58 protein-coding genes and 1 tRNA gene (1 of these 59 cut by a window edge) are annotated in these 55,984 nt (G+C 70.8%); 11 read left to right on the top strand and 48 right to left on the bottom strand.

Annotated features, from left to right (window positions below):
* On the top strand, positions 1-474 hold the 3' portion of the coding sequence (locus LG632_RS00295; protein WP_226724236.1) for a cob(I)yrinic acid a,c-diamide adenosyltransferase. The gene continues 99 nt to the left of window position 1, outside the view; 474 of the gene's 573 nt are visible here — the last part of the coding sequence; its start codon lies off the left edge, out of view; its stop codon occupies positions 472-474.
* A gap of 9 nt (positions 475-483) precedes the next feature.
* Here the strand turns inward: LG632_RS00295 and LG632_RS00290 are convergent, their stop codons facing one another.
* Positions 484-1,077, bottom strand: a complete 594-nt coding sequence (locus LG632_RS00290) for a hypothetical protein (protein ID WP_226724235.1) — start codon at positions 1,075-1,077, stop codon at positions 484-486.
* A gap of 153 nt (positions 1,078-1,230) precedes the next feature.
* On the opposite strand from LG632_RS00290, the gene LG632_RS00285 reads away from it, so the two are divergent.
* The 3 genes from LG632_RS00285 (at position 1,231) to LG632_RS00275 (ending at position 5,118) form a co-directional block, all read left to right on the top strand.
* Positions 1,231-2,409 carry a sensor histidine kinase gene (locus LG632_RS00285; protein WP_226724234.1) on the top strand — a complete coding sequence of 393 codons (1,179 nt, stop codon included), beginning with the start codon at positions 1,231-1,233 and terminating at the stop codon, positions 2,407-2,409.
* A complete protein-coding gene (locus LG632_RS00280) occupies positions 2,406-3,059 on the top strand; it encodes a response regulator (RefSeq protein ID WP_226724233.1) in 654 nt (217 codons plus the stop codon). Before LG632_RS00285 ends, LG632_RS00280 begins: the two co-directional genes overlap by 4 nt.
* Before the next feature lie 211 nt (positions 3,060-3,270).
* A complete protein-coding gene (locus tag LG632_RS00275) occupies positions 3,271-5,118 on the top strand; it encodes a glycoside hydrolase family 18 chitinase (RefSeq protein ID WP_264201218.1) in 1,848 nt (615 codons plus the stop codon).
* Between the two features lie 190 nt (positions 5,119-5,308).
* Here the strand turns inward: LG632_RS00275 and LG632_RS00270 are convergent, their stop codons facing one another.
* The 25 genes from LG632_RS00270 to LG632_RS00150 form a co-directional block, all read right to left on the bottom strand.
* Entirely contained in the window at positions 5,309-5,752 is a 444-nt protein-coding gene (locus LG632_RS00270; protein WP_226724232.1) for a DUF2550 domain-containing protein, read from the bottom strand.
* 146 nt (positions 5,753-5,898) lie between these two features.
* On the bottom strand, positions 5,899-6,273 hold the full coding sequence (locus LG632_RS00265; RefSeq protein ID WP_226724231.1) for a F0F1 ATP synthase subunit epsilon: 375 nt from the start codon (positions 6,271-6,273) through the stop codon (positions 5,899-5,901).
* Positions 6,274-6,413: 140 nt separating this feature from the next.
* The gene (gene atpD / locus LG632_RS00260; RefSeq protein ID WP_226724230.1) at positions 6,414-7,856 is read right to left on the bottom strand and encodes a F0F1 ATP synthase subunit beta; all 1,443 of its coding nucleotides are present in this window, start codon (positions 7,854-7,856) and stop codon (positions 6,414-6,416) included.
* A complete protein-coding gene (locus LG632_RS00255) occupies positions 7,856-8,773 on the bottom strand; it encodes a F0F1 ATP synthase subunit gamma (RefSeq protein ID WP_226724229.1) in 918 nt (305 codons plus the stop codon). The genes atpD and LG632_RS00255 overlap by 1 nt, the downstream gene beginning before the upstream one ends.
* Before the next feature lie 20 nt (positions 8,774-8,793).
* Positions 8,794-10,380 (bottom strand): F0F1 ATP synthase subunit alpha, encoded by a 1,587-nt coding sequence (atpA, locus tag LG632_RS00250; protein WP_226724228.1) that lies wholly within the window; start codon positions 10,378-10,380, stop codon positions 8,794-8,796.
* A 132-nt stretch (positions 10,381-10,512) separates the two neighbouring features.
* Positions 10,513-11,328 (bottom strand): F0F1 ATP synthase subunit delta, encoded by an 816-nt coding sequence (locus LG632_RS00245; protein WP_226724227.1) that lies wholly within the window; start codon positions 11,326-11,328, stop codon positions 10,513-10,515.
* Positions 11,325-11,864, bottom strand: a complete 540-nt coding sequence (locus LG632_RS00240; RefSeq protein WP_125645701.1) for a F0F1 ATP synthase subunit B — start codon at positions 11,862-11,864, stop codon at positions 11,325-11,327. Before LG632_RS00240 ends, LG632_RS00245 begins: the two co-directional genes overlap by 4 nt.
* A gap of 43 nt (positions 11,865-11,907) precedes the next feature.
* Positions 11,908-12,138 carry an ATP synthase F0 subunit C gene (gene atpE / locus LG632_RS00235; protein WP_125645699.1) on the bottom strand — a complete coding sequence of 77 codons (231 nt, stop codon included), beginning with the start codon at positions 12,136-12,138 and terminating at the stop codon, positions 11,908-11,910.
* 79 nt (positions 12,139-12,217) lie between these two features.
* On the bottom strand, positions 12,218-13,051 hold the full coding sequence (gene atpB / locus LG632_RS00230; protein ID WP_226724309.1) for a F0F1 ATP synthase subunit A: 834 nt from the start codon (positions 13,049-13,051) through the stop codon (positions 12,218-12,220).
* A 211-nt stretch (positions 13,052-13,262) separates the two neighbouring features.
* Positions 13,263-13,700, bottom strand: coding sequence for a Cg1360 family ATP-synthase-associated protein (locus tag LG632_RS00225; RefSeq protein WP_226724226.1), 438 nt, complete (start codon positions 13,698-13,700; stop codon positions 13,263-13,265).
* Between the two features lie 263 nt (positions 13,701-13,963).
* Positions 13,964-15,340 (bottom strand): MraY family glycosyltransferase, encoded by a 1,377-nt coding sequence (locus tag LG632_RS00220; protein ID WP_226724225.1) that lies wholly within the window; start codon positions 15,338-15,340, stop codon positions 13,964-13,966.
* Positions 15,341-15,453: 113 nt separating this feature from the next.
* Positions 15,454-16,686, bottom strand: a complete 1,233-nt coding sequence (glyA, locus tag LG632_RS00215) for a serine hydroxymethyltransferase (protein WP_226724224.1) — start codon at positions 16,684-16,686, stop codon at positions 15,454-15,456.
* A 121-nt stretch (positions 16,687-16,807) separates the two neighbouring features.
* A complete protein-coding gene (locus tag LG632_RS00210; protein WP_226724223.1) occupies positions 16,808-17,455 on the bottom strand; it encodes an arsenate reductase/protein-tyrosine-phosphatase family protein in 648 nt (215 codons plus the stop codon).
* Positions 17,452-18,099, bottom strand: coding sequence for an L-threonylcarbamoyladenylate synthase (locus LG632_RS00205; protein ID WP_226724222.1), 648 nt, complete (start codon positions 18,097-18,099; stop codon positions 17,452-17,454). The genes LG632_RS00210 and LG632_RS00205 overlap by 4 nt, the downstream gene beginning before the upstream one ends.
* 82 nt (positions 18,100-18,181) lie before the next feature.
* Positions 18,182-19,027 (bottom strand): peptide chain release factor N(5)-glutamine methyltransferase, encoded by an 846-nt coding sequence (prmC, locus tag LG632_RS00200; protein ID WP_226724221.1) that lies wholly within the window; start codon positions 19,025-19,027, stop codon positions 18,182-18,184.
* Between the two features lie 39 nt (positions 19,028-19,066).
* A complete protein-coding gene (prfA, locus tag LG632_RS00195; RefSeq protein ID WP_226724220.1) occupies positions 19,067-20,146 on the bottom strand; it encodes a peptide chain release factor 1 in 1,080 nt (359 codons plus the stop codon).
* 110 nt (positions 20,147-20,256) lie between these two features.
* Positions 20,257-20,478 carry a 50S ribosomal protein L31 gene (rpmE, locus tag LG632_RS00190; RefSeq protein WP_030492616.1) on the bottom strand — a complete coding sequence of 74 codons (222 nt, stop codon included), beginning with the start codon at positions 20,476-20,478 and terminating at the stop codon, positions 20,257-20,259.
* Positions 20,479-20,628: 150 nt separating this feature from the next.
* Complete coding sequence (locus LG632_RS00185) at positions 20,629-21,720, bottom strand: LCP family protein (protein ID WP_226724219.1); 1,092 nt, start codon at positions 21,718-21,720, stop codon at positions 20,629-20,631.
* A 188-nt stretch (positions 21,721-21,908) separates the two neighbouring features.
* Positions 21,909-23,936 carry a transcription termination factor Rho gene (gene rho / locus LG632_RS00180; RefSeq protein WP_226724218.1) on the bottom strand — a complete coding sequence of 676 codons (2,028 nt, stop codon included), beginning with the start codon at positions 23,934-23,936 and terminating at the stop codon, positions 21,909-21,911.
* Between the two features lie 473 nt (positions 23,937-24,409).
* The gene (gene thrB / locus LG632_RS00175; RefSeq protein ID WP_226724217.1) at positions 24,410-25,336 is read right to left on the bottom strand and encodes a homoserine kinase; all 927 of its coding nucleotides are present in this window, start codon (positions 25,334-25,336) and stop codon (positions 24,410-24,412) included.
* Between the two features lie 291 nt (positions 25,337-25,627).
* Positions 25,628-26,698 (bottom strand): threonine synthase, encoded by a 1,071-nt coding sequence (thrC, locus tag LG632_RS00170; RefSeq protein ID WP_226724216.1) that lies wholly within the window; start codon positions 26,696-26,698, stop codon positions 25,628-25,630.
* A 6-nt stretch (positions 26,699-26,704) separates the two neighbouring features.
* Positions 26,705-28,003 carry a homoserine dehydrogenase gene (locus tag LG632_RS00165; RefSeq protein WP_226724308.1) on the bottom strand — a complete coding sequence of 433 codons (1,299 nt, stop codon included), beginning with the start codon at positions 28,001-28,003 and terminating at the stop codon, positions 26,705-26,707.
* 138 nt (positions 28,004-28,141) lie between these two features.
* A complete protein-coding gene (gene lysA / locus LG632_RS00160; protein WP_226724215.1) occupies positions 28,142-29,533 on the bottom strand; it encodes a diaminopimelate decarboxylase in 1,392 nt (463 codons plus the stop codon).
* 21 nt (positions 29,534-29,554) lie between these two features.
* Positions 29,555-30,769 (bottom strand): ArgS-related anticodon-binding protein NrtL, encoded by a 1,215-nt coding sequence (gene nrtL / locus LG632_RS00155; RefSeq protein ID WP_226724214.1) that lies wholly within the window; start codon positions 30,767-30,769, stop codon positions 29,555-29,557.
* A 10-nt stretch (positions 30,770-30,779) separates the two neighbouring features.
* Complete coding sequence (locus tag LG632_RS00150) at positions 30,780-31,205, bottom strand: response regulator (RefSeq protein ID WP_226724213.1); 426 nt, start codon at positions 31,203-31,205, stop codon at positions 30,780-30,782.
* Between the two features lie 155 nt (positions 31,206-31,360).
* On the opposite strand from LG632_RS00150, the gene LG632_RS00145 reads away from it, so the two are divergent.
* Positions 31,361-31,432, top strand: a tRNA-Arg gene (locus tag LG632_RS00145).
* Between the two features lie 173 nt (positions 31,433-31,605).
* Here the strand turns inward: LG632_RS00145 and LG632_RS00140 are convergent.
* The 14 genes from LG632_RS00140 to LG632_RS00075 form a co-directional block, all read right to left on the bottom strand.
* A complete protein-coding gene (locus LG632_RS00140; protein ID WP_374203361.1) occupies positions 31,606-33,078 on the bottom strand; it encodes a tyrosine-type recombinase/integrase in 1,473 nt (490 codons plus the stop codon).
* A complete protein-coding gene (locus tag LG632_RS00135) occupies positions 33,075-33,269 on the bottom strand; it encodes a helix-turn-helix transcriptional regulator (protein ID WP_226724211.1) in 195 nt (64 codons plus the stop codon). The genes LG632_RS00140 and LG632_RS00135 overlap by 4 nt, the downstream gene beginning before the upstream one ends.
* The gene (locus tag LG632_RS00130) at positions 33,266-34,426 is read right to left on the bottom strand and encodes an AAA family ATPase (RefSeq protein WP_226724210.1); all 1,161 of its coding nucleotides are present in this window, start codon (positions 34,424-34,426) and stop codon (positions 33,266-33,268) included. The genes LG632_RS00135 and LG632_RS00130 overlap by 4 nt, the downstream gene beginning before the upstream one ends.
* On the bottom strand, positions 34,423-35,313 hold the full coding sequence (locus tag LG632_RS00125) for a bifunctional DNA primase/polymerase (RefSeq protein ID WP_226724209.1): 891 nt from the start codon (positions 35,311-35,313) through the stop codon (positions 34,423-34,425). The genes LG632_RS00130 and LG632_RS00125 overlap by 4 nt, the downstream gene beginning before the upstream one ends.
* A gap of 174 nt (positions 35,314-35,487) precedes the next feature.
* Entirely contained in the window at positions 35,488-36,171 is a 684-nt protein-coding gene (locus LG632_RS00120) for a hypothetical protein (protein WP_226724208.1), read from the bottom strand.
* A gap of 13 nt (positions 36,172-36,184) precedes the next feature.
* Positions 36,185-36,637: a hypothetical protein gene (locus LG632_RS00115; RefSeq protein WP_226724207.1), complete on the bottom strand. Its 453-nt coding sequence runs from the start codon at positions 36,635-36,637 to the stop codon at positions 36,185-36,187.
* Between the two features lie 9 nt (positions 36,638-36,646).
* Positions 36,647-36,841: a hypothetical protein gene (locus tag LG632_RS00110; protein ID WP_226724206.1), complete on the bottom strand. Its 195-nt coding sequence runs from the start codon at positions 36,839-36,841 to the stop codon at positions 36,647-36,649.
* 38 nt (positions 36,842-36,879) lie between these two features.
* Complete coding sequence (locus LG632_RS00105; protein WP_226724205.1) at positions 36,880-37,131, bottom strand: hypothetical protein; 252 nt, start codon at positions 37,129-37,131, stop codon at positions 36,880-36,882.
* Between the two features lie 139 nt (positions 37,132-37,270).
* Positions 37,271-39,493: a cell division protein FtsK gene (locus LG632_RS00100; RefSeq protein WP_226724204.1), complete on the bottom strand. Its 2,223-nt coding sequence runs from the start codon at positions 39,491-39,493 to the stop codon at positions 37,271-37,273.
* 96 nt (positions 39,494-39,589) lie between these two features.
* Positions 39,590-39,976 (bottom strand): RRQRL motif-containing zinc-binding protein, encoded by a 387-nt coding sequence (locus LG632_RS00095; RefSeq protein ID WP_226724203.1) that lies wholly within the window; start codon positions 39,974-39,976, stop codon positions 39,590-39,592.
* Complete coding sequence (locus LG632_RS00090) at positions 39,976-40,626, bottom strand: GGDEF domain-containing protein (RefSeq protein WP_226724202.1); 651 nt, start codon at positions 40,624-40,626, stop codon at positions 39,976-39,978. The genes LG632_RS00095 and LG632_RS00090 overlap by 1 nt, the downstream gene beginning before the upstream one ends.
* Positions 40,623-41,666, bottom strand: coding sequence for a DUF2637 domain-containing protein (locus LG632_RS00085; protein ID WP_226724201.1), 1,044 nt, complete (start codon positions 41,664-41,666; stop codon positions 40,623-40,625). Before LG632_RS00085 ends, LG632_RS00090 begins: the two co-directional genes overlap by 4 nt.
* Complete coding sequence (locus LG632_RS00080) at positions 41,666-42,265, bottom strand: hypothetical protein (protein ID WP_226724200.1); 600 nt, start codon at positions 42,263-42,265, stop codon at positions 41,666-41,668. The genes LG632_RS00085 and LG632_RS00080 overlap by 1 nt, the downstream gene beginning before the upstream one ends.
* On the bottom strand, positions 42,262-42,573 hold the full coding sequence (locus LG632_RS00075) for a hypothetical protein (protein WP_226724199.1): 312 nt from the start codon (positions 42,571-42,573) through the stop codon (positions 42,262-42,264). Before LG632_RS00075 ends, LG632_RS00080 begins: the two co-directional genes overlap by 4 nt.
* Before the next feature lie 607 nt (positions 42,574-43,180).
* Between LG632_RS00075 and LG632_RS00070 the strand changes: the two genes are divergently transcribed.
* Together LG632_RS00070 and LG632_RS00065 are read left to right on the top strand one after the other, a co-directional pair.
* A complete protein-coding gene (locus LG632_RS00070; protein WP_226724198.1) occupies positions 43,181-43,870 on the top strand; it encodes an XRE family transcriptional regulator in 690 nt (229 codons plus the stop codon).
* Positions 43,867-44,340, top strand: coding sequence for an NUDIX domain-containing protein (locus LG632_RS00065; protein ID WP_226724197.1), 474 nt, complete (start codon positions 43,867-43,869; stop codon positions 44,338-44,340). The genes LG632_RS00070 and LG632_RS00065 overlap by 4 nt, the downstream gene beginning before the upstream one ends.
* On the opposite strand, the gene LG632_RS00060 is transcribed toward LG632_RS00065, so the two are convergent.
* From LG632_RS00060 to LG632_RS00040, 5 genes are all read right to left on the bottom strand, one after another.
* Complete coding sequence (locus tag LG632_RS00060) at positions 44,333-44,896, bottom strand: HD domain-containing protein (RefSeq protein ID WP_226724196.1); 564 nt, start codon at positions 44,894-44,896, stop codon at positions 44,333-44,335. The two genes, LG632_RS00065 and LG632_RS00060, sit on opposite strands and share 8 nt — an antisense overlap.
* 26 nt (positions 44,897-44,922) lie before the next feature.
* Positions 44,923-45,360 (bottom strand): GntR family transcriptional regulator, encoded by a 438-nt coding sequence (locus LG632_RS00055; RefSeq protein ID WP_226724195.1) that lies wholly within the window; start codon positions 45,358-45,360, stop codon positions 44,923-44,925.
* A gap of 155 nt (positions 45,361-45,515) precedes the next feature.
* Positions 45,516-46,577, bottom strand: a complete 1,062-nt coding sequence (locus tag LG632_RS00050; RefSeq protein WP_226724194.1) for a hypothetical protein — start codon at positions 46,575-46,577, stop codon at positions 45,516-45,518.
* Positions 46,578-46,728: 151 nt separating this feature from the next.
* Positions 46,729-47,286: a DUF4365 domain-containing protein gene (locus tag LG632_RS00045; RefSeq protein WP_226724193.1), complete on the bottom strand. Its 558-nt coding sequence runs from the start codon at positions 47,284-47,286 to the stop codon at positions 46,729-46,731.
* 996 nt (positions 47,287-48,282) lie between these two features.
* Complete coding sequence (locus LG632_RS00040; RefSeq protein ID WP_226724192.1) at positions 48,283-49,545, bottom strand: TerD family protein; 1,263 nt, start codon at positions 49,543-49,545, stop codon at positions 48,283-48,285.
* Positions 49,546-49,674: 129 nt separating this feature from the next.
* Here LG632_RS00040 and LG632_RS30660 point away from each other — a divergent pair, with 129 nt between their 5' ends.
* Positions 49,675-50,433: a DUF4365 domain-containing protein gene (locus LG632_RS30660; RefSeq protein ID WP_226724307.1), complete on the top strand. Its 759-nt coding sequence runs from the start codon at positions 49,675-49,677 to the stop codon at positions 50,431-50,433.
* A complete protein-coding gene (locus tag LG632_RS00030; protein WP_226724306.1) occupies positions 50,333-51,298 on the top strand; it encodes an XdhC family protein in 966 nt (321 codons plus the stop codon). Before LG632_RS30660 ends, LG632_RS00030 begins: the two co-directional genes overlap by 101 nt.
* Before the next feature lie 28 nt (positions 51,299-51,326).
* On the opposite strand, the gene LG632_RS00025 is transcribed toward LG632_RS00030, so the two are convergent.
* A complete protein-coding gene (locus LG632_RS00025; RefSeq protein ID WP_226724191.1) occupies positions 51,327-51,653 on the bottom strand; it encodes a plasmid stabilization protein in 327 nt (108 codons plus the stop codon).
* Positions 51,654-51,889: 236 nt separating this feature from the next.
* On the opposite strand from LG632_RS00025, the gene LG632_RS00020 reads away from it, so the two are divergent.
* The gene (locus tag LG632_RS00020) at positions 51,890-52,264 is read left to right on the top strand and encodes a DUF6479 family protein (protein ID WP_226724190.1); all 375 of its coding nucleotides are present in this window, start codon (positions 51,890-51,892) and stop codon (positions 52,262-52,264) included.
* Positions 52,265-52,531: 267 nt separating this feature from the next.
* Here the strand turns inward: LG632_RS00020 and LG632_RS00015 are convergent, their stop codons facing one another.
* Positions 52,532-53,566, bottom strand: coding sequence for an ATP-dependent DNA ligase (locus tag LG632_RS00015; RefSeq protein ID WP_226724189.1), 1,035 nt, complete (start codon positions 53,564-53,566; stop codon positions 52,532-52,534).
* A 91-nt stretch (positions 53,567-53,657) separates the two neighbouring features.
* Positions 53,658-54,542: a non-homologous end-joining DNA ligase gene (gene ligD / locus LG632_RS00010; protein WP_226724188.1), complete on the bottom strand. Its 885-nt coding sequence runs from the start codon at positions 54,540-54,542 to the stop codon at positions 53,658-53,660.
* Positions 54,543-54,573: 31 nt separating this feature from the next.
* Here ligD and ku point away from each other — a divergent pair, with 31 nt between their 5' ends.
* Positions 54,574-55,833 carry a non-homologous end joining protein Ku gene (gene ku, locus LG632_RS00005; RefSeq protein WP_226724187.1) on the top strand — a complete coding sequence of 420 codons (1,260 nt, stop codon included), beginning with the start codon at positions 54,574-54,576 and terminating at the stop codon, positions 55,831-55,833.
* Positions 55,834-55,984 lie beyond the last annotated feature (151 nt).

The following is a 55,984-nucleotide window of genomic DNA, read 5'->3' as shown; positions in this document are numbered from 1 at the left end:
GCGTACGCCGACGCCAACGAGGCCAACGCGGCGATCGGCACCGCCATCGCCCTCGGCTCGCTGCCGGAGGAGCTCGTCAAGGTCCTGGTCCGGGTGCAGAACGACCTCTTCGACGTGGGCGCGGACCTGTGCACCCCCGTGGTGGCGGACCCGGAGTACCCGCCGCTGCGGGTGGAGCAGTTCTACGTCGACAAGCTGGAGGCGGACTGCGACCGCTTCAACGAGCGGCTGGAGAAGCTGCGCAGCTTCATCCTGCCCGGCGGCACCCCGGGCGCGGCCCTGCTGCACCAGGCCTGCACGGTGGTGCGGCGCGCCGAGCGGTCCACCTGGGCGGCGCTGGAGGTGCACGGCGAGTCGATGAACCCGCTCACCGCCACCTACCTCAACCGGCTGTCGGACCTGCTGTTCATCCTGGCCCGGACGGCCAACAAGGAGGTCGGCGACGTGCTGTGGGTGCCCGGCGGCGAGCGCTGACAGCCCGGCCTAGGCGCCGGTCCTGGTGACGGGGGCCGGCTGCTCCTGCGACGGCAGGGGCCGGTCGGCCGCCTTCGGGGGCTTCTTGGGCCAGATCGTGTAGCAGACGCAGGCGATCGCGTGACCGCCGACCACGCGCAGGGCGACGTACCGCATCGTCTCGAGCTGGCTGACGTCCCCGTCGGCGCCGACGTACCAGATGGCGGCCTGGAGGAGGCCGATCGCCACGGCCGCGGCCAGCAGCGTGCGCGTCCACAGCTTCCACTCGTGGACGGCACGGGCCTTGCCGTAGCCCGCGCCGGGCGGCTTGGGGCCGCCGCCGAAGCGGTACGCGGCGTGGGCGTCGAGCCAGCGGACGGTGTAGCGGCCGTAGGCGACGGTGTAGCCGAGGTAGAGGGCGGCCAGGCCGTGCGTCCACGACGGCGCGGCGCCGTTCTTGATGTCGATCGCCGTGACGACGAGCAGGAGCAGCTCCAGTGCCGGCTCGCACAACAGGACCGCCGCGCCCAGCCGGGGCATACGGGCGAGGTAGCGCAGGGCGAGGCCGCCGGCCAGCAGCAGCCAGAATCCGACCTCGCACGCGATGATCAGCGTCACGACCACGGGAATCTCCTTCTTCGACTCCCTTCCACCCTCGCCGCCGGTCCGCCGCGTCGCGTCGTCTGCGGCGACGAACCGCGACTGCATCCTTCGATGTAGTCGCGAATCGGCTGCTCCTCCGAGGCCGGGGCGCCGTCCGGCGTGTTGGATGGTCCCGTGACCTTCTCCCGCCCCCATCGCGACGACGTGATCATCTGTGTGGCCAGCCTGTTCCTCGGGCTGCTCCTGTGGGGCTTCGGGGTGCATTCCAACGGCAGCCGGCACCTGCTGCCGGACTGGGCGGCCCTGGTGCCGCTGTTCGTGCTGGCCGCGCTGGAGCTGATGCGCCGCTCCCGTCCGAACGTCAACCTGCTCGTCGGCACGGCCGCGGTGGTCGCGGACCAGTTCACGGTCGGCAACCTCGGCTCGGTCCTCATGTTCACGGACCTGATGTACGCCGCCGTGGTCTACGGTCCCCCCGCCCTGGCCCGGCGGCTGCCGATCAGCACCGGCCTGATCACGGTGGCCGTCACCGTCACCGCGGTGGCCTGGTTCCGCACCCCGGAGTCCCTGCTCATCGGTGTGATCACCGGCATCGTCAGCTTCGGCCCGGCGCTGACCGGCGCCACCTTGCGCAACCACCGCGAGGCCGCCGAGGCGGCCCGGCTGCGGGCGGAGCAGACGGCGTTGCTGGCGGAGATGGACCGGGCCCAGGCGGTGGTGGCCGAGCGCGCCCGGATGGCCCGGGAACTGCACGACATGGTGGCCAACCACCTGTCGGCCATCGCCATCCACTCCACGGCCGCGCTCTCCATCGACTCGGCGCGCACCAGCCGGGAAGCGCTCGCGGTGATCCGGGAGAACAGCGTGCAGGGGCTGGCGGAGATGCGCCGCCTGATCGGGCTGCTGCGGGACGCGGGGGCCGAGCAGGAGGCGGTCGCGGTGCCGACGCTGGACGGGCTGGACAGCCTGCTGGCGCAGGCCCGCACCAACGGCTCCGCCAGCGGACTGGAGTTCGTCCTGCACGACGGCCGCGCCCCCGGCGAGACGCTGCCGGCCCCCGTGGAGCTGGCGGCGTACCGGATCGTGCAGGAGTCCCTGACGAATGCGATCAAGCACGCGGCGCCCGGTACGGTCACCGTACGGGTCGCCCGGAGCGACGGGCTGCTGACCGTGGCGGTGGACTCGCCGTACGGGGAGCGGCCGGGGCCCCGGGCGCCGGGGTCGGGGGCCGGGCTCGTGGGGATGCGGGAGCGGACCGAGCTGCTGGGCGGGGAGTTCCGGGCGGCGGCGGACGGACCGGTGTGGCGGGTGCGGGCGGTGCTGCCCGCGGAGGACGAGGCGGTGGGCGCATGACGATCCGGGTACTGGTGGCCGAGGACCAGTCGGCGGTACGGGCGGGACTGGTGCTGATCCTGGGCAGTGCCGGCGACATGGAGGTCGTGGGCGAGGCGGCGGACGGCGAGGAGGCGGTCCGGCTGGCCCGGGAGCTGCGGCCGGACCTGGTGCTGATGGACGTGCAGATGCCGAAGCTGGACGGGGTCTCGGCCACCCGGCAGGTGGTCGGCGAGGGTCTCGCGGACGTCCTGGTGCTGACGACGTTCGATCTCGACGAGTACGTCTTCGGGGCGCTGCGCGCCGGGGCGTCCGGCTTCCTGCTGAAGAACGCCGACGCCCGTGACCTCATCGAGGCGGTCCGCACGGTGGCCCGCGGCGAGGGGCTGATCTCCCCGGCGGTGACCCGGCGGCTGATCGCCGAGTTCGCGGCGCCCACGGCGGCCCGGCCGGCGCCCGCGCCGGAGCGGGCCGCGGCGGTGGCCTCGCTGACGCCGCGCGAGCGCGAGGTGCTGGGGTGCCTGGGCGAGGGGCTGTCGAACGCGGAGATCGCGGTGCGCCTGCGGATGGCCGAGGCGACGGTGAAGACGCACGTCAGCCGGCTGCTGGGCAAGTTGGAGCTGCGCAGCCGGGTGCAAGCGGCGGTCCTGGCGCAGGAGTTGGGCCTCTAGCCGGGGCGCGCCGCGCGACCGGGCGGGTCGGCGGCGAACCTCCGGGCGGTGCGGTCTGGACCTCTTGACGGTTGGTCCAGACCTTTCTACGCTCGCGCCAACTGTGGTGAGCGTGTCATGACAACGAAGGCGTGCTCACGGGCGGCGCAGGTCCCCACCCCAGTCGATCCATCGCCCCACCGATGCCGACGGACCTACGGAGGAGTACCCCTTGAGCACAGCACCCCCACGCACCCGACTCCGCGCGAAGGTGGCCGCCGCCGTGGCCGCCTTCGCCCTCCCGCTGGCCGGCCTGGTGGCCCTGGCCGGCCCCGCCCAGGCGGCCGACTCCGCGACCGCGACCTACACCAAGGTCCAGGACTGGGGCTCCGGCTTCGAGGGCAAGTGGACCATCAAGAACACCGGCACCACCACGATCACCAGCTGGACCGTCGAATGGGACTACCCGGCCGGCACCCGGGTGACCTCGGCGTGGGACGCCACCGTCACCAACTCCGGCAACCACTGGACCGGCAAGAACGTCGGCTGGAACGGCACCCTCGCCCCCGGCGCCAGCGTCAGCTTCGGCTTCAACGGCGCCGGCTCCGGCGCGCCCAGCGGCTGCCGGATCAACGGCGGGTCCTGCGACGGCGGGCCCTCCCAGCCCGGTGACAACCCGCCCTCGGCCCCCGGCACCCCGGCCGCGAGCAACGTCGGCGAGACCTCGTTGAGCCTGAACTGGGGCGCCGCCACCGACGACAAGGGCGTCAAGAACTACGACGTCTACCGCGGCAGCTCGAAGATCGCCACCGTCACCGGGACCTCGTACAACGACACCGGCCTGACCAAGGGCACCACGTACACCTACAGCGTCACCGCCCGCGACACGGCCGACCAGACCGGCCCCTCCTCCGGCACGGTCACCGTGACCACCGCCGGCGGTGGCGGCGGCGACCCCGACCCGGGCAGCAAGGTCAAGCTCGGCTACTTCACCGAGTGGGGCGTCTACGGCCGCAACTACCACGTGAAGAACCTGGTCACCTCGGGCACCGCGAGCAAGATCACGCACATCAACTACGCCTTCGGCAACGTCACCGGGGGCCGGTGCGCGATCGGCGACTCCTACGCCGACTACGACAAGGCCTACACCGCCGACCAGGCCGTCGACGGCGTGGCCGACACCTGGGACCAGCCGCTGCGCGGCAACTTCAACCAGCTGCGCAAGCTGAAGAAGCAGTACCCGCACATCAAGGTGCTGTGGTCCTTCGGCGGCTGGACCTGGTCCGGCGGCTTCGGCCAGGCCGCCGCCAACCCCGCCGCCTTCGCCGACTCCTGCTACAGCCTGGTCGAGGACCCGCGCTGGGCGGACGTCTTCGACGGCATCGACATCGACTGGGAGTACCCGAACGCCTGCGGCCTGTCCTGCGACACCTCCGGCGCCGCCGCGTACAAGAACCTGATGCAGGCGCTGCGGGCCAAGTTCGGCACGAACAACCTGGTCACCGCGGCCATCACCGCCGACGCCTCCAGCGGCGGCAAGATCGACGCGGCCGACTACGCGGGCGCCGCCCCGTACGTCGACTTCTACAACGTGATGACGTACGACTTCTTCGGCGCCTGGGCCGCCCAGGGCCCGACGGCCCCGCACTCCCCGCTCACCTCGTACCCGGGGATCCCGCAGGCCGGGTTCAACTCCGCCGACGCCATCGCCAAGCTCAAGAGCAAGGGCATAGCGGGCAGCAAGCTCACCCTCGGCATCGGCTTCTACGGCCGCGGCTGGACCGGCGTCACCCAGGCCGCGCCCGGCGGCACCGCCACCGGTCCCGCGCAGGGCACGTACGAGCAGGGCATCGAGGACTACAAGGTGCTCAAGAACAGCTGCCCGGCCAACGGCACCGTCGCCGGCACCGCCTACGCCAAGTGCGGCAGCAACTGGTGGAGCTACGACACCCCGGCCACCATCGCCGGCAAGATGTCCTGGGCCAAGCAGCAGGGCCTGCGCGGCGCCTTCTACTGGGAGTTCAGCGGCGACACCACCAACGGCGAACTCGCCAACGCGGTCCACACCGGCCTGCAGTAGCCGGTAGCACCGCCCGCACGCCCGGAGCCGGGGCGACGGTTCGCCCCCGTCCCCCCGGCTCCGGCACGTCTGACGCGCCGCCCGGCAGCGGCCCCGCCCACCCGGCAGCGCCGCACCACCGGGGCGGGACGGCAACGGATCACTGACGGTCCCGATCCCCCGCCCGGGTCCCGGCAGGTACGCGGAACACCTACGCCACGTTCACCCGCTGGCCCGGCGGGGCCGCCTCCAGCCAGGCCAGGAAGCCCGTCAGGGCGTCCTCGCTCATGGCCAGTTCCAGGCGGGTGCCCTCGTGGAGGCAGCCGAGGACCACGGCGTCGGAGAGGAGGGCGAGTTCCTCCTCGCCCTCGGGCGCGCGGCGCGAGACGACCTCGATGGAGCTGCGCTCCAGCAGGCGGCGCGGGCGGGGCGAGTAGGAGAAGATGCGGAACCACTCGATGCGGTCGCCGCTGTAGCGGGCCACGCCGTACACCCATCCCTTGCCGGACAGGTCGGGGGCCTCGGCGACGCCCCAGCGCAGGGAGCAGTCGAAGGTCCCGCCGGAGCGCTGGATCAGCCGGCGCCGCAGCCCGAACACGAAGAGGCCGATCACCAAAAGGGCGACGGCCACGCCCGCAAGCAGAGCGAGGAGCACTTCTACCGACCTCCTCGCTCCATCACGTCACAGCAACGACTACAGCACAACGCACACCGCACCTGCATCGCCTCAGCCGCGACCCGCTCCGGAAAATTCCGGCTCGGACCGCGGCTGAGGGGTAAAGCTCTCGTCGGCTACGGGACTCAGTGCCCCGCGACCGCACGCAGCCGGACTTCGGCGCGCCGCTCGGACGCCGCGTCGGCCTCCGACTTCGCGCGCTCCAGCGCCCGCTCCGCCCGCTGGACGTCGATCTCGTCCGCGAGCTCGGCGATCTCGGCCAGCAGGGACAGCTTGTTGTCCGCGAACGAGATGAAACCGCCGTGCACCGCGGCGACAACCGTGTTGCCCTCACTGGTACGGATGGTCACCGGGCCCGATTCCAGCACACCGAGAAGCGGCTGGTGACCGGGCATGACGCCGATGTCGCCGGACGTGGTGCGCGCGACGACCAGGGTGGCCTCGCCGGACCAGACACTCCGGTCCGCCGCGACCAGCTCGACGTGCAGCTCAGCAGCCAAGGTTGGCTCCTCGGGTCACCACCCGGCACATCCGCCGGGTGTTGGGTCAAATTCTAAAGGGCGTGGGGAGAGGGACGGGACGGGCCCGCCCCTCTCCCGGAGGCAAGTGATCCGACGGCGCTCACGAGGAGCGCCCGGGATCAGGAGACGCCCAGCTCCTTGGCGTTGGCCTTCAGGTCCTCGAGGCCACCGCACATGAAGAACGCCTGCTCGGGGAAGTGGTCGTACTCACCGTCGCAGATCGCGTTGAACGCGGCGATCGACTCGTCGAGCGGAACGTCCGAACCGTCCACGCCGGTGAACTGCTTGGCGACGTGGGTGTTCTGCGACAGGAAGCGCTCGACACGGCGGGCACGGTGGACAACGAGCTTGTCCTCCTCGCCCAGCTCGTCGATACCGAGGATCGCGATGATGTCCTGGAGGTCCTTGTACTTCTGCAGGATCCCCTTGACGCGGGTCGCGGCCTCGTAGTGGTCCTTCGCGATGTACCGCGGGTCGAGGATGCGGGACGAGGAGTCCAGCGGGTCCACGGCCGGGTAGATGCCCTTCTCCGAGATCGGACGGGAGAGAACCGTCGTCGCGTCGAGGTGGGCGAAGGTGGTGGCCGGGGCCGGGTCGGTCAGGTCGTCGGCGGGGACGTAGATCGCCTGCATCGAGGTGATCGAGTGACCGCGGGTCGAGGTGATGCGCTCCTGGAGGAGACCCATCTCGTCGGCCAGGTTCGGCTGGTAACCCACCGCGGAGGGCATACGGCCGAGCAGGGTCGACACCTCGGAACCGGCCTGGGTGTACCGGAAGATGTTGTCGATGAAGAACAGCACGTCCTGCTTCTGCACATCGCGGAAGTACTCCGCCATGGTCAGACCGGCCAGGGCGACGCGCAGACGGGTGCCCGGGGGCTCGTCCATCTGGCCGAAGACCAGCGCGGTCTTGTCCAGAACGCCGGAGTCCGTCATCTCCTCGATGAGGTCGTTGCCCTCACGGGTACGCTCACCGACGCCCGCGAACACCGACACACCGTCGTGGTTGTTGGCGACGCGGTAGATCATCTCCTGGATCAGAACGGTCTTGCCGACACCGGCACCACCGAACAGACCGATCTTTCCACCCTTGACGTACGGGGTGAGCAGGTCGATGACCTTGACGCCCGTCTCGAACATCTCGGTCTTGGACTCGAGCTCGTCGAAGTTCGGGGCCTTGCGGTGGATCGCCCAGCGCTCGGTGACCTCGGAGTTGGCCTCCGGGACGTTGAGCACCTCACCCAGGGTGTTGAAGACCTTGCCCTTGGTGAAGTCGCCGACCGGGACGGTGATGCCCGCGCCCGTGTCGGTCACCGTGGCCTGGCGGACCAGACCGTCGGTGGGCTGCATGGAGATGGTGCGGACCAGGCCGTCACCGAGGTGCTGCGCGACCTCGAGGGTCAGCGTCTTCAGCTTGCCCTGCTCGGCCGGGTCGGCGACCTGGACGGTCAGAGCGTTGTAGATCTCGGGCATCGCGTCGACGGGGAACTCCACGTCGACGACCGGGCCGATGACCCGGGCGACGCGGCCCGTGGCGGCGGCCGTCTCAACAGAGGTCGTCATTACTTGTCACTCCCCGCGGTCGCGTCGGCCAGGGCGCTGGCGCCACCGACGATCTCGCTGATTTCCTGGGTGATTTCGGCCTGGCGGGCCGCGTTGGCAAGCCGGGTGAGGCTCTTGACGAGCTCACCGGCGTTGTCGGTCGCCGCCTTCATCGCGCGGCGGCGGGCGGCGTGCTCGGAAGCAGCGGCCTGCAGCAGCGCGTTGTAGATCCGGCTCTCGACGTAGCGCGGCAGCAGGGCGTCCAGGACGTCCTCCGCCGACGGCTCGAAGTCGAACAGGGGAAGGATCTCGCCCTTCGTCCCGCTCTCCTCCGCGGCCTCTTCGAGGCTGAGCGGCAGCATCCGGTTCTCGACCGGGTTCTGCGTCATCATCGACACGAACTCCGTGTAGATGATGTGCAGCTCGTCCACGCCGCCCTCGGCGGTCTCCGTGGAGACGGCCTCGATCAGCGGCGCGGCGATCGCCTTGGCGTCCGCGTAGCTCGGGCGGTCGGTGAAGCCGGTCCAGCTGTCCGCGATCTTGCGCTCGCGGAAGTTGTAGTAGGCGACACCCTTGCGGCCGACGATGTAGGTGTCGACCTCCTTGCCCTCACCGCGCAGCCGCTCCGTCAGCCTGTCCGCGGCCTTGATGGCGTTGGACGAGTAGCCGCCGGCCAGACCGCGGTCGCTCGTCAGGAGCAGCACCGCGGCACGCGCCGGAGCCTCGGCCTCGGTGGTGAGCGGGTGCTTGGTGTTCGAGCCGGTCGCGACCGCCGTCACCGCGCGGGTGAGCTCGGTCGCGTACGGCGTGGAGGCCGCCACCTGGCGCTGCGCCTTGACGATGCGCGAGGCGGAGATCATCTCCATCGCTTTGGTGATCTTCTTGGTCGCGGTGACGGATCGGATGCGACGCTTGTAGACCCGGAGCTGCGCTCCCATGAGTCAGGTCCCTTCCGTCGTTACTTCGCCACCGGCGCGTCTTCGCCCAGAAGCTTGCCGTCCGAGGTCTCGAACTGCTTCTTGAACTCGGCGATGGCGTCCGCGATGGACTGCAGGGTGTCGTCCGACATCTTCGCGCCCTCGCGGATGGAGGTCAGGAGGTCCTTGCGGTTCAGCCGCAGGTTCTCCAGGAGCTCCGCCTCGAAGCGGCGGATGTCGGCGACCGGGACGTCGTCCATCTTGCCGGTGGTACCGGCCCAGACGGAGACGACCTGCTCCTCGACCGGCATCGGCTGGTACTGGGCCTGCTTCAGCAGCTCGACCATGCGCTTGCCGCGCTCCAGCGCGGACTTCGACGCGGCGTCCAGGTCGGAACCGAAGGCGGCGAACGCCTCCAGCTCGCGGTACTGGGCGAGGTCGACGCGCAGACGGCCGGAGACCTGGCGCATCGCCTTGTGCTGGGCGGAGCCACCGACGCGGGAGACCGAGATACCGACGTTCAGGGCCGGGCGCTGGCCGGCGTTGAACAGGTCGGACTCCAGGAAGCACTGGCCGTCGGTGATGGAGATGACGTTGGTCGGGATGAACGCCGAGACGTCGTTGGCCTTGGTCTCGACGATCGGCAGACCGGTCATCGAGCCGGCGCCCATGTCGTCGGAGAGCTTGGCGCAGCGCTCCAGCAGACGCGAGTGCAGGTAGAAGACGTCACCCGGGTACGCCTCACGGCCCGGCGGGCGGCGCAGCAGCAGCGACACGGCGCGGTAGGCGTCGGCCTGCTTCGACAGGTCGTCGAAGATGATCAGGACGTGCTTGCCCTGGTACATCCAGTGCTGGCCGATGGCGGAGCCGGTGTACGGCGCCAGGTACTTGAAGCCGGCCGGGTCGGACGCCGGGGCGGCGACGATGGTGGTGTACTCCAGCGCGCCGGCCTCCTCCAGGGCGCCGCGCACGGACGCGATGGTGGAGCCCTTCTGGCCGATGGCGACGTAGATGCAGCGGACCTGCTTGTTCACGTCGCCCGAGCGCCAGTTGTCGCGCTGGTTGATGATCGTGTCGACGGCCAGGGCGGTCTTGCCGGTCTGACGGTCACCGATGATCAGCTGACGCTGGCCACGGCCGATCGGCACCATGGCGTCGACGGCCTTGTAGCCGGTCTGCATCGGCTCGTGGACCGACTTGCGGACCATGACGCCCGGGGCCTGCAGCTCGAGGGCGCGGCGGCCCTCGGTCTCGATCTCGCCGAGGCCGTCGATCGGGTTGCCGAGCGGGTCGACAACGCGGCCGAGGTAGCCCTCACCGACGGCGACGGAGAGAACCTCGCCGGTGCGCTGCACCGACTGGCCCTCCTCGATGCCGCTGAACTCACCGAGGATGATCGCACCGATCTCGCGCTCCTCGAGGTTGAGGGCGAGGCCGAGGGTGCCGTCCTCGAACTTCAGCAGCTCGTTCGCCATGGTCGAGGGCAGGCCCTCCACCTTCGCGATGCCGTCGCCGGCAACGCTGACCGTTCCGACCTCCTCGCGCGAGGCCGCGTCCGGCTTGTACGACTGGACAAAGTTCTCCAGCGCGTCCCGGATCTCCTCCGGCCGGATCGTGAGCTCCGCCATCTGGGTTCCCTGCTCTCCTTGTTGGGCCTGAAGCTTCTTAGGGGTCTGGGGGCGACCCCCAGGAATCTTCTGCAAGTTCTGCACGGCCCAACCGGGCCGCTGGAAATGCTTCTTCTTGAGTTGGTGGCTCGGTCAGCCGGCCATGCGGCGGGACGCCTGCGCGAGGCGCTCCGCGATGCTGCCGTCGATGACCTCGTCACCGACACGCACCGTGATCCCGCCGAGGACCTCGGGGTCCACGTCCAGGTTCAGGTGCATCTGGCGGCCGTACAGCTTGGCCAGCACCGCGCCGAGACGCTGCTTCTGCGCGTCGCTGAGCGGTACCGCGGTGGTCACCGTGGCGACCATGCGGTCACGGCGCTCGGCGGCGAGCTTGGAGAGGGACTCCAGTCCCGCTTCCAGGCTACGTCCCCGCGGAGCGGTGACCAGCCGGGCGACCAGACGCTCGGTGCCGGCGTTGGCCTTGCCGCCGAGCAGGCTGCGCAGCAGCTCGCCCTTGGCGGAGGCCGTGGCCGCACGGTCGGTCAGCGCGGCCCGCAGCTCGGTGCTGGAGCCGACGATCCGGCCGAACCGGAACAGCTCGTCCTCGACGTCGTCGAGCGCGCCCGCCTTCTGGGCCGCCGTGAGGTCGGCGGTGTTCGCCAGCTCCTCCAGCGAGTCCACCAGGTCACGGGACTGCGACCAGCGGGACCGGACCATCCCGGACACCAGGTCGAGGGTCTCCCCGCCGACCTGCGTGCCGAGCAGGCGCGCGGCCAGCTCGGCCTTGGCCTCACCCGGCTGCGCCGGGTCGGTGAGGACCCGACGCAGCGAGACCTCACGGTCGAGCAGCGCGGTGACGGCGGCCAGCTCCTCGGCGAGCTTCGCCGCGTCGACGGACGTGGCGTCCGTCAGCGCGTCGAGACGCTCGCGCGCTGCGTGCAGCGCCTCGCGGCTCGCTCCGTTCATCGGGCGGCCTCGGCCTTCGCCTCAAGCTCGTCGAGGAACCGGTCGATGGTGCGGCTCTGCCGGGCGTGGTCCTCCAGGGACTCACCGACGAGCTTGCCGGCCAGGTCGGTGGCGAGCTTGCCCACGTCCTGACGCAGCGCCTGCGAGGCGGCCTTGCGGTCGGCCTCGATCTGGGCGTGACCGGCAGCGATGATCTCCTCACGCTGCCGCTGGCCCTCTGCGCGCAGTTCTTCCTTGAGCGCAGTGCCCTGCTCCAGCGCTTCCTGGCGCAGGCGGGCAGCCTCGTGCCGGGCCTCGGCGAGCTGGGCCTTGTACTGCTCCAGCACGCTCTGGGCCTCGGTCTGAGCCGCCTCGGCCTTCTCGATACCGCCCTCGATGGCCTCGCGGCGCTCGTCCAGAACCTTGTTGATGTTCGGGAGGAGCTTCTTGGCGAGGAAGCCGAAGACGATGACGAAGGCGATCAGGCCGATGACCAGCTCAGGGATCGGCGGGATGAGCGGGTTCTCCCGCTCGGCTGCGAGAACCAGGAGGTTCACATCAGTGCCTTTCGTCGGATCGGTCTAGGTCGCGAAGTTCGTCTTAGTAGACGAACGGCATGACCAGACCGATGAGGGCGAGCGCCTCACAGAAGGCGAAGCCGAGGATCTGGTTGGCGCGGATCAGGCCGGCAGCCTCGGGCTGACGGGCGAGCGCCTGGGTGCCGTTACCGAAGATGATGCCGACGCCGACGCCCGGGCCGATGGCCGCGAGACCGTAACCGATGGAGCTGAGCGAGCCGGTGATCTCGGTGGCAGCGAGCACGTTGGACATGCCGTTATTCCTTCTCTTTCACGGATCCGATGGGGGTTGGCCACCGGACGACTGGGGGATGTGAGCGTGCGGACCGTGCTCAGTGGTGCTCGGCGAGCGCGCCCTGGATGAAGCTGCAGGCCAGGAGGACGAAGACGTACGCCTGGACGGCCTGGATGAAGAGCTCGAAGGCGGTCATCACGATGACCATCACGAAGGACACGCCCGCGTAGGCGATGCCGATGCCGTTCAGCAGGTACCAGCTGGCGATCGTGAAGAGCAGCAGCAGGGTGTGACCGGCGAACATGTTCGCGAACAGTCGGACCGCGTGGGTGAAGGGCCGCACGATGACGTTCGAGAAGAACTCGATCACCATGACCATCGGCAGGATGGCGCCGAGGGACTTGTCGTAGCCGGTGATGTTCTTGAAGCCGCCGACGAGGCCGTGGCGCTTGAAGGTCACCGACATCCAGGTCAGGTAGACGATCGCGGCGAGGATCGCCGGGTACGCGATGATCGAGGTCACCGGGAACTGGGCGACCGGGATGATCGACCAGAGGTTCAGCATCCAGACGAAGAAGAACAGCGCGACCATGAAGGGGACGTACTTCTCGCCCTCCTTCTTGCCGAGCGTCTCGTAGACGATGCCGCGGCGCACGAAGTCGTAGCCGGCCTCGGCGACCATCTGCAGCTTGCCCGGGACGACCTTGGGCTTGCGGAAGGCGGCCCAGAAGAAGCCGACGATGACGAGCGAGCCGAGGAGGGCCAGCAGCATCGGCTTGTTGAAGTACGCGTTGCCCTCGGGGTCGCCCCACAGCGGCTCGAAGAGGAACGAGTGCAGGCCCGGACCCGGGAAGCCACATCCGTCGAAGATGTGACAGTCGGTCTCGAAAGCGAGCACCTGCGTCGGGTCACTCACCGCGGACTCCTTCAGCGTGGCGCATAGGTACGGCAACCTCGTTGTGTCGGCGCGGCGCGCAGCCGCGGTTCGGCACTGGACTGGTGTTTCGGATGGTGGGGCGGCGATCAGGCATCAGAGCCTCGCGATGGAACAGGCGTCAGCTCGAATGCCCGCGCCCGCAGTGCCGCAGTTGGCACCGGACGATAGCAGGATCTCGAACGCGTCCTTATCCCGGCCCTACCCCTCACGACTTCGGCCCCGAGTTCTGGGGCTTGTCGCCCTTCACCGAGTCCGGTTCGACGTAGAGGATCTTGGCCTTCATGTGAGCACGGGTCTGGGCCGCGATCCACACGAGCGTGGTGACGACCAGCGTGATCGCGAAGGCCTTGGGGTGGAACAGCGTGGTGTCCTTGAACACCGCGACGAAGACGAAGAGCAGCAGGATCTGGGCCGCGTAGAGCATCAGGCCCATCATCTGGAACAGATGCGGCAGCGAGCGCGCCGTGCGCTGCAGGACGGCGAATCCGGCCCCCATGAAGAGCACGACCAGCACGGTCGCCACGACGGCGCCGACAGCCCCCTTGCCGCCCGCGACGACACCACTGACGACCGCGGCGAGAGCGCCGGCGGCGACGGTGGGTACAGCGGCGTGCAGAAGGGATCGGGCGTCATCAGACCGCATGGCGCAGGCTCCGCTTGATGGTGGGGGCACGGGACTCGTACGAGGACGAGCGTAAGCCCGGTCCGAGTGAGAACCTCGGGCCAATGGACCGTCGCACTACGGTCCTTCGGCTCTGTCGCCGGGTCTAGTGAACGGTATCACAAACTATTTGATGAGAGCTTTACCTGTGAAGTGTGCCGACTGTCACACATGAGAGGGAACGTGCGCGTGTGTGCACGACACGGCCTCAGTATGTCTGGTATTGAGCCCTGCCGCCCCAATCGTCAGCGCGTCGATTCAGCCTTCCGCCGGTCGGGGAAACGCGAACGGGCGCCGAGGGCGGTCGCTCCGTTGACGCCGTTCGCCCGGACGGCCCCCGGCACGGCCGGCACGGAGCCCTGCGCGGCCGCGGCCGCGCCCACGCGTTCCGGTTCCGGTTCCCGGCCCGAGGCGTCCCGCGCGGCGGCCTCGGCGGCCCGCTCCGCGGCGCGCGCGGAGTGCCGGTAGCGGGGCGGCACCAGACGCTCGGCCCAGCGCGGGGCGCGCGGGGTGAAGCGCGGCAGCAGGAGCAGGACCAGACCCAGCGCGCTCAGCGCGACGATCAGCAGCACGATCCACATCGAGGTGGAGTGCACCGAGTAGGCGACCGTCCCGAACGCGATCAGCCCGGACCAGAAGTACATGATCAGCACGGCCCGGCTGTGCGAGTGGCCGATCTCCAGCAGCCGGTGGTGCAGGTGGCCGCGGTCGGCGGCGAACGGCGACTTGCCGTTCCAGGTGCGCCGGGCGATGGCGAGCACGAGGTCGGCCACCGGCAGCGCGATGATGCCCAGCGGCAGCAGCAGCGGGATGAAGACGGGCAGCATGGCGTGGGTGACGTTGCGCTCGCCGTCGGCGAAGAGGGCCATGCCGTCGGGGTCCACCTGGCCGGTGATCGAGATGGCGCCCGCGGCCAGCACCAGGCCGATCAGCATGGAGCCGGAGTCGCCCATGAAGATCCGCGCGGGGTGCATGTTGTGCGGCAGGAAGCCCAGGCACATGCCCATCAGGATGGCCGCGAAGAGGGTGGCGGGGGCGGCGGCCTCGATCCCGTAGCCGTACCAGATGCGGTACGAGTACATGAAGAACGCGGCGGCGGCGATGCAGACCATGCCGGCCGCGAGGCCGTCGAGGCCGTCGACGAAGTTCACCGCGTTGATGGTGATCACGACGAGGGCGACCGTGAGCAGGTTGCCCTGCCACTGGGTCAGCGAGACGGTGCCGATGCCGGGGACCGGGATCCACAGGATGGTCAGGCCCTGCATCACCATCACGCCGGCGGAGATCATCTGGGCGCCGAGCTTGATCAGGGCGTCGATCTCGAACTTGTCGTCGAGGACGCCGATCAGCCAGATCAGGGCGGCGCCGGAGAGCAGCGCGCGCGGCTCGTTGGAGAGCTCGAAGACGCCGTTGAGGTTGTGCAGGTGGTCGGCGACCAGCAGGCCGGCGCACAGCCCGCCGAACATCGCGATGCCGCCGAGCCGCGGCGTCGGTTCGCGGTGCACGTCGCGGGCGCGGATCTCCGGCATCGCACCGGCCGCGATGGCGAACTTCCGCACCGGTCCGGTCAGCAGGTAGGTCACCGCCGCCGTGACGCAGAGCGTCAGCAGATATTCACGCACGGGCTGCCCCAGATGTATCGCCGGCCATCTCAGCCCCACACATTAGCTGCGATGTCCCCGTGGGAGAGGACGCGCGGGAACGCTCCCCCGGTTGCAGAACGTCCTTCTTGCCCCTATTGCACCCCGTAAGGGGGAAATTCCAGCGCGAGATCGGACACCTCCGTACGGGTCTGCGCGGCGTCCCCGCGCAGGGCCGCGGCGAACAGCGCCGCGATCCGCACCATCTCCGCCTCCCCCATCCCCTGCGTGGTCACCGCGGCCGTCCCCAGCCGGATGCCGCGCTGGTCGCCGTAGGGCAGGGCGCAGGTGTCCAGCACCATCCCGGCGGCCGCCAGCCGGCCCCTGGCCGTCGCCCCGTCCACCCCCAGGGGCGAGGGGTCGGCGGTGACGAGGTGGGTGTCGGTGCCGCCGGTGGTGATCGCGAAGCCGTGCCGGGCGAGCGCCTCGGCCAGCGTCCGCGCGTTGGCCACGACCCGGTGGGCGTACGTGGTGAAGGCGGGGGTCGCCGCCTCCCCGAAGGCCACGGCCTTGGCGGCGATGGTGTGCATCTGGGCGCCGCCCTGGGTGAACGGGAAGACCGCGCGGTCGATCCGCTCCGCGAGCTCCGCCCCGCACAGCAGCATCCCGCCGCGCGGCCCGCGCAGCACCTTGTGCGTGGTCGCGCACACGACGTCGGCGTACGGCACCGGGCTGGGCGCGGCCCCACCCGCGATCAGCCCCATCGGGTGGGCCGCGTCGGCGATCAGATAGGCGCCCACCTCGTCGGCGACCTCCCGGAAAGCGGAATACTCCGGGTGGCGGGGGTAGGAGATGGATCCGCAGACGATGGCCTTGGGCCGGTGCAGGTGGGCCAGCTCCTGCAGCTGCCGGTAGTCGATCAGTCCGGTCTCGGCGTCCACCCCGTACCCGACGAATTCGAACCAGCGCCCGGAGAAGTTCGCCGGGGAGCCGTGCGTCAGATGCCCGCCGTACGCCAGGCCCATGGCCAGCACCGTGTCCCCGGGCCGCAGCAGGGCGGCGTACGCGGCCAGCACGGCGGCGGAACCGGAATGCGGCTGGACGTTGGCGTGCTCGGCCCCGAACAGGGCCTTGGCCCGCTCCACGGCGAGCTGCTCGGCCACGTCGACGTACTCGCAGCCCCCGTGGTAGCGGCGGCCCGGGTAGCCCTCGGCGTACTTGTTGGCGAGCACCGACCCGAGGGCCGCGAGCACCGCCGGCGAGGTGAAGTTCTCGGCGGCGTTCAGCTGCAGCGACCCGGCCTGTCGCTGCGCCTCCCCCGCGAGGACGTCTGCCATCTGCGGATCCTGCTGCCGCAGCAGCTCCGCGGGCTCGGTGACAACGGTCATGGCGCGACTCCGGCGCAGTGGGGTTCCAGTACCGCCACTGTAGGCCGGGGCAGGTCCGGGCGCGCTGCGGAGCGCCGGCCGGCGCGCGGGTCGCTCGGGGGCCGGCGCGGGCCGGCGCGGGTCAGCGCGGCTCGGTGACGCCCGTCAGGGCGGTGACGACCGGGTCCAGGGCCTGGTGGATCTCGTCGCCGATGGAGCGGAAGAACGTGATCGGGGCGCCGTACGGGTCGTAGACCTCGTCGGCGTCGGCGCTGGGGGCCAGCAGCCAGCCGCGCAGGGCCGCGGCCGCGCGCACCAGGGCGCGGGCCCGGGCCGCCACGCCGTCGTCCAGCGGCGGCAGCGTCGCCGGGTCTATGGCGCGGACCAGGCGGGTGAATTCCTTGAGCGTGAACGTGCGCAGTCCGGCCGAGTGACCCATGGAGATGACCTGGGCCCGGTGGTCGCGGGTGGCGGTCAGCACCAGGTCGGCGCGTATGACGTGCTCGTCGAGCAGTTCACGGCCGGTGAAGCCCGAGGCGTCCGCGCCGAAGTCGGCGAGGACGGCCGCGGCGTTCGCCTCCATCGGGGCGCCCTCGTGGCCCCAGGTGCCGGCGCTCTCCACGATGAGCCCGGTGGCGGCGGCGCCGCCGAGGCGGTGCGTCAGGGCGTGGCGGGTCAGCCGCTCGGTGATCGGCGAGCGGCAGACGTTGCCGGTGCTGACGTGGAGGATGCGGAAGGTGTGCCCCGTCGGCGGGTGGTCCCTTGCTATGCCACGGCCCTCAGGGCTCACGGGGCCACCTCGAGGTCGGGTACGACCTCCCGCAGCTGGTCGGCGGTCAGCGCCCCTTCCCGCAGCAGCACCGGCACCTTGCCGGTCACGTCGACGATCGAGGACGGCTGGATGCCCGGGGTCGGGCCGGCGTCGAGGTAGACCGAGACGGAGTCGCCGAGCATCGCCCGGGCGGCGTCGCAGTCCTCCGGCGCCGGGTGGCCGCTCAGGTTGGCCGAGGACACCGCCATCGGGCCGACCTCGGTCAGCAGCTCGATGGCCACCGGGTGCAGCGGCATGCGCACGGCCACGGTGCCGCGGGTCTCGCCGAGGTCCCAGGCCAGCGACGGCTGGTGCTTGGCGACCAGCGTGAGCGCGCCCGGCCAGAAGGCGTCGACGAGCTCCCAGGCCTGCTCGGAGAAGTCGGTCACCAGCCCGTGCAGGGTGTTCGGGGACCCGATGAGCACGGGGGTCGGCATGCTGCGGCCGCGCCCCTTGGCCGCCAGCAGGTCACCGACGGCCTCGGCGCTGAAGGCGTCCGCCCCGATCCCGTACAGGGTGTCCGTCGGCAGGACGACGAGCTCGCCACGGCGCACGGCGGAGGCCGCCTCGCGCAGACCCGTCTTGCGGTCCGTCGCGTCGTTGCAGTCGTATCGCCGGGCCATCAGCGGGCCTCCTCGGGGTGGGTCGGGGCGGGAGTCGGGGCGTGGGGGGCGGCGGGGGCCGCGCCGTGCGGGGGCGCCGGGGTCACGGCAGGGCCTTGCGGGCCGTCGCGAAACGCGGCCGGTTGTTCAGGTCCGGGTGGTCGGCGGCGTCCGCCCAGCCGCGCTCCTCGGCGAAGATCCACGGCACCTGGCCGCCCTGGGTGTCCGCGTGCTCGACGACGACGAGGCCGCCCGGCCGCAGCAGGCGGTGCGCGGTGCGCTCGATGCCGCGGATGGTGTCGAGGCCGTCCTGACCGGAGAACAGCGCCATCTCGGGGTCGTGGTCGCGCGCCTCCGGGGCGACGTACTCCCACTCGGTGAGCGGGATGTACGGCGGGTTGGAGATGACCAGGTCCACCTGGCCGTCCAGCTCCGGCAGGGCGCTCAGCGCGTCGCCCTGGTGCACGACGACCCGGGAGCCCTCGGCGTTCTTACGGGTCCAGCGCAGCGCTTCCTCGGACAGCTCGACGGCGTGCACGCGCGAGCGCGGCACCTCCTGCGCCATGGCCAGCGCGATCGCCCCGGACCCGGTGCACAGGTCCACGATCAGCGGTTCGACCACGTCCATGGCGCGCACGGCCTGTATGGCCCAGTCGACCACCGACTCGGTCTCCGGGCGCGGGACGAACACCCCGGGCCCGACCTGGAGCTCCAGATAGCGGAAGAAGGCCCGCCCGGTGATGTGCTGGAGCGGTTCGCGCGCCTCGCGGCGGGCGACGGCCTCCCAGTACCGGGCGTCGAAGTCGGCGTCCTTGACCGTGTGGAGCTCGCCCCGCTTCACGCCGTGCACGAAGGCCGCGAGCTCCTCCGCGTCGAAGCGCGGTGAGGGCACGCCGGCGGCGGCCAGCCGCTGGGTGGCCTGGGCCACCTCCGCGAGCAGCAGGTTCACGCTTCCTCCACCGAGGGTCGTACGAGGTATGACCGCGTCTTACTGAGCGGCCGCGAGCTTGGCTGCGGAGTCGGCGTCGACGCACGCCTGGATGACCGCGTCGAGGTCGCCGTCGAGCACCTGGTCCAGGTTGTACGCCTTGAAACCGACCCGGTGGTCCGAGATCCGGTTCTCCGGGAAGTTGTACGTACGGATCTTCTCGGACCGGTCCACGGTGCGCACCTGGCTGCGGCGGGCGTCCGCGGCCTCCTGCTCGGCGGCCTCCTGGGCGGCGGCCAGCAGGCGCGACCGCAGGATGCGCATGGCCTGCTCCTTGTTCTGGAGCTGGCTCTTCTCGTTCTGGCAGGAGGCGACCACACCGGTCGGCAGGTGCGTGATGCGCACGGCCGAGTCGGTGGTGTTGACGGACTGGCCGCCGGGGCCGGAGGAGCGGTAGACGTCGATGCGCAGGTCGTTCGGGTTGATCTCCACCTCGACCTCCTCGGCCTCCGGGGTGACGAGCACGCCGGCGGCGGAGGTGTGGATGCGGCCCTGGGACTCGGTGGCCGGCACGCGCTGGACGCGGTGCACGCCGCCCTCGTACTTCAGCCGGGCCCAGACGCCCTGACCGGGCTCGGTGGCGCCCTGGCCGCCCTTGGTCTTCACGGCGACCTGGACGTCCTTGTAGCCGCCGAGCTCGGACTCGGTGGAGTCGATGATCTCGGTCTTCCAGCCCACCCGCTCGGCGTAGCGCAGGTACATGCGCAGCAGGTCGCCGGCGAACAGCGCCGACTCGTCGCCGCCCGCGCCGGCCTTGATCTCCAGCAGCACGTCCTTGTCGTCGCTGGGGTCGCGCGGGACGAGCAGCAGGCGCAGCTTCTCGGTGAGCTCCTCGCGCTGGGCGGTGAGCTCCTTGACCTCGGCCGCGAAGTCGGGGTCGTCGGCGGCCAGCTCCTTGGCCGTGTCGATGTCCTCCGCCGTCTGCTTCCACGCCCGGAAGGTGGCGATGATCGGGGTCAGCTCCGCGTAGCGCTTGTTGAGCTTGCGCGCGTTGGCCTGATCGGAGTGGACCGACGGGTCGGCGAGCTTCTTCTCGAGGTCGGCGTGCTCGCCGACCAGTTCCTCGACCGCCTCGAACATCGGGAGCTCCTGGAGTGAACGGTTACGACAATGGACTGCGGGACGACAAAGGCGCCGGTCCGGCCGCCCCCGAGTGGACAGGGGCGGCCGACGACCGGCGCCGTGGCTCGCTACTTCTTGGAGCCGGCAGCCTTGCCGAAGCGGGCCTCGAAGCGGGCCACACGGCCACCGGTGTCGAGGATCTTCTGCTTGCCCGTGTAGAACGGGTGGCACTCGGAGCAGACCTCGGCACGGATGGTGCCCTCGGTCAGGGTGCTACGGGTGGTGAACGACGCGCCGCAGGTGCAGCTGACCTGGGTCTCGACGTACTCGGGGTGGATCTCGCGCTTCAAGGTGTCTCCTAGTTTCGGGAGGGCGCCGGGTCGCCTGCGCGGATTTGCGCCATGCGTGAACCGGGGCCGACGTACCAGTCTGCCAGGACCGGGCCGCCTTACAAAATTCGAGGACGCCCGTCTCAACGGGGCGGGGCCGGCATCTATTCCTCACTGGACGAGGGAGCCGGTTCCCCCCTTGTCGCCGGCGGAGTTCTCGGTGGCCGCGGCCGGGACGGGCTGGTCCTTGAGCAGGGCGTCCCAGACCAGCTGCGTCTCCTTGGGGAGCGGGGCGACGCGGTCCGGGTCGATCCGGTCGGCGCCCACCGGCAGCGTGATCATGTGCATGTTCGAGGAGTCGATGCCCTTGAGCCCTGCGGCGAAGCTCATCAGCGATTTCACGTCACCGAGCTTGCTGTCGGTGGTGATCGCCTTGGTGGAGGTGTCGGCCAGGTCGAGCAGGCGCTTGGGGTCGTCGAACAGGCCGATGCCCTTGACCTGCTTGATCAACGCCTTGATGAAGGCCTGCTGCACCTGTATTCGGCCCAGGTCGCTGCCGTCGCCGATGGACTTGCGGGTGCGGACCAGGCCGAGCGCCTGCTCGCCGTCGAGGGTGTGGGTGCCCGCCGGGAGGTCGAGGTGGCTGCCGTGGTCCTTGATCGGCTTGGTGGTGGTGACCTTGACGCCGCCGAGCTTGTCGATGATCTTCTTGAAGCCCGTGAAGTCGACCTCGATGTAGTGGTCCATGCGGATCCCCGACATCTTCTCGACGGTCTTGACCGCGCAGGCGGCGCCGCCGACGGTGAACGACTCGTTGAACATCTTGCGGGTGCCGCCCGGGTTGGTCTTCCCGTTCGCCGTCTGGCAGGGGGGCCGGGTGACCAGGGTGTCCCGGGGTATGGAGACGATGCTGGCCGCCTTGTGGCCCTCGTACAGGTGCACGATCATCGCCGTGTCCGAGCGGGCGGAGCCGCCGTCGTCCTGGCCGTACTCGGCGTTCGCCCCGGCGCGGGAGTCCGAGCCGAGGACGAGGATGTCCATCGATCCGTTGTCGACGTCCTGCGGGCGGTCCTTGCCCAGCGCCGCGTCGATGTCGACGCTCTTGATGTTGCCGTTGAACTTCACGTAGAGGTAGCCCAGCCCCGCCCCGCCGAGGACCACCACGCCGGCCGCCGTCCAGGCCACCACCCGCAGGGCCCTGCGCCGCGGCTTGCGCCGCCGGCCCGTCGCCCGCCGACCGCTGCCCGTGCTGTCCTCGCTCATGGTCTCCTCAGTCCTGTCCTGCGGCCGAACGGCCCGTGACGCCTCCCCGATCGTCCGCAAGCACAGACGGTGGAATCCGGGCAAAGGTTCCGGCGGGCCCCTGTGACGTCGCCAGCCGGGTACGGGAACGCCCCCGCCGCGGATGCGGCGGGGGCGTTCCCGGTCGAGCCGGTCGGCGCGGAGGCCGATCAGTCGTTGTTGGCGGCCCCGGGGGTCGTCTTGGCGATCTGCATCAGGAACTCGGCGTTCGACTTCGTCTGCTTCATCTTGTCGAGCAGCAGCTCGATGGCCTGCTGCGAGTCGAGCGCGTGCAGCACCCGGCGCAGCTTCCAGACGATGTTGAGCTCCTCGCTGTTGAGGAGGATCTCCTCCTTGCGGGTGCCCGACGGGTCGACGTCGACGGCCGGGAAGATGCGCTTGTCGGCGAGCTTCCGGTCGAGCTTGAGCTCCATGTTGCCGGTGCCCTTGAACTCCTCGAAGATCACCTCGTCCATGCGCGAGCCGGTCTCGACCAGCGCGGTGGCCAGGATGGTCAGCGAGCCGCCGTCCTCGATGTTGCGCGCGGCACCGAAGAAGCGCTTCGGCGGGTACAGCGCGGTCGAGTCGACACCACCGGACAGGATGCGGCCGGAGGCGGGCGCCGCGAGGTTGTACGCGCGGCCCAGACGGGTGATGGAGTCCAGCAGGACGACCACGTCGTGACCCAGCTCCACCAGGCGCTTGGCGCGCTCGATGGCCAGCTCGGCGACGGTGGTGTGGTCCTCGGCCGGGCGGTCGAAGGTCGAGGAGATGACCTCGCCCTTGACCGACCGCTGCATGTCGGTGACCTCTTCCGGACGCTCGTCGACCAGGACGACCATCAGGTGGCACTCGGGGTTGTTGTGCGTGATCGCGTTGGCGATCGCCTGCATGATCATGGTCTTACCGGTCTTCGGCGGGGCCACGATCAGACCGCGCTGGCCCTTACCGATCGGCGAGACCAGGTCGATGATGCGGGTGGTGAGCACGCCCGGGTCGGTCTCCAGGCGGAGCCGGTCCTGCGGGTAGAGCGGGGTGAGCTTGTTGAACTCGGGGCGGCCACGGCCCGATTCGGGCGCCATGCCGTTGACCGAGTCCAGGCGCACCAGCGCGTTGAACTTCTCGCGGCGCTCGCCCTCCTTCGGCTGGCGCACGGCACCGGTGACGTGGTCGCCCTTGCGCAGGCCGTTCTTGCGGACCTGGGCGAGGGAGACGTAGACGTCGTTGGGGCCGGGCAGGTAGCCGGAGGTCCGGATGAACGCGTAGTTGTCGAGGATGTCGAGGATGCCCGCGACGGGGATCAGCACGTCGTCCTCGGCGACCTGCGGCTCGCCGGCGCCGAACTCGTCGCGGCCGCGGCGGCCACGGCGGTCGCGGTAGCGGCCACGACGGCCGCGGCGGCCGCCCTCGTCGTCGAAGTCGTCCTGCGGGCCCGCGTCGCGCTGCTGCTGGCCCTGACCGCGGCCGCCGCCCTGCTGCTGGCGGTCCTGACGGTCCTGGCGGTCCTGGCGGCCCTGGCGGTCGCCGCCCTGCTGGCCCTGCTCCTCGCCCTTGCCCCGCTCGCGGCGGTCGCGCTGGCGGTCACCGCGCTCGCGGCGGTCGCGGCGGCTGCGGCCCTCGCCGGCCTCCGGCGCCGACACGGCGGTGGCGGTCTCGGCCTTGGCCTCGGCCTGCGCGGCCGGCGCGGCCTCGGTCTTCGGCTCGGCCTTGGGCTCGGCGACGACCGTGGTGGCGGTGGCCGCGGAGGCGGTCTCGGGGCTGCCGGAGGGCGCGGTGGCCCGACGGCGGCGGCGCTCGCCGGCCGGCGCGTCGTCGCCGGCCGCCGGCTGGCCCGGGATCTCGATCTGGGCCGGCACGGCCGGCTTCTCGGCGGCGGGGGCCTCGGCCGTCTCGCCGGTACGGGCCTTGCTGGTGGCGCGGCGCTTGGGCTTGGCCTCGGCGGCGGGCGCGGTGTCCGCGGCCTTGGCGGCGCCTCCGGCGGCCTGCGCCTCCTTGATGACCTCGATCAGCTGGCTCTTGCGCATCCGCGCGGTGCCCCTGATACCGAGGCCCGACGCGACCTGCTGCAGCTCGGCGAGGACCATGCCCTCGAGGCCGGTGCCGGAGCGGCGGCGCTTGGGGGCGGCGGCGCCCGCAGCGGGGGCGCTGGTGTCGACGGTGGTGTCGGCAACGCCCATCAGATCGGTGGTGTCGCTCACGAAGGGTCCTTCCCTGGAGCGGACGTCGGCCTGTCTGGCTCGGCGACCGGTTGTGCTGTCCGACCTCGGTCCTAGGTGTGTGGACCGTGTCGGGGCGGTGGTCCGCCGGTGAGAAATACGGCGGAGGGAGATACGTGCATGGGGTTCGACGCGTTGCCCCCCAGCTGGAAGCGTGGGTATGTCACGCCGATTCCGGAGCGGGCTCGAAACTGCCTGGCAGCGATCAAAGCAGTTGGGGAGGCTCCCGGAAGAAAGGTGGTCCCTGATGGGGACACTGAGCACCGAGCCGTTGCGGCTTCGGATGCGTACTTGAGGTTAACACTACCGGATCCAACAGACATTCCCCCTCTCACTCACCGGCAATCGCGCCCTTCCGCGCGGGCGGCCTGCCCCGGCCGCCCGCCCCTGGCCGGCTGTCGTTCCTCCTGGTCCCCGGACCGGGCCTCCTGTCGGCCCGGTCCCGGTACCGGGCCCTAGCCGCCCTGGGTACCGAGCGGAAGTACGCTCGCGCCCGCGGCGTCGAGAGCCAGCCGGTTGGCCGCCCACCCCTCGCCCGCGAGCTGCGCGACCTTGTCGGCCGCGTCGTGATCGGCCAGCGCCAGGACCGTGGGTCCCGCGCCGGAGATGACCGCGGGCACGCCGTCGGCCCGCAGCCGGTTCACCAGGGCCAGGCTCTCGGGCATCGCCGGAGCCCGGTAGTCCTGGTGCAGCCGGTCCTCGGTGGCCGGCAGCAGCAGCTCGGGACGCCTGGTCAGGGCCTCCACCAGCAGCGCCGCACGTCCGGCGTTGGCCGCGGCGTCCACGTGCGGGACGGTCCGCGGCAGCAGGCCCCGGGCGGTCTCGGTCAGGACCGGCTTGGACGGCACGAAGACCACCGGAACGATGGAATCCGCGGCGTCCATCCGGATCGCCCTGGCGCTGCCGCCGTCCATCCAGGCCAGGGTGAAGCCGCCGAGCAGACAGGCGGCGACGTTGTCGGGGTGGCCCTCGATCTCGGTGGCCAGTTCCAGCAGCGCGGCGTCGTCGAGCCGGGCCTCGCCGCCTATGGTCACGGCGCGGGCGGCGACGATGCCCGCGCAGATGGCGGCGGACGAGGAGCCCAGGCCCCGGCCGTGCGGGATGCGGTTGGCGCAGACGACCTCCAGCCCGCGCGGCTGCCCGCCGAGCAGGTCGAAGGCGGTGCGCATGGCACGTACGAGGAGGTGGCTCTCGTCGCGCGGGAGGGTGTCGGCGCCCTCACCGGCGATGTCGATGGTCAGGCCGGAGTCGGCCACCCGGACGACGACGTCGTCGTAGAGCCCCAGGGCCAGGCCCAGGGCGTCGAAACCCGGGCCGAGATTGGCGCTGGTGGCGGGGACGCGCACCCGTACGGCGGCGGCGCGGAACGCTGGACCGGCCATCGCTCGATGACACTCCTTGTGACTGTGCGAGATCCTCGCGGGATGCCCGCGGGGAGATCTTTCGCTGTGAATGTACTGGAGAACGCACGACACCCGAAGGCCTGAGGCGGCAGCACCGCGTCGTGAGCGCAGTGGCGGATGTAAGTACAGCGTATCGAAGGAAGGTTCTGTCGCGACATAGGGCGCACAGGAGGCGCACGATGCGTGTCGCGGGGTACGGCCGCGGGGGCCCGTCCCGGGCCGTCGCCCGGCCGTCCCCGGGCCGGTCCGCGGACCGGCCCGGGGCGGGCGTCAGACCAGGCCGAGCCGTACGGCGGCGGCCTCGGCGTCCACCGGAACGGTGACCGGCTGCGGGGCGCCGGCGATCGCCCAGTCGGGGTCCTTCAGGCCGTTGCCCGTGACGGTGCACACGATCTTCTGGCCCGGGTCGACCAGGCCGAGCTCGGCGGCCTTGAGCAGACCGGCCACGGACGCGGCCGAGGCGGGCTCGACGAAGACGCCCTCCTGGGAGGCCAACAGCCGGTAGGCGGCCAGGATCTGGCGGTCCGTCACCTCGTCGATGAAGCCGCCCGACTCGTCCCGGGCCGCGAGCGCGAAGTCCCAGGACGCCGGGTTGCCGATGCGGATGGCGGTCGCGATGGTGTGCGGCTCCTTGACCGGCTCGCCGCGCACGATGGGCGCGGAGCCGGAGGCCTGGAAGCCCCAGACGCGGGGCGTGCGGGAGGCCAGGCCGTCGGCCTTGTACTCCTTGAACCCCTTCCAGTACGCGGTGATGTTGCCCGCGTTGCCCACCGGCAGCACATGGATGTCGGGGGCGTCGCCGAGCGCGTCCACGATCTCGAACGCGGCCGTCTTCTGGCCCTCGATGCGCACCGGGTTGACCGAATTGACCAGCGCCACCGGGTAGTTGTCGGAGAGCCGGCGGGCCAGGGTCAGGCAGTCGTCGAAGTTGCCGTCGACCTGGAGGATCTTGGCGCCGTGCACGAGGGCCTGGCCCATCTTGCCGAGCGCGATCTTGCCCTGCGGCACCAGCACGGCGGAGACCATCCCCGCGCGCACCGCGTACGCGGCCGCGGAGGCGGAGGTGTTGCCGGTGGAGGCGCAGATGACCGCCCTGGCGCCCTCCTCCTTGGCCCGGGTGATCGCCATGGTCATGCCGCGGTCCTTGAAGGACCCGGTGGGGTTCGCGCCCTCGACCTTGAGGTGCACCTCGCAGCCCGTGCGCTCGGAGAGGACCTGGGCGGGGACCAGCGGGGTGCCACCCTCGCGGAGCGTGACCACCGGCGTCGTGTCCGTGACCGGCAGCCGGTCCCGGTACTCCTCGATGATGCCGCGCCACTGGTGGGTGCGATTGCTGCTCATGGGTCCTTACTCCCCTTCAACACGCATGATGCTGGCGACACCGGCGACGGTGTCGAGCTTCCGCAGCGCCTCGACGGTCCCGGAGAGGGCGGCGTCGGGGGCCCGGTGGGTGACGACGACGAGGCTGGCCTCGCCGCCCGTTTCTGGACGCCCCTGCTGCCGGACGGTGTCGATCGACACACCGTGCTCGGCGAACACCGTCGCCACCTGTGCGAGGACACCCGGCTTGTCGGCCACATCGAGGCTGATGTGGTAGCGGGTGACGACCTCGCCCATGGGGCTGACCGGCAGCTGGGTGTACGCCGACTCGCCGGGCCCCGTTGCCCGGTCGAGCTTGTTGCGGCAGACGGCGACGAGGTCGCCGAGCACGGCGGAGGCGGTCGGCGAACCGCCCGCGCCCGGCCCGTAGAACATGAGCCGCCCGGCGGCCTCCGCCTCGACGAAGACCGCGTTGTAGGCCTCGCGGACGGAGGCCAGCGGGTGGGTCAGCGGGATCATGGCCGGGTGGACGCGGGCCGTGACCGACCCGCCGTCCGCGGCCCGCTCGCAGATCGCCAGCAGCTTGATGGTGCAGCCCATGCGCTTGGCGGAGGCGAAGTCGGCGGCGCTGACCTCGGTCATCCCCTCGCGGTGGACGTCGTCCAGCCGGACCCGGGTGTGGAAGGCGATGCCGGCCAGGATCGCGGCCTTGGCGGCGGCGTCGTAGCCCTCGACGTCGGCGGTCGGGTCGGCCTCGGCGTAGCCCAGGGCGGTGGCCTCGTCGAGGGCCTCCTGGTAGCCGGCGCCGGTGGAGTCCATCTTGTCGAGGATGAAGTTGGTCGTGCCGTTGACGATGCCCATCACGCGGTTGATCTTGTCGCCGGCGAGGGACTCGCGCAGCGGGCGGATCAGCGGGATGGCGCCGGCGACGGCCGCCTCGTAGTAGAGGTCCAGCCCGGCGCTCTCGGCGGCGGCGTGCAGCGCGGCGCCGTCCTGGGCGAGCAGCGCCTTGTTGGCCGAGACCACCGAGATGCCCTGCTCGAAGGCGGTGGTGATCAGGGTGCGGGCGGGCTCGATGCCGCCGATGACCTCGATCGCGACGTCGATGTCGCCGCGTTTGAGCAGCGCGGTGGCGTCGGTGGTGATCAGCGCCGGGTCGATGCCCGCGCGGACCTTCGAGGGGCGGCGCACGGCGACACCGGCGAGCTCGACGGGCGCGCCGATGCGGGCCGTGAGGTCGTCGGCGTGCGTCGTCATGATGCGCGCCACCTCTGAGCCGACCACACCACAGCCCAGCAGCGCCACCTTCAGCGGACGCGTACGCATCATTCGACCTACGCCTTTCGATCATCCGAGTCAGCCCGGTCCGCCGAATTGCGGCCGGTGTGAACCAGTGTGTGCACCAGTCTCACGCAATGGACCGGACTTTCCATCCTTCGTCCATGGATTGAGACGTCTATTTCATCATCCGAGGTCGAGTCGCAGGAGATCTTCCTCCGTCTCGCGCCGGACGATCACCCGCGCCGCACCGTCGCGCACGGCGACGACCGGCGGACGCAGGGCGTGGTTGTAATTGCTGGCCATGGAGCGGCAGTACGCGCCCGTGGCGGGGACGGCGATCAGGTCGCCGGGGGCCAGGTCGGCCGGCAGGAAGGCGTCGCGCACGACGATGTCGCCGCTCTCGCAGTGCTTGCCGACGACCCGGCTGAGCATCGGCTCGGCGGTCGAGGTGCGCGAGACGAGCGCGACCGAGTACTCGGCGTCGTAGAGGGCGGTACGGATGTTGTCGCTCATGCCGCCGTCCACGCTGACGTACGTCCGCAGGCCCGCCAGCGGCTTGACCGTGCCGACCTCGTAGAGGGTGAAGGCGGTCGGGCCGACGATGGCCCGGCCCGGCTCCACGGAGATCCGGGGCGTGGCCAGGCCCGCGCTCTCGCACTCGCGGGCGACGATCTCGGTGAGCGCCTTGGCGATCTCGTGCGGCTCGCGCGGGTCGTCGTCGGAGGTGTACGCGATGCCCAGGCCGCCGCCGAGGTCGATCTCGGGCAGCTCGACCCCGTGCTCGTCGCGGACGGCGGCCAGCAGCCGCACCACGCGCTTGGCGGAGACCTCGAAGCCGGCCATGTCGAAGATCTGCGAGCCGATGTGCGAGTGGATGCCGATGAGCTCCAGGCTGTCGTGGCCGAGCGCCCGGCGGACGGCCTCGGCGGCGGCCCCGTCGGCGACCGCGATGCCGAACTTCTGGTCCTCGTGCGCGGTCGCGATGAACTCGTGCGTGTGCGCCTCGACGCCGACGGTCACCCGGATCTGCACCCGCTGCCGTACGCCGAGCTCGGCGGCGACGTGCGCGACCCGGGCGATCTCCTCGTAGGAGTCGAGCACGATCCGGCCGACGCCGGCCTCGACGGCCCGGCGGATCTCGGCGAGGGACTTGTTGTTGCCGTGGAAGGCGATGCGCCCGGCCGGCATCTCGGCGGCGAGCGCGGTGGCCAGCTCCCCGCCGGAGCAGACGTCGAGGTTGAGGCCCTCGTCGCGCAGCCAGCGCACGATCGCCTTGGACAGGAACGCCTTGCCGGCGTAGAAGACGTCCGCGTCCGGCCCGAAGGCGTGCGCCCAGGCGCGGCAGCGGGCCCGGAAGTCCTCCTCGTCGAGGAAGTAGGCCGGCGTCCCGAACTCCTCGGCCAGCCGCGTCACTTCCATCCCGCCGACGCGTACGACGCCGTCGTCCCCGCGGCGTACGGTCCTCGACCAGACCTTCTCGTCCAGGAGGTTGAGGTCGGCCGGCGGCGGCGAGTAGTGGCCCTCGGGCAGGTCGGCTGCGTGGCGGGGGCCGGCGGGGTGTGCGGAACGACTCATGACAGATCTCTCTTACGCGATTCAGAGGTACTCGGGAGCGCCGATACCGAGCAGGGCCAGGCCGCCGGCCAGCACCGCCCCGGCGGCTTCGGCAAGGGCCAGCCGGGAGCGGTGGGCGGCCGAGGGTTTCTCGTCGCCGAGCGGGAGCACGTGGTGCTGGAAGTCGAGCAGCGCGTCGGCGACCACGACGAGCTGGCGCACCAGCCGCTCGGGCGCCCGGTGGTGGGCGGCGGCGTCGAGGACCAGGGGGTGGTCGGCGAGGGCGCGCAGGAGGGGGGCCTCGGGGGCGGGGGCGGAGGCGGCCGGGGCGCAGGGGTCAGGCTCTGCGGCGGGGGCAGGGGCAGGGGCGGGGGCGGGGGCGGGCCGGGGGTCGGGGCCGAACCCGATGACGGAGGCGTTGCGCACGAGGGCCCGGCTGCGCGCGTAGGCGTACCGCACCCGGAAGAACTCGTTGCTTTCGTCCTGGCGCAGCAGCCGGGGGGACGCGAAGACGGGCACCTCGTGCGGCGGGACGGCGAGCATGGCCCAGGCGGCGGCATCCGCCCCGAACCGCGCCACGACGTCTGCCTCGGCCCGCGGCACGGGGGCGACGCGGAGGGCGGCGGGGGCGGGGGCGGCGGGGTGGGGGCCGTGGTCGGGGGCGTGGTCGGGGGCGGGCGCGTCGGCGCGGCCTTGACTGCGCAGGATCCGGGCCACGGCCTCGCGGACCACGCGGGGGCGGGGGCTGGGGTCGGTCGTCCAGGCGGGCGGGGCGGCGGAGGCGGGCTGGGCGGAGTCGGCGGCGTGGACGGGCGGGGCGCCATGGCCGACGTACCCGTAGAACTCCCGCTGGGCGATCACACGCGCCCGCACCTCGGCCCACGCCTCGCCGGTGAGGCTGAAACTCAGGAACCCGGGCCCGGTGACGTCGACCCTGCCGATGCCGCTGCCGGGGCCGGGGCCGGGGCCGGGGCCGGGGCCGACGGTGGGGCGGGCAGCGGAGCCGGGGCAGGCCCTGAGGTGGGGGTCGGCGCCGGTCAGCCGGCTGCGCAGCAGCTCGGCGACCTCCCGGGGCGGGCGTCCGGCCTGCCCGGCGATGCGCAGGGCGATGTTGGAGGCGTAGTCCCCCACTCCCCCGGGCCGGGTCCGCTCGACGACCACCCGCTCCGGAACCTCGACGCGCGCGGCCAGCTCTCCGTCCTCGACCGCGCAGCGCACGGCGTGCGCGACGGTACGGGAGAGGTCGGCGGGGGTCACGGGGACCAGCCTAGGGGAGAAGGTCCCCCCGAACGCGAACCGGTTTCGCCATGTGAACACCCTTGCGCTCGGTGAGCCGCCGCACGAGCCGCACGAGCTCGGCCGGCTCGAAGGGCTTGGCGAGGAACGCCTCCACCCCGGCCGCGATCCCGGTCTCCACCTCGTGCTGCGTACAGGCGCTCACGATCACGAGCGGCAGATGCCGCGTCCGCGGATCGGCGCGCAGCCGCGTGGCGGTCCCGAACCCGTCGAGCCGCGGCATGACCACGTCCAGGGTGACGACGTCGGGACGGACCCGGTGCACGACGTCCAGACACTCGGCACCATCAGCCGCGGTCACGACCTCGAAACCCTCCAGTTCGAGATTGACCTTGATCAGCTGCCGGATGACCTTGTTGTCGTCGACGACGAGGACCCGACCTGAGGCGCCTGACACAACTCAACAGTAGGTGGAGCCCGGCCCCCGCGTCCGGGTTTTTGCCACTTCCACCCCCTCCGGGCGACCCACCCGGCCCCACCGGGGAAACCCGTTCCTGATCACCCCGCGGAAGCTGGTAGTGTTCTACCCGTCGCCGCGAGAGCGCGACCCCCGCCCCCGTAGCTCAGGGGATAGAGCAACGGCCTCCGGAGCCGTGTGCGCAGGTTCGAATCCTGCCGGGGGCACTTGGTGTTGATCAGTGGAATCATCTGCTGACCAGCACGAGTGCCAAAAGAGAAGCCCCGGACTCAGTCCCACTGAGTCCGGGGCTTTCTCGTTGGCTCCCACTGGCCGCGCGTGAAGGGCGCGTGGGCCACGCGGCGAGCGGCGAGGCCCAGGACGAGGACGGAGCCGCGCTTCAGACGCCGCCGCTCCCCCATCCCATCGCTTCTTCGATCTTCCTGTTGTTGTCCTCCTCGCTGTCGTCCAGGCAGCCGGCGTAGTCGCGGTGAATGACCTCCGGTGAGTTCCCGGCGCGGCGGGCGACCTTCGCCACTGGCAGGCCGGCGCGGAGCCAGTTGGTGATGCACGTGGCCCGGAGGTCGTACGGCCGGCGGGCCAGGGGCGAAGCGACCTTGTCCGGCGGGAGCGCCAGCGCCCGGGCCTCCTTCCACACGCGCCAGTAGCTGGAGCTCCCCAAGAGCCCACCCCGCTCGTTGCCGAAGAGACGCCCGTCCGGAGCCGTACCGAACTCGGTGAGGTGCTCGCGCAGCAGAGCCACCAGGACCGGCGGGATGGGCACGGGTCGGTCCTTGTCCGGCTCGCGCGACTTGAGCCCGCGCCGGTCGTGGCGCTCTCCGGAATCCGTCCATTTCTTTCCGGCGACCGGGCGCGTCTCTTTCAAGGTCAGCGTTCCCCAGCCCGTATCAGGTAGATGGCACTGGTCGAGGGTGAGCCCGACCGCTTCCGCCGGCCGCGTCGCGGCGTAGAGCATGCACCCGAAGAATCCGACGAGCCGACGCCCTCTGTTCCGGTGGACCGAGCCGACATAGGAAACGGCGGTGAGCAGTTGGCGACCCTGCAATTCGTTCACCAGGACGCGCGGGTCCACGATTCCGGTGATGCCGCCCGTGCCCGGTCGTTTCAGACCCACGAGGGGGTTCCTATCGAGGTATCCCTCTTGAACGGCGTAGTCCATAGCCGTGTTGAATCCCCTGCGGCGCCGCTTGTAGGTCTCGGCCGCGGCCGGGGTCCCGTCCAGCTTGAAGGCCAGCTGGTAGTGGACGTCACGGGCTACCTGGGATTCGCGAAGCGCGGACAGCGGCAAGGACTTCTCCGCCAGCCAGCGTGCCGCGGCCCTCAGCTCCTCCGGCGGATCCTCGTTCGCGTGGCTCGGTACGACGGCCCATCGGACCGCGAGGCGTATCTCCTCAGGGTTCGGGGCCCTGTTGCCCTCCCCCCCCATGGCTATGGCCACGGTGGCGAGGCTGTCCGCGAGGCCCTCCCGTGTTTTGGCCGCCGCAGTCCGCCAGCGAGCGGCCAGATATTCACGGGAAAAGGTCCACCAGTTCGGATCGTCCTTGTTCGTTTCCTTAGGTGTCTGATCTCTGAGTTCCGAAACCGGGAGTCCGGAATCCACGCCGAATGACTCACCGCGGCTCATTGCCTGACGAAGTTGCGAACGGCGGCTGTCCGCCAGGGCGTGTGTGGCGAAACTGGCCGTCTTCACGCGCCCGGCTACTTTCCACCTCAGCTGGAACGGGGCCGACTTGCTCCTCACGGGGGAGATGTTCCAGATCCGCACATCTGTCGAAAGCTCTTCGGTCACAGGGGAATCCGGGCGCCCGCTTTCGCGGACGCCCGGGTCACCGCTGGTACTGCGGTGGGTCACGCAGCATCCTCCCGCGCGGCGAGCCACCGCTCGTACTCTGAGCGGCGGATTCGCACGTCGCCGTTCGGGAGCTTGATCGAACGGGGTCCCTTTCCGAGCTGGCGCCACCGGTGGAAGGTGGAGGGGGCCACCTTCAGGTCGGCGAGAACCTCGGCAATGGTCAGCTTGTCGTCCGCGGCACGCCCACTCACGTATACGTCCCTTCATCTCCGGTCGGACCGGACAGCCCGGACAGCTCCAGTTCTGACTGTCCGGGTCCTTTTCGCTGGTCAGGTGGGATAACCGGACACTCGGACAGCTGGGACACCTGCCGCATGGGAGCTGTCCGGGTTTCGGTGTCCGGGTAGTACCGGCCGCTGGCGTCCTTGGTGAGCTGGCCGTCGGCGGCCATGCGCGAGCAGGTCCGGCGGACGGTGTCGGCGTCGGTGCCAGGGAGGGCCTCTGCGATGTCCTTGGGGCGGGCGCCGGGGTGGGCGCGGACATAGCGGAGGATCGCCGCCCGGGTGTCGCCGATGGTGTGGTCCGAGGCCGGGCCTTCCAGGAGCTTCCACGTGCCCGAGGCTTCCTGGAACTGGAGGGCGTACTCGGCTTCGTTCACGTCGCGGCCGGTGACGTGGAGGATGCCGTCGGCCTGGCCGCGGGCGCGCTTGAGGACGAGCGTGGCGTCCGCCGCTCCGGCGATGCCGTTGGTCCCCGAGACCTCGGTGAGGAAGTCCTCGGAGCCCGCCTTGCGGACGTGGTGGACGAGGACCACGGCGATGCCGAAGTGGTCGGCGAGGCGTTTGGCGTAGCCCACGGCCACGTAGTCGGCGTCGTACGCGGAGACTCCGGGCGGCGCGTGCCCGCGCATCTTGGCGAAGACGTCGATGACGACCATCCGGGCGTCGGGGTGCCGCTCCAGCCACTGGGCGACGGCCTCGGTCCCGCCCTGGGGGAAGGGCGGGCACTCGGTCACGAGCGTGAGCCCGGCAGGTGCGGCCCGGCCGCCGAGGATCTTCCCCATCCGGCTCTGAAGCCGCCGCGGGGTGTCCTCCAGGGCGAGGTAGAGCACGGGCCCGCCCTGGACGGGCACGGTGTCGAAGGCGTGGCCGCCGGCGGCGACGGAGAGGCCGAGGCCGAGAGACAGCCAGGACTTGCCGACCTTGGGCGGCCCGGCGAGGAGACTGACCCCCTCGGCCAGGATCCCGGGGACGGCCCACTTGGGCTCGGGGAACTCGGCCGCCATGAGCTGATCGGCGGTCCAGGCCGTACGAGGCCGCTCCCGCTTCGGCGGGACCGGCCCCGCCTCACCGGGCGGCTCCCGGGGAACGGAGTAGAGGTGCAGCGGCGGGATCGGGTTGGCGCTCACCCGGCCGCCCTCCGCTCAAGCACCCGCGCCTCGTCAAAGCCGCGGGTGACGGCGCGTTCCGCGTAGGACTCGGGGACGCCCACGGCGACGGCGGCGGCCACGAGCTGTTCCCGTACCTGTTGGAGGCCGCAGGGGCCGGGGCATCCGGTGTGCCGGGCGGCCAGGAACCGGGCTACGCCGAAGGTCTGGCCTCCTGCTCCGGACTCACGCTTGGCAGCGATCAAGGCGAGCCCTCGGGCCAGTCCCTCGCGGTTGAAGGCATCGGTGTGGCGGCAGCCGGTGGCCACGTCCCGAGTCCAGGTGGCAGGTCCGGGAACGGAAGAGACCACCCGCCCCCGGGCGGGGGTGGTCTCTTGCTTCGCGACCAGCGCGCGGACGGCCTCGGGCAGATGCGTCATGGTGCCGGTGCCGGGCCCGAGCCAGCGCGCGTAGGCCATGGAGGACTTCACGTCCACGCCGGGCCGCACTCCGTTGTGAGAGGTCATGGCGCCGAGGTAGATCCAGTGTTGTCCGCGGGTGCTGGACACCGTCCGCGTGGCGGGCAGCGCGCTGCGGGCCCAGGCGACGGCCTCCGGACTGTCCAGGTCCACCACGGTCAGTCCGCCCGCACCCGGGTGGTAGCCGACGGCTCCCGCTTGCCGCCACGCCGCCGCCCAGGCGCCCGAGGTGAGGACGCCGGAATCGGCGGTCGAGGCGGCCCAGCCGTGGCAGGGCCGGAGGCACCGGCAGGGACCGGGCGTCTTCATGACCGGCCGCCCGCCGCAGACGTTCTCCCGGCAGGCGGGGCAGTTGGCCACGGGCCGCTTGTCCGGGCTGAGTGGGAGCACGGGCACGCCGCGTGCGGCAAGGTCCAGCGCGATGCGGAGGGGACCGGCGTAGGCGGTCATGCGGCGACCTGCCGGAGCAGGGTGCCAGCGCGGCGGCGCGGGGGCTGGTTGACGCCATGGTGTGCAACGGGCATGAGGTGGGGCATGCTTGAGGTCTCCTGTCTGCCTTCGGGTGGGCGGGGAGGACCGCGGCGGCGGGCGACCTTGCTGGGGAGTCCCGCCGCCGCGGTGTATCTACCGGCTTGTGGTGCTGGTGCTGGTGCTACGCGCGCCGAGGAGGGCGAAGCGCAGGGCTCGCTCCGCGTGCTCGCCGTAGGCGTAGGCCGCGTCGGGCCTGCCCTCGGCGATGCGAGCGGCATCGTGCATCGCCGAGGCCTCGTGGTCGGTCAGGTACTCGTACGCGTCGAGGCCCTCCGCGTACTCGGCCGCGGCCTCGCGGCGCTGCAGCTCGGTGAGTGCTCGGTCGAACTCCGCCTTGCCGGCCCAGCGGCCGAGGGCTTCGAAGGCCTCGGTGCTGGGGTGGGCTTCGCTCGGGAGGACGTAGAAGCCCTGCTCGCTCCGGCGCAGTTCCACGACCGGGGGCTGGCGCCCGTCGAGGACCTGGCGGATGGCCCAGGTGGTGCCGTAGGCGTAGCCGTCCGCTGTCTGGCAGAAGAGGCGGTACAGGGTGTTGGCCTGCCTGCGGTGGGCGTCGCCGATGGTGAAGAGGGCGTGGTCGTGGGGGCGGAACGGCATACCGCTCGGCCGGCCAGGAACCATGAGTTCGCCGTCGACGGCGCGCAGGCGGTCGAGGTCGTAGTGGGCGAGGGAGATGCGGGCGGCATGGTGGGCGTGCTGGGCCTCCCGAGCGGCGGCGCCGAGGGCGTGGACGCTGTCGGTCAGGCTCTCGAACCACGGCGGGGTGGTGTTGCGGGTCATGGGCGTCTCCGGGTCAGTGGTGGAAGTGGTTGCGCTTGATCACGGCGCGGCGGATGTTGACCGTCGTCCTGGCGTGCCCGCGCTCGGGGCGCGTGCCGAGGCCCTGGACAGCGATGAAGCCGCCGAAGATGACGGCGGCGAGGAGGACCAGCTGCTGGACCAGGGCGGCGAGCGCGGTGATGAACATGGTCAGCAGGAACAGTCCGCCGCAGGCGGCGGCGAAGCCGAGGCCGGCGAGGGCGATGTTCATGGCGGCCGGGTTGACGCCGATTCGCTCGCGATGCGGCTCCGGGGGCTTGGCGGGCGTGAGGGCGTAGCCGGTGATGAGGCGGCCGTCGGGGAGCTGGACGGTCTGGACCTCCGGTAAGGCGTGCGGCTGGTGCGCTACCAGCGGCGGCGCGGGCAGGGTGAGTGGGACCGGGTGATGGACACCCTGGGGCGTGTCGTCGAGCACGTGGTCGTTCACGGTGGACTCCTAGTTGGCGAGGGCGGACAGGGCCTCGGCAGTGGACCTCACGACGTTGGTGATGGGGTCGTAGGCGCCGGTGCCGGCGGCGAAGAACCCGAAGAGGAACAGCACGAGTGCGGCGCCGCCGCTGGCGGACTTGGTCCGGACGGCGAAGTACGACGCGGTCCCGAAGAGAAGGACGGCAGAAATGCTGAAGATCATCGGAGCGAGTCCCTTCGTGGCGTGAAGGCGCGAGCCGGTCAGCGGGTGCCGGCGCGGTGAATGCGGACGGCGCGGTTGTAGAGCCAGCGGCCGACACGGATGCGCTTGCCGTGCCCATCGCAACGACGGCAGTGCTTGCCGCGCTTGGGGCGGCCCTTGCGGTCATGGGTGAGGGCGAAGCCGAAGCCGCGGCACTTGCGGCAGTCACCGAAGGGCGAGACCGCACACAGCCCGATGTAACCGAACGTGACTGCCAGCAGGCATGCGAGAGCGAGCAGGGCAGGGGTCATGGGGGCCCTCCCAGGCTGGATTCAGGGATTTCCGCAGGTGGGCCGCTATCCGCTAGCGGCCAGCTCAGATCGGGTACGTGGCGCTAGCGGAGCCGCTAACGTTAGCGGGGCCTGCCGCTAGCGCTAGCGGCCCGGCCGGTCAGCCCGCGTCCCGCCTTCCATCACGCTCCGCAATCGTCGTCGTGATGTGGGAGCGGTCGATTCCGCGGCGGTTGACGACCTTGCCGTCGATGCGGCGGCCGACCTGGAGGGTGGAGATGCCGTGCGGCTTGAGCGCGGCCGCGAGGGCTTCGGGGTCCCATCCGTCGTAGACCTCGGGCCGCAGTTCCGCGAGCCGGGCGGCCACGGTCTCGGACCACACCTTGGGCTCGGCAGCCGGGACGACGGCGACGATGTCGGCGAGGAGGTCGTACGTGGGGCCGGTCACCTGCTCCGGCGCCTCGCCGAGGGCGTGCCCGGTGAGCAGACCGGCCTTCTGACGGACCTGGCGGGCGCGGACGGCGACGGTCTCGGCGCCAGGGGCGTCGACGTAGGTGGAGGCGACGATCCGGGCGTCGGCCCCCTCGCCCATGAAGTAATGGATGCCCTTGTCGCCCCAGGCGAACATCGTCGCCCGCACCCCGCGTTTGTACGAGGACGTGCCGAGCACCATGTCGTTCTCGGTCTGGCCCATCACCTTCAGGCACCAGCGTGCCGAGGCGTTCGCCGAGATCCCGGTGGGCAGGGACTTGGCGTCCGGCCGCTGGGTGGCCAGCAGCAACACGATCCCGGTGGCCGGGCCGCGCTTGACGAGGTCGGTGGCGATCTCCTCGAACTCCTTGCCGTGCTCGGGGTGCTCGAAGAGGACCTGGCACTCGTCCACCCCGATGACGATCGGGTGAAGGCCGAGGGAGCGCTTGTCCGCCAGGAGACTGGTCACCTTGTTTTCCGGGCAGATGTCGCGCGGCAGGGAGCGGATCACCTTCACCCGGCGCCGCAGTTCCTCCCGCAGTTCGCGGAAGTCGGCCAGGGTGTAGGCGATGGAGTCGTCATCGTCGCCGGCGGCGTGCCGGTGGGAGACCGCGTTGCCGACGGGGTCCAGGTCGCCGGTGCCCTTCATGTCGTACGTGTGCAGCTCGGCCCGGGGGTCGAGCGCGGCGATCAGCAGCAGGAGACGGAGCAGGAAGGTCTTGCCCATGCGCGGGATCGCACCGATCACCCCGGCGATGTACATGAGGGTGACCTCCACCCAACGGCCGCGCTGGTCAGTGCCGTAGGCCACGGGTTGGAACAGGTCCACCACGCCGCTGACCAGCAACGGCCACTTGGGCTTCTTGGCCTTGGTCATGTCCTGGTCCCCCACCCACAGCACCAGGTGGCCGGTGTGCTCGTCGGGCACGGCCTCCGGCCAGACGCATCCGAGCGGCCGGCGAAGACCCGAGGCGAGCTTGTCGCGGCGCTCGATCACGTCCGTGACCGTGACGCCGTAGGGCAGGTCGCCTTCGGCGCGCCAGCCGGGCCCGTCGCGGGTGATGGGGGCCGTGAAGGTGAAGCCGTCCCTCCCCTTGGCCTGTGCCTGGCTGATCGGCGCGATGCCCAGCGCCCCGAGCGCGCGAAGAACGATGTCCGATGTGAGCTTGGGCGCCTTGGTGACCTCCACCGCGCGGTGGACGACCGGGGCGTCCGCGTGGCCACCGGCCGCGCCGAGCGCGAGGACCAGGGCGCCGAGGGAGACGGCCTGGAACCAGCCGGGGGCAAGGACGTAGAGCGCGAGCGCCGTGATCGTGCCCACCAGCGTGGCGAGCGCGACGACGAGCGTGCGCAGCCGTACGCGCCCGTCCCGCTGGCGGGACAGCTTCAGGTAGTCGCCGACGTCCTCGCGGCGTACGGCGGCCAGCCGGACCGGCTCGCCCTCCCGGTCGGCGATCCACCGCAGGCTCCCGCCCACGAACCGGGCTGCCCCGCGGGGCGCCTGGAGGGCGAGGCGGCCGACGTAGACCGGGGAGCGGAGCGCGTGGTACCCGGCCAGGTGCGCGTAGTGCCGGGCCACCCAGCTGGCAGCCGCCTTCAGCTCGGCCTTCGACCGCAACCAGGCGGGGACGATCGCCCGGCGCTTGGCCCCGGCGAGTCGGCCGAGGTAGCCGGGCCCGGCGACGTCCGGGCCGTCGACCAACGGACGGGCCGTTGTCTGGCCCGACTCGTCGACACCACCTGTGTCCGACGAGTCGGGGCGGGGACGGGCGGCCGAGTCGGGCGACTCGGTCCGGGCGGACCGGGCCTTGCCGAGGTCGACCACGTCGGCGCCGGCGTCGGCGCCGCTGTGGGAGCCCATGTCGGCTTCGAGTCGGGAGAGCAGTTCGTTCTCCTCGTCGGGGTGATTCACTGATGCTTCCTTCCGTTGCGAAGGGAATGGGCGGGCCCGGCCGACGCTGTGAGAGGTGAGCGGCCGGGCCCGACCGGTGCGGTGGACAAGGGGAGTTCAGGCGGCAGAGTGTCGCTCGGCCGGGTAGGCACAGCGCACGCACATGCCGAGCGAGGCCGGGATGACGTATCCGGCGTCGGTGCGGCACTGCGGGCAGGTGCGGCGGGCGAGCATCGCCAGGGCGAGTGCGCCCCACTTGCGGGAGGTCATCGGCCGGACGGGCTTGGCCCGGTCGATCCGGTAGAGGTAGGCCACCAGCGGCTCGCGCCGGTAGCGCGGGCGGAGCAGCTGCGCGGCGACGGGCTGTCCGCCGGGCCGCAGACCGAGGGCGCGGAGCTGACGGCGGGTCGCGAGGCCGTCGGGGGCGTAGCGCCACGGGTAGGTCGGTATCCCGTACGTCGTCCCGGTCGGGTCGAAGCAGCGAAAGATCGGGCCGGTGCCCATCAGGCCACTGCCCCGACCGTGGGGGCGTCGGTGCGGGCGCCGCGGCGGCCGGCGCGGCGCCCGGTCACGGTGGCGAAGAGGCGGCCGAGGCCGGCGCGCTTGATGCCGGCGCGGCCCTGCTTGGCCGCGTACATGGCTTCGTCCGCCCGCCCGAGCAGCTGGGAGAGGCTCTCGCCGGGGAAGTCGGCGACCCTGGCCCAGCCGAGCGAGACCGTCGTACGGATGTCGGGCTGATCGGAGCCGGCGGGCCGGGCCAGTACGGCGTGCAGGGCGGCAAAGAGATCCTCGGCCGTGCCGTGGGCGTCGATGACAACGGCAGCGAACTCGTCCCCACCGAGGCGTCCGGCGGCCCCGGCCGGACCGACGTAGTGAGCGAGGCGGTCCGCGGTTGCCTTGAGGAGGGCGTCTCCGGCGGCGTGGCCGTGCCGATCGTTGATCTGCTTGAAGTCGTCCACGTCGGCGAGAAGGACGACGGCTCGCTTGTCCCGCAGCAGGGCATCGGCTCGGCGGGTGAAGCCGTCACGGGTGTGCAGACCGGTGAGCGGGTCGCGGCGGGCGGTGTCCAACCGGCGGCGCAGCCAAAGCACGTGCCCGGACCATCCGGCCACGACAGGTACTGCGGCGGACAGAGCAGCGATGACGGCGTTCATGCGGCGACCTCCTCGGCCGCCGCGGCGGTCGTCTTTGCGGTGTCGGCTTCGAGCGGAGCAAGGACGCGCGCCTCGGCACGGTCCGCGAGCAGCTGATCCCGCAGCACCCGGGAGCTGGCGGCCGAGCACCGCAGGTGCGTACGGAGGGCCTCGGCGTTGATCGCGCTGTCCGGCCACGCCGCCGTGGCCTCCCGGGCCTCGGCGAGCAGCTCCTCGGCGGTGCGCAACGGCTTCCTGGCCCGCGCCTTCGTCCGGCCGCGGACCGGCCGCTTGGGCAGCGGACGGGGCTCCTCGGGCAGTGCGCTGCTGCTCTCCAACACGCCGGGGGTCTCGGGCTCGGCCGCCGCCTCAGGCGTGACCCGGGGTTCTTCCGGACCACCCATAGCCAGTTCGCCGAGGCGGAGCAGGACCCGTTCGCGGCGCGGGGTCTTCGACCGCCACCGCCACCCGTACTGCTCACGCAGTTCGGCGCGGGCGAGCTGGCGCTCCTTCTCCCGCTCCAGCGCATCGGCGTACGAGGTGATCTCCCACAGGGTCATCCGCCGCCAGAGCGAGAAGGTGGAGGGGAAGGCGAGGAGCCAGCGTGAAGCGCGGATCTTGTCCATGCGGCGGCCGGTCACCGCGCCGATGCGGACGGCGTAGACGTGAGCGCCGATCTCGGAGAAGACCACCCACAGCAGCGGCATTGTGCCGTGGGCGACCTTGGCCCACAGCCCCTGACCGGCGGCGATGTTCAGCCCGCATGTGACCAGGGTGAGCGCCCAGGGAACGAACCTGACCCACACCAACGCCATGTCCATCCGGATGAGCAGCAGGTTGGCCACGGTGAACACCGGGATCGCGGTATCGATACCTACCGGCAGCATCCACGGATCACCGAACCCCCACCGCCCGGCCGCGGCCGAGACCGCGTCGAACGAGGAGATCAGCCCCAGGGCCCCCACGCCGGCCGCGGCCAGGGCGCCCGTTCCGGCGAGGCCCAGCTCCGGGCGGGTCAACGGCGGTACCGCCGTGCGCTCCTTCGCTGCCAGGGCGGTCATCACGCGCCCCCTTCAGGCGCGGGATTGATCAGTCCCGCGAGCCGCGCGACTTCGTCGCCGGTCAGGGTGTTGTGCTGCTCCAGGGCGAAGGCGACGCGGTGGATGCGCGGCCACAGCAGGGCGACCGATCGCCGTGCGACCGCCTGAATGGTGGCCCACGACTTTCCGCCCGCGGGCGCGTGGCTCCGTCCGAGCAGCAGACCGGCCTCAGCGAGCACGTCGATGGCGAGCTCGCGGTCGTGTACGGACTCGCACGCGGCGGCGTTCACCGCGGTCCACAGTCCCCGCTCCCGCAGGAAACGTCCTTGCGCGGCCTCACCGGCGGCGCACTGGGCGGCGAACCGCCACGGCCGGATGCCGTGGGCGTCCCACGTCGTCGCTCCGGTCGCGAAGAGGCCCTCACTCGGCGAGTCCTGCCAGGTGAAGAGGTCCACCCGCTCGACGCGCATTCCGTACGCCATGCCCAGTACCGCGTGCCCGGTCTCGTGGAAGGCCAGAGCCAACCGCAAGTCGCGTGCCGACAGCTCCATGCCGCGCGTCGGTCGACGCTGGCCGGTGTGGTCGAGCAGGTCCTCCGGCTCAGGGGTCAGGTGGCTCATGCCGCCGCCCCCTTGCCGGACCGGGTACGCGGGCGGGCCGTGGGGACGCGATGAAGGGGAACGACGTTGAACAGCTCGGGCGCGTAGGCCTCGATCACCTCGGCGGCGACCCGGCTCACCTCGTCGGGAAGGTTCGGGTTCTCGGCGAGGATGTCGCGGGCGGCGTCGAGCCGGGCCGCGCGCTCCTCCTCGCTCTCGCCCTCCACGCCGAGCCACAGCTCGATCGGCGTGCCGAGGGCCAGTTCCACGAAGTCGTCGGCGCTGACGGCCTCCTGGCCGCCGATGTACGTACGGGTACGGGTACGCATGGGTGCACTCCTGGATCGGAGGGGCAGGGAGGGGCGACGGCGGCGGGCGACCTTGCTGGGGAGTCCCGCCGCCGTGCCATTGGTGTGCTGCTGGAGCTCCGGCTCCCCGCACCCCACCCGTACGGGACGGACGAGGGAGGCAACCGGCCGCGGCCGCCGAGGCCGCGGAAGGGTTGGGATGGCGCTGTACCTCACGCGGAAGACCCGCGTGGCCGCCTACTTGGCCGAGGAGAGGCGGCGTGATCCCCATGCAGTTGTCAAGGAGCCGGCGCTTCCTTCGAGCCCTCTCGGGCCCTCGGGGCGACGGGCAGTGCAGGTCAGGGCACATGGAGTCGCCCGGTCAAGCATGAGATACATGGTTGAACATGTATCTCACGATGATGTGTCCGATCGCGGCTGTCAAGTCCTTCGCTGCTTCGGACCGCCCTTCGGCGTGCCACCAGATTGCCGCCGCCGGGCGGGACGAAGTCACCCTGTCCCTGGACGACTTGGGACGTCCTCGATAGCGTTCGGAGGATCGATTACGTCCCTGGACGTCCCTGGGGGTGGGATGGCGAACGAGCGCTTACGGTCGGCGATGCTGACCCACGGAGTCACGGTCGAAGCCATGGCGGAGCATGTGGGCGTGGACCCCAAGACGGTGGAACGGTGGATCACCCAAGGGCGCTCGCCGTACCGCCGCCACCGCCTCGCGATAGCTGCCTACCTGCGTGAAGATGAGGCCTACCTCTGGCCGAACGGCCTTCCTGACGGCCAGCGGAAGGACGCGGCCGACGCCGAGGTCCTCAAGGTCTACCCGCACCGCTCGTACGTCCCGCCGGAACTCTGGCTGCAGCTCTTCGGCCGGGCGGAGCGCGAGATCGGCGTGCTCGTCCACGCCGGCGTGTTCCTCGCCGAGAATCCGCGATGGTCCCAGTTGCTCCGCCTGAAGGCAGCGTCCGGCGTGAGAGCCCGCATCCTTCTGGGCGACCCGGACAGCCAGGAGATCCAGCGGCGCGGCAAGGAGGAGGAGATCGGGGAGGGCGTGGCCTACAAGGTGCGGGAGGTCATGAAGCTGTACCGTCCGCTCTACTCAGTGCCTGGAATCGAATTCCGGATGCACCGATCCACCCTGCACAACTCGCTGTACCGGTCGGACGACGAGTGGCTGGTGAACACCCAGGTCTACGGCGTCAGCGCCCCTATGGCCCCCGTACTGCACCTGCGTCGAGTCGCGGGAGCCGAGCTCGTCTCGACGTACCAGCAGAGCTTCGAGAAGGTGTGGGAAGAAGCCGTACCCATCGAGAGGCCCTCATGAGTCGCCGCACTGACTACTTCAACGACCCCGCCGCCCCCAAGGCGAACAGCATCGTGCCGGCGGTGACTGCCTTCGTCGTGAACGATGCCGGTGAAGTTCTGCTCGAACGCCGCTCCGACAACGGCCGTTGGGGCATGCCTGGCGGCGTCCAGGAGATCGGAGAGGACATCGCCGGGACGGTCGTCCGCGAAGTCCTGGAGGAGACCGGGATCGAGGTGGAGGTGGTCGGCCTGGTCGGCATCTTCACGGACCCGGGGCACGTCATCGCCTTTGCCGACGGAGAGGTTCGTCAGGAGTTCTCGCTCTGCTTCCGGGCGCGGCCAGTCGGCGGCGAGATCACGGTGAGCTCCGAGTCACTGGCGGTGCGATGGGTCCCGCAAGCAGAGCTGGACTCCCTCGACGTCTCCCCGACCACACGCCGACGCCTCCTGGAAGGCTTCCGCAACGCGCCGGTACCGGTGATCAGCTGATCCGCGCCGCCGCGGCCTCAGCCTGCCGTTCCCGTACCCGGGCCACGCGCTCCAGGAGCTCCGGGCGGGCCGCCGAGACCGCACGGAAGACCACGTGCTCAGGCCCGTAGCGTTCCAGGACCTCAGAGAGTCGGTGGGCGGGGTCGACTAGTTCCCCGGTAGGGCTGCTGGTCAGGTCGCAGTAGGTGATGGCGTCCACCAAGTCTGTGTCGGCCGGGCCGAACTCGGCGAGCGCGTCCGCAAGCCCCAGCTCCGAGGCCTCCCACGGTGAGGAGGTGTGGAAGGCGACGATGCTGCACAGCCGCGGATCGGCTCCCACCACGTCCCGCAGGTATCGCGCTCCATCGATCATGTGCTGCCCGGTGTCCACCGCCACCTCGGCATACCCGACATCGTGCGCGATGGCAGCGGCGGCCAACAGCTCGGCGTCGGCCCCCAGGGCGGGAGCGAGGGTCAGGGCTTGCTCGTATACCCGCCGCGAATGGGCCCACCGCCGTGGCAGGTCATCAGCAAGCAGGGACTCGGCAAGGTCGTAGGCCCAGCTGACCAACTGCATACTTGACGCCTCCGAGTATCGGGAGTTCAGGACGGCGATCTGACAAATCGCCCGACGCCGTGCCGGGCTTCGACGTGCCCTGCGGTCTCCAGCTCCCGGACCGCCCGACGGACGGTGCCACGAGCCACCCCGTACTGCCCAGCCAACTGCGCTTCGCTCGGCAGCTGGGCGCCGGCCGCAAGGACGCCGCTACGGATCTGCCCCAGCAGATCGTTCATGATGCGCTCGTAAGGCGCCACATCAGCGCCGCCGGCCACCGCACGCCCCACTCCCGCAACAGCCTTCACGTCACCGGCCTCTTCAAGGGCCCGCAACGCCCGCCGCACGGTGGTCCGGGCCACGCCGAACTCCTGTCCGATCTCGGCCTCGGAGGGCACGCCTCCCTCATAGAGCCCTGCGGCGATCCGCTCGCGAAGCGCTTGAGCGATCACCTGAAACGTCCCACGCGGGCTGGCGCTCGGCACGCACTCCTCCTTCAACCCCGGTCGCGCTCCAGCTTCGCACGCCCGGTACCCGGAGCGGAGGGTCCCAGCTGTCCGTCTGTCCTGTTAGGCCGCTGACCAGCAGAAAGGGCCCGGACAGCTAGCCGACACGCTGTCCGGGGTGTCCGGCCTGTGCCTCAGAACATGTCTAGCTGGCCTGGAATGCCTTCCTGGGGCGCGGAACGGCGACTCGTTGGAAACTCGTCCAGCGAGCCGAGGGTACGCACCACTGTCGCGTCATATAGCCAGCTCAAGTTTCCTTCCTTCTCTAGCCGCCCGGCCACCAAAATCGCAAGGTCCTCTTCGTGCGCTCGCACGGCTTCATGATAATCCTCGTCATCAGCCAGCCTTACACGCACTTTCCGCGGACCTTGGGACTGCAATGAATCAATGCCAAAGACTCCAGGACTTCCAGCAGTCTTCTTGGCCAAGAGATGAACCCTACCCGTGACCGAAAAATGTGTGGACGATTCATCTTCTGCCAGCTTCGCTGCCGCCTGCGCTAGGGGCGCCACATCTTCGGCATTGAAGAAGAATTCACTTTCGACACCCTCGGGCCTCGCTTGACCCTGGTCCCATTCAACAGCAATAAGCGCTTCGTCTGCATTCGAAGTGATTCCAAGGATGGCATTCGTCATCTCATAGGAAACGCCACCGATGACGCCTTGCTCAAACCCCGCGAGCGAGCCACTCGATCGGTAGTGATCGAGTGCCTCGACCGTTGCGCCCACTGCATGCACGACGGCTTCGTTCACACTGCGCACACGAGCGACACCTACGTCCGGGAGTCGGGCCGCACCGTCAAAGGCCTGCTTCAGCTCAATCGAAGCGTCCGAGGGGGCGAGGGCGGTAATGACGTAGCTACCGACAGCGGTCTGCCCCATCAGGATCTGATCCAGATACCGGGTAGCGAATCGACCATGCCGATTAACGAAATGACGCCCTGGCCCGATGTAGTATTTCGCTCCGGCCAAGAAGGTGCGACGCGCGCTTTCGACCAGACGCTCCCCATGACGCCACGCGATTAGACCACTGGGAGCCTTGGATTCTTTCTGAAATCGAAACTCATCCGAAGCGGATACTGCGAGGCGCGGATATAGGGAGCGAGACCAGAAGTCACGCCTTTGGGCAAGCTGCGTCAATGCGTGACTCATCAAGTGCTGATAGTCGGGAGCGGCGGCATCCAGAGGAATGATCACACTTGACATTCCGTCGAATTCCCCTCCAACCGGAGGGGTGTATCGGGCATATATTCCCGTTCTCCCGCCTGCGACGAGCCAGCCGAGCTCATCCAGGATCGCCCTCAGTCTGCCTGGATCAACAGCGACTGGGATGGTCAAGTCTTCGGCCTCACCCAGCAAGCGACTCACCCCTATCCTGCCTATCCAAGATGTCGACGAGAGCCTGAGCATCGAAGACATTTTCCGTCGGAATGTCAATCGTGGGCTTCACCAGCTCCGACGTCGCCCCTGCCAGGTGCGTCCAGTAGCATTCACGCTTCACAAGAAGTCCACCGCGCAGCACCTCAGTCCACTCGCGCTGGACAAGCGGCACAGTCATAACGATGAGGATCTTCTTGGGATACGAACGCACGACAGACAAGCCCTCAAAGTACTCACGCTTCGAGAACCTGTAGCGGAAGGACTTTTCGTCGCGGTCCGGAACCACCAGCGTCGTGCACTTGAGCTGGGCAAAGAGCAGGCTCTCCTGCTCCAAGTGGTTACGTCCAGGCCGGATGAACTGAACATCGACACCGAAGACGTCCTTGCCCACTACCTCGACGGAGCAACCGGCCGTGGCCGCAACAGTGGAGACGTAACCGACCTGCAACTGCTCCATCATCGTGGTGACAGTTCGATCATCAACGGCTTCGATGTTCCGCTTACGCGGCTTGCCGTCCGTGTCCACCAATCAAGGCCCCCTGACCTTCCTACCCCGGAGAGGCAGCGTAGAGGGACGACCCCTGACTCGGGGAGAGCCAGTGCACGTGATCTCCATAATCGAACATTAGCGCGAGTCGCCGACAGTGGCGGGGCCCAGTGCTGCCGTCCACGAGTGAGTGGCGAGTGAGCTCGGGCCGCGACCTGATACAACGGCGAGGTTCCCGCAGGTCGGGCACTTCTGGGCCGCTGATCCCGCATGCCCTCCGGAGCCGTGTGCGCAGGTTCGAATCCTGCCGGGGGCACTTCGCACGAAGTGCCTGAAGACCCCGCCACCAGCAGAGATGCTGAGGACGGGGTCTTGTTGCATGTGCAGCCGACAGTCGCCGTGAGCAGCCGTACGTCAGGGTCAGTGGACTATTCGCGGACAGGGCCTTGGCCCACCGGCGCAGGTCAGCCCCGGGAGACCGGCACCCGGCGCACGTCCTCCCTGGGCCGGTTCTTCAAGCCCCGGTCGTCGTGGCTCTGCCCGGAGTCGGTCCACTGCTTGGCGACGCTGTGGCGGGTGCGGTGGAGCAGAGGGGTCCCCAGCCGGAACCGGGAAGGGCCAGGTCGTTCTCGCTGAGCCCGGCGGTACCCGCCGACGTAAGGCACGCGACGCCTTCTCGACCGAGTGCAGTACGTTTCCGACCTCCGGAGACAGTTCCCGCTCCCCCGGGCCCGGAAGACGAAGGCCCATTTCCTGAGCGGCTGCCGCAGCTCCGCATCCGTCGGACGGCCGGGCCGGTCGTCCAGCAGCGCCATCGTGACCGAGATCCGCCACTCGTTGATCCTGTCGGGCGCGGCGGGTGCGGCCCCGTCCGCCAGTCCTGCGCTCCTGCCTGCACCCCGCTCTGGCCCCGCGGCCGGCCGCACGCCGAAGAACCGGCGAGGGTCGACGGGCGGGGACACCCCTGCGAGGCCAGCGCCATCGGCTCCACAACCACCCACAGGTGCTGCCGCACTGAGAGGCGTACGCCGTCGGCTATGTCGTTTTGAACTCCACCTTTCCGGTGCTCATTCGGAAGTTTCCATTCGAGTACAGCGTTGGACGAGCCTCGACATGATTGCCACTGTACTTCTCCACGTGCCGGATCTGAGCAGCGCCGGGGACGGTGAAGTCAATCAAGGAAACGGCGACCCAGTAGGACAAGTTGCGATTGTTGAAGAGTGGCACCGTTACCGTGGATCCCCGCCCGTCCGTGACGACCACCCGAGCTCCGTAGGACTTGAACGAACCGGTCCCATTCTCCACGGCGCTGTAGGCGCACAGAAGGACGTAACCCTGGAGGTCCGGGCGCCGGATGGTGATCGTTTCGCGACCCGGTACCCGGGAGTCACCGTCCAAAGCGATGTAGGGCGGTGCATCGAGCGACCCGAGCTGTCGGTAGTAAACGACCTGATCCGACTTGCTCGGGCGCCTGCCGACCGGAGTGACAAGATTTCCAGGGACATAGAGGGCATACAGGTCGAGGTCTGCGCCGGCCTGCCTTCGGGCCGTACTTCCGCCGTTCCACTCAAGGGTGGCAGTGACGATCAAGCTCGGGTCGTCCTTGCGCATGTCGATGGTCGCCTGCCCGGCCTTGGTGAGGGCGACCTTGCCCAGCGGGACGAGGGGGCGAACCGACATCGGCGGCAAGGCCGGTACTTGCGCCGCTGAGCCGCGCGGTTCACAGGAGGAAGGTGGTGGCACAGAGGGCGTGCGTTGAACCGGCGCGGGGTCAGCTGCGGACGAGACCGGCCCCGCGGACGGTCCGGGGTCATCCACGATGATGCCGAAGTCCGAGGCCAGCCCCGCCAGCCCCGTATCCCATCCCTGACCTACTGCTCTTACCTTCCAACTGCCCGCGCGCCGGTACAGCTCGATGAGGATGGCCGCCGTCTCCCGATGCATGAGCGGTGGAGGCTCAAAAGTGATGTGCGCATCCCCGCACTCGACGACTGCTCTGGGGGTATTGCTTGCATCGAAGTGGGTGGCGGGGAGTTCGGGATCGATGCTAGCGACGACTGCAATGCGATCGATTGCCGTAGGGACCGCGGCCAGATCGGCCACGATTGTCTGCCCCTCCAGTTCGATCCCGCTCTCTGACGAGTTGTTGTAGAAGACTAGATCCTCATCGCTCCGCACCTTGCCTCCCTGCCCGAGCAGAACAGCAGAGACATCGATGCCCGTAGTCGGCGACGTGAGGGTGACGCGGCAGACCGCCGCGGACAAGACGGCGTTGCCGCCCTTGGCGAGGGTAGTCATGTGTGGCCTCTCACGGTGGTTCGTACATCGTGGTAGCTCTGGCCCATCCGTGTAGGGCAAACAACGAATCTGCGGTGGTCGCGCGTGGGTGGCGAGTGGGACAACCGCGGAGCGGTGGCGCACCGGCTGATGTCGAGGGGCGGTGTCAGAGGGCGCTGGCAGGCTGGGGTGGAGGGCGACCTGTTCGTCACCTTCGCCGACGCCGGCCGTGTGACCAACGACGTCGTCAAGGTCCAGGTCAAGGGCGGCACCTCGGGGCGCCGCTCCTACGGCTACGGAGTACCGGTACGCCAGCACGCCGAGACGGCGGCGAACGGGGACGTGCCCGTGTTCTGCGTCGTCTTCGACCCGGACACGCGGCAGTTGTGCTGGGTGTACGCCACCCAGCAACTTCGGCGTGGGGAGCACGAGGGCCGCCGTCCGCGGATCATCCGGCTGCCCGGCGACGCCGTACCGGACGGCGGGGGTGACCTTCAACGAGTTCGAGGAACAGCTCATCTTCCGGCAGCGCCCCGTAGCCCGGGGCGCGGTGCGTGCAGGGAGGGTGGGCCGCAGTGGCTGCGCGGCGGGGCGGGGTGGCGATGGTGGACCGTACGAGGGAAGGGGCGGGGGCTCGGTGGATCTGGGCCTTGGGCGGGGTTCGCGGGGGTGCCTACTATCCGAGCAACCGAAGGAACCGCGCGGCCCCGGCACCGGCCGGCGGCCTGCCAGGCCCGCGCGGGGATCGATGGCGGACGGGATGGGGGCGGCGCCGATGCGCGAGCTGGCTCAGACGGCACGACAGTGGATCTCCGAAGGGCGTACGGCCTTCCTGGCGCGGCCCGTGGCCGAGCAGGGCTTCGGCCCGCGCGAGCCCGCCGGGGCGTTGCTGGTGGACCCCCGCGGTGAGTGCGTGGGCAGCCTGTACCGGGGCGTCTTCGACGCCGAACTGGCTGCCGAGGCCGCGGCGCTGCCCGCCGGGCGGACGGCGCGGGTGTGCGAGGTGTCGGTGGGCGCCGGTGAGGCCGTCGAGGCCCGGCTGACCTGCGGAGGGCGGGCCGAGGTGCTGCTCCAGCCGTTGACGGCGGTGCCCGCCGAGTGGTGGGAGCTCCTGGAACGGGGCGCCGGGGCGGCGCTCGTGACCCGGCTGGACGAGGGTGCCGAGCACGCCACCAGCGTCGTCGTACGGGCGGAGGACGCGCCCGCGAACGACGCCGAGCGGCGGGCCGGTGAACTGCTGGCCACGCGCCGGGCCGGGCGGGACGCCCTGTACGGGGAGTCCGGGCTGGTGCTGGTCGAGGCGTACCCGTCGGCGCCGTACGTCGTGGTGTGCGGCGGCGGTGAACTGGCGGACATCATCACGCGCCAGGCGCTGCTGCTGGAGTGGGAGGCCGTGACGGTCGCGTCGGCGGCCGAGGCCGAGAAGGAACTGGCCGAGCACCGCGACGCCGCGTGCCTGGTCGTGCTCACGCACGAGCCGGACTTCGACGTGCCGGTGCTGAGGGCGGCGCTGGCGGCCGGTGTCCCGTACGTCGGCGCGCTCGGCTCGCGGCGCACCACGGCCCGGCGCCGCGAGGGGCTGATCGCCGCCGGGGTGACGGAGGACCGGCTGGCCCGCGTGCACGGCCCGATCGGGCTGGACCTGGGCGCCCGGACGCCGGCGGAGACGGCGCTGGCGATCTGCGCGGAGATCCTGGCAGAGCTCGGGGGACGACAGACCGCGGATCTGGGGCTTCGGGGGCTACGGGACACTGACGGGCCGCTGCGGAGGTGAGCCGGTCCGGGGCTGGCCTGGGCCGGGGTCAGCGCTTGTCCAGGGCTCGGGCCAGTTCGGACTTCGTCATCCCTGAGCGGCCGTGGATGTTGCGGCGCTGGGCTTCGGCGTAGAGCTGCTCGTAGGTCGGGCCCTTGGCGCCGGAGTGGGAGCGGAGGCCGCCGCGGCGGCCGGACGACATGTCCTCCAGGGACAGCTTGCTGGCCGTCTTGGACTCGCCGGCCCGGGCGCGTTCCTTGTTGACGGTGCGGGCGGCGATCTCCTCCGCACGGTCCATGGGCTCACCGCGGTCGAGGGCGCTCTCCTTGATGTGCTCGTACTGGCGTTCCCGCTTGGGGGAGGATCCGCGGGGCATGGGGTCGGCCTCCTTCTTTCTTCCGTTGTTCTGTTTTCCGTCTTCCGGCTTCGGCTTCTGCCTTCCGGCTTCGTTTCCTCTTGCAGTTTTTTGTGGGTTCGGCGTTTGGGGAGGTGCCGGAGCGTCTACCCGGTGGGTGCGGGGCGATTCGCCTTGTGGTGATGATCTGCGTACTTTCGGGTGATTGGGTTGGTTGATACATGTATGCGGGATATGACGCGGGGTACACGACTGGTATGGACACGACGCTGAGCGTGGACACGACCCTGACCGACATCGCGTGGTTCCTGGTCGTGGGGATCGCCGTGGCCGGATTCCTCATCGCCATGTTCTGGCTGGGGAAGAAGGTCCGGGCACGCGAGCCTGCGCCCCCGAGCGCCGAGAGTCAGCCGCACCTGCCGGAAGGCGGGGCGGTGCTTGAGGTACGTGAGGAACGGGAGCACGTCGAGATCCCCAAGTCGGGGCCCAAGACCGGGCTGCGGCCGCATGAGATGCAGGGATACGGGAATTTCGGTTCCACCACGGCGCATGATCAGGAGAAGGCGCGTCGGGAGCGGGAGGAGAACGAGCCCGACAGCGGAGCCTTCGGAAGCGGTGGCCACGGCGCCTGAGCCGTCTTCCCCCGCCGGGAGGGCTCTCCCCGCCCCTCCCGGCCCCTCCGCGCGCCGTTCCAAGCCGAACCGGCCCGCGGCGTCCGAAGCCGAACCGGGCGAACCGGGCACTTGTGCCGCCGCCCGGCCGGCGCCCTCCCGCCGCCGCTCGGCTGGCAAAGCTGACCCCCTTTTGGCGGCCTGGCACCGGCGCCCGCTGCCTGGCGGGCTGAAGGGCTGACGCCCGGCCCGTGTCTCGGCTCCGGCCCGGCGCGCCCGCCGTAGGGCCTACGGCTCCTGGCGGAGGCGGAGGACCTCCGGGGGTGGGTGGCGGCCCTCCGTGGCCCGGACTTCTGCCGACAGAGGGACCCGCAGGGGGGTGTACGGGACCTCACCCACGCCGATGGCCGTCGCCATCTCCGGGCCCTCCCGGGACTCCGGGGCCCCCGGGGACTCCGGGGACTCCGGGGCCGCGGTCGTGCTCGCCGTTCCCCTGCTCGCCCCCTCCTTTCCCTTCCCTCCCTTCGCTCCCTCCTTTCCCGTCTCTCCCGTCTGTTCCGTCTCTCCCCCGCCCCCGCCGCCCCCCGGGCCGCTCAGCAGCGCCGCCATCTCCCCCCGGACCTGCGCCGACAGCGGGCTCGACACCACCGGGGGCTCGTCCTCGGCGCCCGGGAGGATCAGGACCAGGGCCGACGGGCGGCGGGGCGTGCCCGTGTAGCCGATCACCGCCGCGTCGTGGACGTCCGTGTGGCGCAGTTTGCGCCACGCCCGCCGGCCCGCCGGGTACGGCTGGTCCAGGCGTTTGATCACCAGGCCCTCGATGCCGCTGGCCGGCAGCGTCTCGTACCACGTGCGCGCCAGCTCCGGGTCGGTCGTCATGGGGACCGGCTGCAGCGGCGGGCCCAGGGGCAGCAGCAGGTCGACGAGGAGGGCGCGGCGGCGTTCGTAGGGGCGGGTGCGGACGTCCACGCCCGCGAGTTCGAGGACGTCGAAGGCGGCGTACGACGCCGGGAGGGACACCGCCAGGCTCGTCGCCCGGGCCGGGGTGGCGGCGGCGCGGCGCTGGACCAGGGCGAAGTCCGTACGGCCGTCGTGCCAGACCACCACCTCCCCGTCGAGGGTGGTGTCCGCGGGGAGCCGGCCGGCGGCCGTGGCGAGGTCCGGAAAGGCGCTGGTGACGTTGCGGCCGGAGCGGGCCTGGAGGACCACGCCGGTGGCCGTGCGCCGTACGACGAGCCGGTGGCCGTCGAACTTCGGCTCGTACGCCAGCCCCGGCCCCACCGGCAGCGTGCGGACCGAGACGGCGAGCGCCACCCGGATCATCGCCGCCGCCTCCCGCGCACGGCGGCCTCCCGAGGCCGCGGCCCGTCCCCGGTCGCAGCACCCGGCCGCCTCCCTGCCGGTGTCGGCCCGCTCACGGCAGTCTCCCGGCCCGTTCCGGGTCCGTCAGCGGGGCCCACAGGTCGCCGTCGCGCCCGAGGCGCGCCGCCGCCTCGTCCGCCAGGAACGTCAGGCCCGCCGGGGTCCGGCACGCCTTGACCTCGGTCCAGGTGACCGGGGCGGAGACGGTCGGGCGGGAGCGGGCGCGCAGGGTGTAGGGGGCGGCCGTGGTCTTGGCGGCGGCGTTCTGGCTGTGGTCCACGAAGACCTTGCCCGGCCGCAGCGCCTTGGTCATCCGGTGCACCACCAGGTCGGGGAGGGCCGCCTCCGCTTCCTGGGCCAGTTCCTTGGCGTACGCCGACACGTCCGACGAGGCCACCGGCTCCAGCCGCGCCGACAGGTGCAGACCCTTCGACCCGGACGTCTTGGCGTACGCCTCCAGGCCGTCGGCGGCCAGCCGCTCGCGCAGCCACATCGCCACCCGGCAGCACTCGACGACCGTCGCGGGCGGCCCCGGGTCGAGGTCGAGGACGAGGCGGTCGGCGACGGCCGGGTCGCCGGCGGTCCACTGCGGTACGTGGAACTCCACGACGAGGTTGGCCGCCCACATCAGCGTGGGCAGGTCGGCGACCACGACCTGCCGGGCCGCCGGTTCCTCCGAGCGCGGCACGGGGGTGGTCATCACCCATGCGGGTGTGCCCGGCGGCGGATTCTTGGTGAAGAACAGCTGCCCGTCCGGACCGTCGGGGTAGCGCAGGAAGGACACGGGCCGGTCCTGGACATGGGGCAGCAGGGCTCCCGCGACGGTGGCGTAGTAGTGCAGCACCTCGCCCTTGGTGAAGCCGGTCTCCGGATAGATGACCTTGTCGAGATTGCTGAGGGCGATGCGACGCCCCTCCACCATGGTGATCGGCGTCATACGATGAGATTGCCACGAATCAGGAGGAACCGTGCGATCCATTTGGAACGGGGCGATTTCCTTCGGCCTGGTCAGCATCCCGATCAAGCTCGTCAACGCCACCGAGAACCACTCGGTCTCCTTCCGCCAGATCCACCTCTCCGACGGCGGCCGCGTCCGCTACCGCAAGGTGTGCGAGCTGGACGGCGAGGAGCTCTCCGCCGACGAGATCGGCAAGGGGTACGAGGAGGCGGACGGGTCGATCATCCCGATCACGGACGCGGACCTGGCCACCCTGCCGCTGCCCACGGCGAAGACCATCGAGATCGTCTCGTTCGTGCCGGCCTCGGAGATCGATCCGCTCCAGATGGACGCCGCGTACTACCTGGCGGCCAACGGGGTCTCGGCCGCCAAGCCGTACACGCTGCTGCGGGAGGCGCTCAAGCGCAGCGACCGGGTGGCCGTCGCGAAGTTCGCGCTGCGCGGGCGGGAACGGCTGGGGATGCTGCGGGTCGTCGACGACGTGATCGCGATGCACGGGCTGCTGTGGCCCGACGAGATCCGCGCCCCGGAAGGGGTGGCTCCGGAGACCAAGGTGACCATCCGCGACGCCGAACTCGACCTCGCGGACGCGCTGATGGCGACGCTCGGCGAGGTGGACATGGACTCGCTGCACGACGACTACCGCGAGGCGGTCGAGGCCATGATCGCGGCGAAGTCGGGTGAGGCGATCGAACCGGAGATGCCGAGTGCGGCGGCCGGGGGCGGGGCGCAGGTGATCGACCTGATGGCGGCGCTGGAGAAGAGCGTACGGGCGGCCAAGGCGTCGCGGGGGGAGGGCACGGAGGGCACGGACGGGCCGGAGGGCACGGAGGTCGGGCAGGGCGGGGAGGCTGGGGAAGCCGAAGCGGCTGAAGCGGCTGAAGCGGTGGGCGGGGGCCGAGAGGCGCGGGAGGCCGAGGTCACGCCTATCGGCCGGCGCGGCGGGCGGAGCGGTCGCAAGAGCGCGCCGGCGGCGCCCAAGGCCGTGGGCGGGAAGAAGTCCACCGCGAGTACCGCCCGGGGGGCGGGCGGCTCCAGCGGCGGCACGTCCAGGAAGAGCACGGCGGCGGCCACCAGGAAGTCGACCTCGACGGCGAAGACCACCGCCAAGTCCACGGCGAAGTCCACCGCGGCGAAGTCGGCCTCGGCGAAGAAGTCCACCGCGAAGACCGCGAGCAAGTCCGCCGCCAAGGCGACGTCCTCACGCGGGACCGCCGCGGCCGGCTCCACCGCCAAGAAGGCCGCACCCCGCAAGCGAACCTCGGCCTGAGGCCCTGCCGGTGGCGGTGGGGGTCCTGGGCCCCCGGTCGCCCCGGTCCTCCGCGGCCTCGGGGGCACCAAGCCCGCCACGGCCGCCACGCCCACTACGCCCACCACGGCCGCCCGGATCGGCGCGGCGCGGGTGCGGCGCACGACTGCAC

This window comes from Streptomyces antimicrobicus (assembly GCF_020532625.1).
Lineage (GTDB): Bacteria > Actinomycetota > Actinomycetes > Streptomycetales > Streptomycetaceae > Streptomyces > Streptomyces antimicrobicus.
The sequence above is the reverse complement of the archived record's forward strand: the minus strand, read 5'-3'. Positions and strand labels throughout refer to the sequence as shown.

What these genes read in the sequence shown, in the direction of transcription:
- LG632_RS00020 (WP_226724190.1), top strand. Translation starts at nt 51,890, where the DNA reads ATGGACACGACGCTGAGCGTGGACACGACCCTGACCGACATCGCGTGG.
- LG632_RS00025 (WP_226724191.1), bottom strand. Translation starts at nt 51,653, where the DNA reads ATGCCCCGCGGATCCTCCCCCAAGCGGGAACGCCAGTACGAGCACATC.
- ligD (WP_226724188.1), bottom strand. Translation starts at nt 54,542, where the DNA reads ATGACGCCGATCACCATGGTGGAGGGGCGTCGCATCGCCCTCAGCAAT.
- LG632_RS00255 (WP_226724229.1), bottom strand. Translation starts at nt 8,773, where the DNA reads ATGGGAGCGCAGCTCCGGGTCTACAAGCGTCGCATCCGATCCGTCACC.
- LG632_RS00165 (WP_226724308.1), bottom strand. Translation starts at nt 28,003, where the DNA reads ATGCGTACGCGTCCGCTGAAGGTGGCGCTGCTGGGCTGTGGTGTGGTC.
- LG632_RS00105 (WP_226724205.1), bottom strand. Translation starts at nt 37,131, where the DNA reads ATGACCCCTGCCCTGCTCGCTCTCGCATGCCTGCTGGCAGTCACGTTC.
- thrC (WP_226724216.1), bottom strand. Translation starts at nt 26,698, where the DNA reads ATGAGCAGCAATCGCACCCACCAGTGGCGCGGCATCATCGAGGAGTAC.
- LG632_RS00245 (WP_226724227.1), bottom strand. Translation starts at nt 11,328, where the DNA reads ATGAACGGAGCGAGCCGCGAGGCGCTGCACGCAGCGCGCGAGCGTCTC.
- LG632_RS00225 (WP_226724226.1), bottom strand. Translation starts at nt 13,700, where the DNA reads ATGCGGTCTGATGACGCCCGATCCCTTCTGCACGCCGCTGTACCCACC.
- lysA (WP_226724215.1), bottom strand. Translation starts at nt 29,533, where the DNA reads ATGAGTCGTTCCGCACACCCCGCCGGCCCCCGCCACGCAGCCGACCTG.
- LG632_RS00085 (WP_226724201.1), bottom strand. Translation starts at nt 41,666, where the DNA reads ATGACCGCCCTGGCAGCGAAGGAGCGCACGGCGGTACCGCCGTTGACC.
- thrB (WP_226724217.1), bottom strand. Translation starts at nt 25,336, where the DNA reads ATGGCCGGTCCAGCGTTCCGCGCCGCCGCCGTACGGGTGCGCGTCCCC.
- prfA (WP_226724220.1), bottom strand. Translation starts at nt 20,146, where the DNA reads ATGTTCGAGGCGGTCGAGGAACTGGTCGGCGAGCACGCCGACCTCGAG.
- LG632_RS00080 (WP_226724200.1), bottom strand. Translation starts at nt 42,265, where the DNA reads ATGAGCCACCTGACCCCTGAGCCGGAGGACCTGCTCGACCACACCGGC.
- atpA (WP_226724228.1), bottom strand. Translation starts at nt 10,380, where the DNA reads ATGGCGGAGCTCACGATCCGGCCGGAGGAGATCCGGGACGCGCTGGAG.
- LG632_RS00095 (WP_226724203.1), bottom strand. Translation starts at nt 39,976, where the DNA reads ATGGGCACCGGCCCGATCTTTCGCTGCTTCGACCCGACCGGGACGACG.
- LG632_RS00070 (WP_226724198.1), top strand. Translation starts at nt 43,181, where the DNA reads ATGGCGGAGCATGTGGGCGTGGACCCCAAGACGGTGGAACGGTGGATC.
- atpE (WP_125645699.1), bottom strand. Translation starts at nt 12,138, where the DNA reads ATGTCCAACGTGCTCGCTGCCACCGAGATCACCGGCTCGCTCAGCTCC.
- LG632_RS00205 (WP_226724222.1), bottom strand. Translation starts at nt 18,099, where the DNA reads ATGGCCCGGCGATACGACTGCAACGACGCGACGGACCGCAAGACGGGT.
- atpD (WP_226724230.1), bottom strand. Translation starts at nt 7,856, where the DNA reads ATGACGACCTCTGTTGAGACGGCCGCCGCCACGGGCCGCGTCGCCCGG.
- LG632_RS00015 (WP_226724189.1), bottom strand. Translation starts at nt 53,566, where the DNA reads ATGATCCGGGTGGCGCTCGCCGTCTCGGTCCGCACGCTGCCGGTGGGG.
- LG632_RS00060 (WP_226724196.1), bottom strand. Translation starts at nt 44,896, where the DNA reads ATGCAGTTGGTCAGCTGGGCCTACGACCTTGCCGAGTCCCTGCTTGCT.
- LG632_RS00065 (WP_226724197.1), top strand. Translation starts at nt 43,867, where the DNA reads ATGAGTCGCCGCACTGACTACTTCAACGACCCCGCCGCCCCCAAGGCG.
- LG632_RS00125 (WP_226724209.1), bottom strand. Translation starts at nt 35,313, where the DNA reads ATGACCGCCTACGCCGGTCCCCTCCGCATCGCGCTGGACCTTGCCGCA.
- LG632_RS00110 (WP_226724206.1), bottom strand. Translation starts at nt 36,841, where the DNA reads ATGATCTTCAGCATTTCTGCCGTCCTTCTCTTCGGGACCGCGTCGTAC.
- LG632_RS00040 (WP_226724192.1), bottom strand. Translation starts at nt 49,545, where the DNA reads ATGACTACCCTCGCCAAGGGCGGCAACGCCGTCTTGTCCGCGGCGGTC.
- LG632_RS00090 (WP_226724202.1), bottom strand. Translation starts at nt 40,626, where the DNA reads ATGAACGCCGTCATCGCTGCTCTGTCCGCCGCAGTACCTGTCGTGGCC.
- LG632_RS00185 (WP_226724219.1), bottom strand. Translation starts at nt 21,720, where the DNA reads ATGAGCGAGGACAGCACGGGCAGCGGTCGGCGGGCGACGGGCCGGCGG.
- glyA (WP_226724224.1), bottom strand. Translation starts at nt 16,686, where the DNA reads ATGACCGTTGTCACCGAGCCCGCGGAGCTGCTGCGGCAGCAGGATCCG.
- LG632_RS00280 (WP_226724233.1), top strand. Translation starts at nt 2,406, where the DNA reads ATGACGATCCGGGTACTGGTGGCCGAGGACCAGTCGGCGGTACGGGCG.
- LG632_RS00075 (WP_226724199.1), bottom strand. Translation starts at nt 42,573, where the DNA reads ATGCGTACCCGTACCCGTACGTACATCGGCGGCCAGGAGGCCGTCAGC.
- LG632_RS00120 (WP_226724208.1), bottom strand. Translation starts at nt 36,171, where the DNA reads ATGACCCGCAACACCACCCCGCCGTGGTTCGAGAGCCTGACCGACAGC.
- LG632_RS30660 (WP_226724307.1), top strand. Translation starts at nt 49,675, where the DNA reads ATGTCGAGGGGCGGTGTCAGAGGGCGCTGGCAGGCTGGGGTGGAGGGC.